This is a genomic window from Vibrio sp. ECSMB14106, from assembly GCF_000972265.1.
GTDB classification, from domain to species: Bacteria; Pseudomonadota; Gammaproteobacteria; order Enterobacterales; family Vibrionaceae; genus Vibrio; species Vibrio kanaloae.
In genome coordinates, this window is sequence record NZ_LAUM01000038.1 from 1 (window position 1) to 41,419 (window position 41,419).

Below are 41,419 nucleotides of genomic sequence, written 5' to 3' on the forward strand. Positions count from 1 at the left end.
GTGTGTCTTACTCTTCACAAAGTAAGCCTAAATTGATGTTTTCCCATAAACCCATCAATCAGGTTGTTCTCTTAACTCTCGAAAGAGGTAAGAAGAAATATGGTGGAGGGAGACGGATTCGAACCATCGAAGGCGGAGCCGGCAGATTTACAGTCTGCTCCCTTTGGCCACTCGGGAACCCCTCCAGGGTGTTTTTTCCTAACTCATAATGGATAGGCTAAAGAGATGTTTTTCCCAACGCATCTCTCAAGTGCGGAGCGCATCATAGCAAACACGTTAAACCTGTAAAGAGTTTTTCTTACGGTTTTGTGTTGAATGCTGCCTTTTTGGGCAAAGATGGCGAAAAGTACGCATATTGCTCGGGAAGTGAACATCTGTACTAAGGTTTACGTATTAATAGGTAACATCTTGAGGTGATTGGCTTTCTGTATTGTGTTCTATGTGTCCAAAACGTGATGAAACGTAAATGGAATTTAATTTAGATTTACACTTCTTGACGTTATAACATTCATCAGTTGATAGAATACGGTTAATTTCATTTATAGATAATAATACCAATCGTAGTAAATCAAGGTGTCATCCTAGCTTGTTAAAATGCTCGATAACGGCGTTAGAATTTTTGATTGTAGAATAACTACTTATCGTAGCTATCAGTTGAAAAGAGCTGCCTTGTTCTCAAGCCTTTTTCCTGCGCTATTTCTGACCACTTGCTCACTGTGATTGGTATAACCTTACTTGCAGACCATTATTATGAAGCGTAAATCTGTTTTACCCCTCTTTATCTTGTCGATTGTTATGGCGTCTCCAACCACACTAGCAAAACTGATGGGACCAAGCGCTGTCACTGTTGTTACTGAACAGGTCGATGTCCATCAAGTCAGCCAGTCTCTTTCTTTGGTTGGTAAGTTAGAAGCCGAGCAATCTGTGATTATTACTTCTGAAGTAGCGGGTAGGGTTGACTCTATCAACATTAAAGCTAATCAAGATGTCACTAAAGGACAGATGTTGGTCCAATTAGATGACGACAAAGCCAAAGCCGCGGTTGCAGAGGCGCAAGCGTACCTAAAAGATGAGCAACGTAAGCTGGCGGAATTTCAACGATTAGTAAAACGTAACGCGATTACGCAAACTGAAATTGATGCGCAGAAAACCAATGTTGAGATTGCGAATGCTCGATTGGCTGCCGCAAATGCCAATCTTAAAGATCTTCATATCAGTGCTCCCTTCTCTGGTACCGTCGGCTTTATTGACTTTAGCCGCGGTAAAATGGTGACATCTGGTACTGAACTTGTGACCTTAGATGATCTATCTGTCATGCAGCTAGATCTCCAAATTCCTGAGCGTTACCTTTCTAAATTGTCTAAAGGCATGACAGTAACGGCTCGCACCAGTGCATGGGGTGATACTCAGTTCACTGGTACAGTAGTAGGCATTGATTCTCGTATTAACGCTGAAACCTTGAATTTACGAGTTCGAATCCACTTTGATAACAACAATGATTACTTGAAACCGGGTATGTTAGTGGCAGCTAATATGGACTTCCCACCAGTTGAAGCACCGATTATCCCGGTTCAAGCATTGGAATACTCTGGTACGAAACGTTTTGTTTACGTGATTGGCGAAGATAACAAGGCAACTCGAACAGAAGTGTTCTTGGGCGCGCGTATTGATAACGAAGTCGTGATTGATAAAGGTATCGAGATTGGTCAGAAGATTGTGGTGCAAGGCATCGTGAATATGCGCGATGGCGTGTTGGTTCAAGAACTCGCCGTTAATCACTCAGCTAATCTTGATGGTAATACAGCAACACAAGAAGGCGCTAACTAATGTTGTTATCTGATGTTTCTGTAAAGAGACCAGTAGCGGCCGTCGTATTGAGCCTACTATTGGTTGTGTTTGGTATTGTCTCTTTCAATAAGCTCGCGGTTCGTGAGATGCCAGATATTGAAAGCCCGGTAGTATCGATTAGTACTCGATATGAAGGGGCATCAGCCACCATCATTGAGAGCCAGATTACTTCTAATCTTGAAGACCAGCTCTCCGGCATTAGCGGTATCGATGAAATTGAGTCGACTACCCGAAACGGCTCGTCACGAATCACGATCACCTTTGAGTTGGGTTATGATCTAAATACCGGTGTGAGTGATGTGCGTGATGCAGTAGCTCGAGCACAGCGATCGTTACCTGATGAAGCCGACGATCCAATTGTCTATAAGAACAATGGTAGTGGTGAAGCGTCGGTTTACATCAACCTCAGCTCAACCGAGATGGACCGAACGCAGTTAACCGATTACACCGAGCGTGTGTTGATTGATCGCTTTAGTTTGATCTCTGGTGTGAGTTCAGTGGATATTTCTGGCGGCTTGTACAAAGTAATGTACGTGAAGCTGAAACCTGCTGAGATGGCGGGACGTGGCGTAACTGCTTCTGATATTACATCGGCGTTAAACAGTGAGAACATTGAAAGCCCTGGTGGTGAAGTGCGTAACGATGCAATTGTGATGTCGGTTCGCACTGCTCGTTCGTATACCCAAGCAAAAGATTTTGAATACTTAGTAGTAAAACGAGCTTCAGATAACACACCTATCTACTTGAAAGACGTGGCTGATGTTTACATTGGCGCAGAAAATGAAAACTCAACCTTTAAAAGTGATGGCGTGGTTAACGTCAGTATGGGCATTGTACCTCAGTCAGATGCGAACCCACTTGAGGTTGCTGACTTAGTCCATAAAGAAGTCGAAGCAATTCAAAAATTCTTGCCTGATGGTACTCGTCTTGCTGTCGATTATGACTCAACGGTGTTTATCGACCGTTCGATTTCAGAGGTTTACAGCACGCTTTTTATCACGGGGGGCTTGGTTATCCTTGTGCTTTACATCTTTATTGGCCAAGCACGTGCGACCCTGATCCCTGCGGTAACTGTTCCTGTTTCTTTGATCTCGTCGTTTATTGCGGCGTACTACTTCGGCTTCTCTATAAACCTGATTACCTTGATGGCACTGATCCTGTCTATCGGCCTGGTGGTAGATGACGCGATAGTGGTAGTAGAGAACATTTTCCACCACATTGAACGCGGCGAATCGCCACTGCTTGCCGCTTATAAAGGCACGCGTGAAGTAGGCTTTGCGGTAATCGCAACCACGCTAGTTCTGGTCATGGTGTTCCTACCGATCTCGTTTATGGATGGCATGGTAGGCCTTCTGTTTACTGAGTTCTCGGTATTGTTGGCGATGTCGGTGATCTTCTCATCTGTGGTGGCATTAACGCTAACGCCAGTTCTTGGCAGTAAGATTCTAAAAGCAAATGTAAAACCAAACCGCTTCAATCGATTTGTAGAACGTGTGTTTGGCAAGCTAGAAGCTGGATACAAAGCGGTATTGCGCCGCGCGCTAAACTGGCGTTGGGCTGCTCCAATCATCATTATCGCTTGCATGGGCGGCAGTTATGGCTTGATGCAACAAGTGCCTTCACAACTAACTCCACAAGAAGACCGTGGCGTTATCTTTGCGTTTGTTCGTGGTGCTGATGCAACCAGTTACAACCGTATGTCTGCCAACATGGACATTGTTGAAGAGCGCTTAATGCCGTTGCTTGGTCAAGGTTTCTTGAAATCATTCAGCATTCAATCACCAGCGTTTGGGGGAAATGCGGGTGACCAAACAGGTTTCGTTATCATGATCCTAGAAGATTGGGACGAGCGAAATGTGACGGCGCAAGAAGCATTGAACGAAGTTCGAAAATCTTTGAATGGTATTCCTGATGTGCGTGTATTCCCGTTCATGCCAGGTTTCCAAGGCGGCTCTAGTGAGCCAGTACAGTTTGTGTTGGGCGGCTCTGATTACTCGGAATTACAAAAGTGGGGCGAAATACTAAAGCAAGCGGCTGAAGACTCTCCAATGATGGAAGGTGCGGATATCGATTACTCTGAAAAAACACCAGAGTTATTGGTTACGGTAGACAAACAGCGTGCAGCAGAGCTGGGTGTGAGCGTCTTAGACATTTCAGATACATTAGAAATCATGCTTGGTGGTAAGAGTGAAACAACGTTTGTTGAACGCGGTGAAGAGTATGATGTTTACCTACGTGGTGATGAGAATAGTTTTAACAATGCGAATGACTTGAGCCAAATTTACATGCGAACTCAGTCTGGCGAGCTAGTGACGCTCGATACGCTAACGCACATTGAAGAAGTGGCATCGTCGATTCGTTTGTCGCACTACAACAAGCAGAAATCGGTGACCATTAAAGCGAACCTAATGGAAGGTTACACGCTGGGTGATGCTCTGGGTTTCCTTGATCAACAAGCGATTGAGCAGCTACCGGGTGACATATCAGTGAGCTACTCGGGCGAATCAAAAGACTTCAAAGAGAACCAGTCAAGTATCTTAATTGTGTTTGCATTAGCTATGTTAGTGGCGTATTTGGTATTGGCCGCGCAGTTTGAGAGCTTCATTAACCCACTGGTGGTGATGTTCACCGTACCTATGGGTATCTTTGGTGGCTTCTTAGGTTTGGTGCTGATGGACCAAGGGCTCAACGTGTACAGCCAGATTGGTATGATTATGTTGATCGGTATGGTGACTAAGAACGGTATTTTGATCGTGGAGTTTGCTAACCAACTACGTGACCGTGGTATTGAGTTTGAAAAGGCGATCATCGATGCTTCAGCGCGACGTTTGCGCCCAATCTTAATGACGGCGTTTACGACGCTAGCAGGTGCGATTCCATTGATTATCTCGACAGGTGCTGGCTATGAAAGCCGAGTCGCTGTGGGTACAGTTATTTTCTTTGGTATGGGCTTTGCGACCTTAGTTACTCTGTTCGTTATCCCTGCGATGTATCGCCTGATTTCTGGCTCAACACGTTCTCCGGGTCACGTGGAAGCGGAGCTTAATAAAGAGCTTAGTCATGATAACGTGGGAAGAAGTAGTCACGGTTAATGAGTACGCACGGTTAATGAACACGGAATAATGTAACACTACAGAAAAGCCTGCGTTTGCTCCTAGCGAATAGCAGGCTTTTATAGTATCGAAACTTTATTTCTTTTTTGCCTGGCTAGCTTCAAATGCTTTTAATTGCTCTGGAGTCGCTTTTGGTTGATGGTTACGCTTCCATTCGTCATATGTCATCCCATAGACACGTTCTCGGGCGTCGTCTAAATTCAGGTCAGCGCCTATAGATTCAGCTTCAGCAGCATACCATTTGCTAAAACAATTTCGGCAGAAACCCGCTAAAATCATTAAGTCTATATTAGCGACCTCTTTATTAGAGTCTAAATGCGCCAATAGTCGACGAAATGCTGCAGCATCCAGCTTATCTTGTTCTTCTTGGGTTAGTTGTTTATATTTAAATTGCGCCACAATCTCTTCCTTTTATGAGTTTTATTGTCTATGAGTATTGAGTCTACATTGCTAGGTTATTGATGCAAAGACTCGACTCATCAACTCTGGTAACGATATTTGCCTCTGTTTTACTGATGATTCAATTGTGTTGAGGTTTTATCATAATGTGGAGAGCTTGTGTTTACTGGTATGGTGGCGATGCAAAAGGGTAGGCTTCCACCAAGCTAATTTACGCCTTAGTTACTTCAAAACCATTTGTTCGATTCCTTAATATGGGAAAAAGCTATTAATGTCAGAGTCCAATAGTAGTTGGAGCTGATTCAAGCCATCTCTCAATCGAGCCTCATTCCCAATAGACATCAAAGATAATCTGACATGTGGCGTACTTTCATTATTTGCGCAGAAGTAACTACCGCTAGTAACTATTACACCTCGGTTTTTGGCTTCCATAGCAAATCGATCTGGCTGCCAATGAGCAGGTAGTGGTAACCAAATATGATATCCAGACGCCGTGAACTCTATAGAAGTAAAAATCTCCCTCACCATCTTCTGCCTTTCATTCGCAACTTCTCTTTGTTGATCCGCTAACCGAAAAGCATCACCGGATTCAATCAACAAAGTCGCTGCAATAAAATTAATTGGAGACGCAAGCCAAATGTTAGTTCTAATATTAGCATTAAGAGCTGTTATCTGACTTTCAGGGGCTTTTAGGTAACCACAACGCATAGCAGGGCTGATAGCTTTAGATAGTGCTGAAATGTGGAACGTATAATCTGGAGCAAAATTAGCTATTGGAGGTATTGGTTCATCATCTAAAAAGCAATAAATATCATCTTCAACTAACCAAACTCTCTTATCGTTAATAACTTGTGCTATTTCTTTTTTTCGGGATTCAGGCATTGAGAGCCCTGTTGGGTTCTGATGGCTAGGAACAGTTATCACCATGGCGGCTTGGTGTGCATCAATTTCACTCGCCAAAGCTTTTGGACATAAACCATATTCATCAAGATCGACACCAATTACATGACGGTCTGACATGTTTACAATGGCCAGGATGCCTGGATAGGTAAGTCGTTCGACTAGAATAGTATCCCCAGGCTTTGTTAAAGCATCAATGAGTAAAGACAAAGCGTGTTGAGCACCATTCGTCAGCAACATATTCTCGCTGTTTGCTCCCTCTAAGCCGTATTTTTCCGCCCATTTAACACCAGCCGCTCTATGATCGTCATGCCCTGAATGCTCAACATATCCAACAACGTCAGAGGTCAGTAAATCCGCTGATTGCCGGTAGGCATTTTTCAACGCAGGTACATTTCTTTCTAGACAAGGTTGAAGTATAGAGAAGTTATAGTTTTCTTCTTTATCGGGAGCTTGGATGGCTTTATCAAGTTCTGAGTTAGCTCGAACGAACGTACCGCGTCCAATAAATGACTCCAAGCATCCTTTGTCATTAAGCAACTTATAAGCTTTTGCAACGGTTGCGGGCGTAGTGCCTAGCTCCCTTGCAAGTAATCGATGAGTGGGTAGTTTTGAGCTTGGTGGGAACTCACCTGTTTCAATTTTCTGCTCTATAACTTCTGCGATACGAATGAATTTACTATTGCTCACAAGGTGCCTCCCCGGACAATCCTGATTTTTAATCGATTATAACATATGTCTTTTTAGTTTTTATTCTTTTAAATAAAAACAAAACCTCACATTGACATAGTTCAATTTTGGAAATAATCTGTATTGAAGTGATATTGATATAACTCAATGTGAGCTATGACAACATCAGATTAGGCTTAATAAATTCTAAAAGAAAAGGTAGGGACACTTAAAAAATAAAGTGTTCAAGAAGTACATTACTGATAATTAAGAACCAACGGCTTTTACATAGCCGTGAAGGTTTTAAATCCAGATCGGATGGTTCAGACCGCTGGTTAGCTCGCCTGTTTGGGATGAGTACATTAGAGCGTATCGTTCCAGCCTTCCCAGAATTTCAACATATTGGAAAAGATTAAGGAAAATAAAATGAAATCAAACAACGTCGCTTTTATTGGTTTAGGTGTAATGGGTTTTCCAATGGCGGGTCATCTTGCAAAAGCAGGGTACAAGACCAAAGTGTTTAATCGTACAGAAAGCAAAGCAAAATTATGGGCGCAAGAATTTTCTGGTGAATACCAGCCAACTCCAGGGTTAGCTGCGACTAACTGTGACATTGTGTTTTTATGCGTAGGGAATGATGACGACGTAAGAAGTGTTGTATATGGAGAAGACGGTGTACTCGCAAGTATGGTTACAGGCTCTGTTTTGGTTGACCACACGACAACATCTGCAGAGCTTGCAGAGGAATTGGCCAGAGCATGTATGGAAAAGAATATTTCGTTTATCGATGCTCCAGTATCAGGTGGTCAGGCAGGAGCTGAAAATGCAGCTCTGACAATTATGTGTGGTGGTGAACAAACTGTTTTTGATCGCGTAGAGCCCGTGATGAAAAGCTATGCTAAGCAATCGACTTTAATGGGTAAAAATGGCCAGGGACAGCGCAGTAAGATGGTTAATCAAATCTGTATTGCAGGTGTATTAAAAGGGCTAAGCGAAGGTCTCCTTCTGGCAAAAAAAGCAGATCTCAATATTAACCAATTAGTTGATGTATTAAAGTATGGTGCCGCAGGTTCGTGGCAAATGGAGAATAGAGCCGTGACTATGTCGCAAGATAAGTTCGATTTTGGTTTTGCTATTGACTGGATGCACAAAGATCTCAGCATTTGCCTTAATGAAGCTAATAAGATGGGTGTTACGCTTCCGCTAACAGAAAAAGTAGACAGTGAATATCAAACTCTACAGCAGCAAGGTTTTGGTCGCATGGATACCTCTGTACTTTTCAAAATCTACGAGCGATAACTTCGACAGGAATTTTCAGTATGGAACTCTTCGGTAACGACATTACACTTTTAATACTAATAGCATTAATGGTATCGGCCTTTGCGGCCGGGTTCATTGACTCAGTAGCAGGCGGTGGAGGATTAATCTTAGTGCCATCTTTTGTCCTTGCAGGATTGCCACCTCAATTAGCTCTGGGGCAAGAAAAAATTGTCAGTACATTAGGTACTATCGCAGCTATTCGAAACTTTGTTCGAAATAAGAAAGTAATTTGGACCGCAGCGGCAACTGGTATCCCAGCCGGCCTCATCGGTGCGTATGCGGGTGCACAAGCGATCCTTTACTTTGACCCTGATACAATCGGAAAAATCATTCTTTTTATGCTTCCGTTCGGAATTATTTTATCTTTCATTCCTAAGAAGAATCGTAATGAAGAAAATTCAGATCCAATCAACAAACAAGTCATTTTATTTGGCGTTCCAGCCGCTGTATTTGTCATTGGTTTTTATGACGGATTTTTCGGTCCAGGTACAGGTAGCTTTTTAATTCTAGCCTTACATTACTTACTTAGATTCGATTTAGTTTCGGCATCAGCGACTTCAAAGCTGTTTAACTTTTCTTCCAACATAGGCGCATTATTCGCATTTATGATTGCAGGTAATGTCCTATATATGCTGGCAATACCTTTAGCAGCAATGAATTTACTTGGTAACCATGTCGGGAGTTCATCGGCCATGAAGTATGGTGCCAAACTGATTCAACGGACCATATCAGTCTCACTCAGTCTACTGATGATTTCGCTAGGTTATAAATTCCTGCTCTAAAAACTAGCCAACAAAAGTCTACACAATGAAACTAATGCCGTTCACTTAAGAGTGAACGGCATCACCATTAAGGGCTCTTTTTTATTTTGTAACAGGTACGTACTATCGCCCTTAAACGATCTCGCCCGTTTGCGAGAAAGCTTCTAGCTTCGCTGTATAAGGTTGCAGGTCACCGATATTCAGGTTTACCCATTCGCCATTGAAGTAAGTATCTAGGTAGCGCTCACCGCTGTCACATAGCAAAGTTACAATAGAACCTTTTTCGCCACGCGCTTTCATTTCACTGGCTAGCTGAAGCACACCGTACATGTTTGTACCCGTTGATGCGCCAACCTTGCGGCCAAGAATGTCAGACAACCAATGTGTGGTTGCGATGCTTGCTGCGTCTGGGATTTTACGCATTTCGTCAACCACACCAGGAATGAAGCTTGGTTCTGCACGTGGGCGACCAATACCTTCTATCTTGCTGAATGTACTGCCTTTTACGTCCGCGTTGCCTGTTTGGAAGTATTCGTGGAAGACCGAGTTTTCAGGGTCAACAACACAAAGTTTAGTTTCATGTTGTTGGTAGCGAATAAAACGGCCAATAGTCGCTGAAGTTCCGCCTGTTCCTGGGCTCATTACCAACCAAGTTGGAACTGGGTGATCTTCCATCTGCATTTGATTGAAAATCGAGTTCGCGATGTTGTTGTTACCACGCCAGTCAGTTGCACGTTCAGCGTAAGTAAATTGGTCCATGTAGTGACCATTGAGTTCTTCAGCTAAACGATGAGACTCAGCATAGATTTGATCAGACCGATCGACAAGATGCGCTTGACCGCCGTAGAATTCAATCTGCTCTATTTTCCTCTTTGCTGTGCATTTTGGCATTACCGCAATAAACGGCAGGCCAAGTAGTCGAGCAAAGTACGCTTCAGACACTGCTGTACTGCCTGACGAAGATTCAATGATCGTTGTTTCTGGGCCAACCCAACCATTACAGATAGCATATAAGAATAGAGATCGCGCTAAACGATGCTTCAATGATCCCGTTGGGTGTGTACTTTCATCTTTGAGATAAATGTCAATGCCTTCGATACTTGGTAAATCGAGTTTGATAAGGTGCGTATCCGCTGAACGTTGGTAGTCAGCTTCAATTTTTTGAATTGCATTGTTAATCCATTGGTGGTCAGTACACATAGGCGTTCTCTTGATTTTTTGTAGGAATTTTTAGAATTTGTATGGTCCTAATTTAGCGATAATCCCGGAGAAAAACTTTGCCATATTTGCTTTGTTTTGTTTAAATTGTAGAAAATTTTTCTCTTAAATGCCGTTTGGTGAAAATATGATTGATGCCGTAGATAAAAAGATATTAGGATTACTGCAAGAAGACAGTACGCTGTCATTGAACGATATTTCTGAAGCGGTCAACCTCACCACAACGCCTTGTTGGAAAAGGCTTAAGCGCCTCGAAGAGAACGGCATCATTGAGAAAAGAGTCGCGCTGCTAAACCCGGAAAAACTGGATCTTTCCTTTACCGCGTTCGTATTGGTGAAAACCAGTGATCATTCTCATGAGTGGTATGGTCGTTTTGTGACTACTGTGTCGGAATTTCCAGAAGTGATGGAGTTCTATCGCATGGCTGGCGAATATGATTATATGATGAAGGTGCAGGTTAAAGACATGAAGTGCTTTGATGACTTCTACAAACGATTGGTTAACAGTATTGATGGCATTTCCAATGTGACCTCGACGTTTGCCATGGAGCCATTAAAGTACACAACAGCACTGCCGTTGTAATGCATCTTAGAACAACTTTGTTTAGCTGACCTTATTCGCGACCTTATGAGTCATACATAGTTTCGGTTAATTAGTTTCTGGTTAGATATAATTTAAGCTTAGACATCGCTTCGACGAGATAAAGAAAAGGATTTTCCATGTTTACAAAAGTATCTACCGCTATCCAGCTGGTGTTAGCTGTCGCCATTTTTTACTTGGGTTACACTATCTATTCGTTTACTAATAAAGTCGGTGAAATTGTGGATACTTACCCTAAAGTCATCGAAGATTTATCAGTATTGACTAAGGGCCTGAAAGTCGAAGAGTGGTTAGCGTTTGCTGAGCATATCGATGAACTTGCCCCGCACGTGTTAGATACTGTTGAAGATGTAAGAAGAACCGCCGAGAAAGTGAATCAGACTGTTTCATCGGTCGACAGTAAAATCCCGTCCATTTTAGATGAAGTGAAAAACGTTCGAACGGAAGTGGAGCAGGTAAGAATGGATGTGATTCCGTCAACATTGACTGAGTTGAAACGATACCGAGTAGACGTAATGCCACCTATGCTGGCTGAAAGTAAGTCTTACCGCGAACAAACGATTCCGGTGGTGATTGCTGAATCTGAAATGCTGAGAGCCGAAGTGCCGGGTATTTTAGATCAAGCCAATTTGCTAGCCGATAAGAGTAAAGCATTGGCTCAAGGTGCAGCAGAAGGAGCGGTGAAAGGCGTAGTGCTATCGCCATTTAATTTACTGCGAGACGCTGGAGACGGCATCAAAACGCGAGTACAAAGCGAATTCGAACCTACGTTAGAGGTTGAGTAGGGGTTACGAACTCTATGTAATGACTTATCGCTAGAATTAAAAAGAGAGGCTAGGTATTAAACTTGGCCTCTCTTTTATTGTGGCTTTTAAAACAACGTTTGATCGCTATTTAGTAAAGCGCATCACACCTTCTTGAACGGCTGTCGCTACGAGCTCACCTTTCTGATTAAAGATTTCGCCGCGAACTAAGCCACGAGTGTTCGCCGCCGTCGGGCTTTCAATTGCATAAAGAAGCCATTCATCCATCTTAAATGGGCGGTGGAACCAAATTGAATGGTCAATCGTCGCGACTTGGAAGTTCGGCGTCATGATAGAAACTTCATGAGGGTGAAGCGCTGTCACCAAGAATCCCCAATCAGATGCGTAAGCAAGCAAGTATTGGTGAATCAATTGGTTGTTTGGCACTGCGCCATTTGCTCTTACCCAAAGGTACTGTTTCGCATCTGTCTTCTTAGGGTTGAGTGGATTCACGACCGTTACAGGGCGCATCTCAATTGGTTTTTCGCCACAAAAGGTTTTGCGTAGCTTCTTTGGTAGAAATTCAGCAATGTGGCTCGCTAACTCGGTTTCCGATGCATAGTTCTCTGGCCCTGGGATGCTTGGCATTTCATTTTGATGTTCAAAGCCTGGAGCATCGCCATGGTAAGAAGCCGTGAGATAGAAAATTGGGCGGCCATTTTGAATCGCTTTAACTCGGCGCGTGCTGAAGCTGCGTCCATCTCTTAGGTTCTCAACATCATAAATAATGGGTTTTTCAGGATCGCCGGGGAATAGAAAATAGCTGTGGAACGAGTGAACGCTACGGTCGTCTTGAACGGTATAGCGAGCAGCGGAAAGTGCTTGTCCCAGTACCTGACCACCGTAAACCTGAGGCAGACCGAGGTTCTCACTTTGCCCACGGAATAAACCTTCTTCCAGTTTCTCTAGCTGAAGTAAACTTAGTAATTCTTGTAAAGGTTGACTCATCGCCAGCATTCCTCTTCGTAAAATGAGTGTCAGATTATGATGCTAATCATTTAGCTTAGTCAGATATCTGTCAATAAATCATAGGGTTTCAAGACAGAATATAAAAGCTCTCTTATAATCGGTGTGTAGATTTGCCGAATCCGGTAAACATGTTGAGAGAAATTGAATATGAAAAAGGCTCTAATTCTTATTACATCTTTAGTATCATTTGGTCTACTTGTTGGCTGCCAAGCAACATCAGAAACCAACACTTCTCAGGGAGTGGTTGCAGACAGCGCTCAAGTAATTTCAGGAACAGTAAGTTATCGCGAAAGAATTGCATTGCCTGAGAATGCAGTGGTGACCGTAACGCTAGAAGATATTTCACTGGCTGATGCGCCATCAACGGTTATCGCAACTCAAGAATTCACCACTGACGGTAAGCAAGTACCGTTCGCATTTGAACTGAGCTACGATAACAACAAAATTCAACCTAACCACCGTTACAACATGCGCGCAACGATTCATGTTGACGGCAAACTGCGTTTCACAACTGATACGATTAAGTCAGTGATTACAGACGTTGAAAACACGCAACAAGCAGACCTACGCTTGGTTGGTGTTCGTTAATTAGTCGTGGATAGCACTTTTAAGGCATCTTAATTAGCTTAACTTAGCCTGTTGAATCGGCGATTGATGGCAGCTCTAGGGCTGCCATTTGTATATTCTGAGTTTGACTTTTCCTGCGTCACTTACTTCAATCCCTTCTTCAACCAGATGTTTCTTCTGACGATCAAACGAATCACCCTTCAAAGAGATCTCTCCTTTACTGTTGATCACCCGATACCAAGGCAGTTTGCTTCCTTCTGGTAAGTTCCCCAGCGCTTTTCCTACATGCCGCGCATAGCCCGGAAAACCTGAAAAACGTGCTATGTCTCCATAAGTTGTTACTTTTCCATATGGGATTTGGTGAATCACAGCAAAGATTTGGCTCAAAAATTGGTCCATACTAAATGTTCCTAGTTCATTAATACCACGGATCGGTAGAAGGAGAGAGCTATGGTGTTTTCGACATTTCAGTTTCTAATTACAACATTATTAGCGGTTATTTGCGCGAGAGCAATCAGTTTAAGTGACGGTGACATCCCAGTGCTTGCGATGGTTATTCCTGCGTTATGGATTTTACCGCAAGGAGGGATTGCAGGATTAGCTTTGCTTATTTCCATGACTACTTACGGTTTAACCCTTCCTTTACAGCCAATCACACTTTCTGTCAGCGCATGGGTTCTATTCCCACTACTTATGGTGGTCTTTTCAAGAAGAAGTAGTTTGTCTGTCGTGATTATTTCTGGCCTGATAGTGACTACTTTGCAGGTCGGAATTATGGTCACGCAATCAGCTGGCAAGCTTGAAGGCGTTCCGTGGGTTACCACACTTCAAACCTTATCAATCATCGTGATTTGGTGGGCGGCAAATCATCTTAAGCCTGCTAGCCGACACAGCTGGTGGTCACTAGGCTTAATACTGCCATTATGGATAGCCGATTTACCTTATGCGGCCTTGGTTGCCTTATGTGTTACCGGCATTATGGCTTCAATGGAAACTCTAATGCGCTTGAAAACCTTTCGTTGGAATAAGTTATTGTGTTGGACATTACCAACTGTAGGGTTTGCTGTGTTGGTGGTCACCCCAAGTATTGAGGTGCCAAGCCCTGTTTTTGTGGTTTGGCTATGCTTGCTGACTACCGCATGGATGACAGATTACATCATTAGGACAGAAGATAACGAAGACATCGATATCTAGCCCTATAGAAACCATTGCTCCTAAATGTAGGTAAATGGTGAATTTACCTGCGATTTTTTAATGGTTTGGATAAAGGATAAGCACTTAAGCAGCAATTGTTAAAAAATAAGGTGTAAGGGCTTGCAATGGTTGCTGTGATGCTGAATAATCCAATCACTCTTTGAGGCAAGCCTCTTAGAAATCGAATCTATGGGGGCCTGGTCCTCCCGCAACAATAACTCGTGAACTCGGTCAGGCCTGGAAGGGAGCAGCCGCAGCGAGTGACTTGTGTGCCGGGATGTGGCTGGGTTCCCACCCTTTATGAAGCCTGCAATATATGTTCGCATAAATTGCAGGCTTCTTTTCTTATTTGCACCCTAAGTCTTCATGGTCTATTTTTTGTTGTAGGTTTACAACAAAAGTGCTTGTGCTATGTTCGACCAAACCAAGAAGTCATCTCACGTACACAACATCTGTAAGTTCATGAGTTTGAAAAATGACTCAGTTGTTCGAACAATGTCTATGCTTGAGTATGATTTTTGTTTTCATGCTGAATACAATCCTCAAATAGTTAGATATGAATCTCAGCCACATGGGTTTGAGTACTACTTCAATGGGCGCTACTGCCGCTACACACCAGACTTTCAGCTTTTCGATAGCATAGATACGCCTTCTCTGATTGAAGTAAAGCATTCAAGTCAGATCCTTAAACCAGATTTTCGAGCAAGGTTTAAAGAAAAGCAGTTGGTCGCTCAAGCTGAGTATGGAAAAAAGCTCATCTTAGTGACCGAGAAGCAGATTCGAACTGGTTTTCTACTTAGTAACCTTAAATTAATCCATGGCTATTCAGGGATTCGTACAATCACTGATATTCAAAAACATGTACTTCAGTTTGTTCAAGCTAATAGAAGCGTGACCCTTCATCATCTTTCACACCAACTTAAAATCTCTCCAGATGAAACATTAACAGCTGCTTTGTGCTGGCTATCTTCAGGTGAAATACAAACAGATTTTAATCAGAAAAAATTTGATTTAGAAAATTCTGTTTGGTGCTAGCCAATGAGTGATGATCTCTTTGGTTTTAGTGATGAATTTAATAGCTTCGACAATGATGTAGCTGATGATAAAACGCTTTCGACAGAATTTTTAGCAGAAGACGAAAATCTTGAATTAGCATTTGGTGACTTGCCAAACAAAGAGACGGCACTGTTTCGTTTGGATCTAATTCGTTATTTGGAAAGGCGCGTAAAAGGAGGTTGGACGCCCAAAAACCTAGATAAGCTCTTGGAAGAGTATGCCCTATTGAAGAAAACTTCGGTCCCGTCATCCAGAACGATAGCTGATTGGAAAAAGCTCTATTACGAGTCAGGTAAAGATGTAGCGTCTCTTATTCCTGGGCATAGCAAAAAAGGAAACAGAAAACTAAAGAACGATTCATCTGATTTAGTTACAGAAGCGATTCAAACCAAGTTTCTGACCAAAGAGCGAGTATCGGTCAATACCGCCTATGAGTACTACAAATATCGAGTTATTGAAGAAAACCGACAACTAGAGCAAGTTAAAATAGCGCCAATTTCCCAACGGACATTTTACAATCGTGTAAATGCACTACCTCCCTATGAAGTTGCTTTAGCTCGTTATGGAAAACGATATGCTGATAATAAGTTTAAGACTGTTGGGTCAATCATTCCGGCAACGCGGCCAATGGAATATGTAGAAATAGATCACACTACAGCTCCTGTGATTTTACTTGATGATGATTTGGAGCTTCCTCTTGGCAGACCACACTTAACAATACTTTATGATAGATACTCCACTTGCATTGTTGGTCTTTCTGTCAATTATAGAGACCCTAGTTACGAGACAGTACGAGCAGCTTTTCTTAATTCAGTTCTTAAGAAGGATTGGGTTAAAGAAAAGTACCCAAGCATTAAATCTGAATGGCCTTGCTACGGAAAAATTACAAATTTGATAGTGGATAACGGTGCGGAGTTTTGGAGTGATAGCCTAGAGTCAGCATTAAAGCCATTAGTAACAGATATTCAATATAATCAACGTGGTAAACCGTGGCGAAAAGCTGGTGTTGAAAAGTCTTTTGATACCTTCTACAAGAAACTATTTAGTCGTTTCCCAGGAAAAACCTTCACCAACCCTACTCAGTTAAAAGACTATAACCCGAAGCGAGGCGCTGTCATTAATGTGTCTGATTTTCTCGAGCTGTTACATAAGTGGATTATTGACGTTTATCATAAAAAAGCTGACACGAGGTACAAGAGAGTTCCTTACCAGAAATGGACAGAGTCGCAAGGAACGATAATCTTTTGTGAAGGCCCGGAAGCAGAGCAATTAAAGATTGAGCTTGGAGTTGTAAACCATCGTACTATAAGAAGAGGTGCTATTGAATTGCATTCTCTCAAATACCAATCTGATGAGTTGGAAGAGTACGGTAAGCAATTTTCTAGTCGTGCAAGAAAAAGCGCTTATGTGAAAACCAAGACAGACCCAAATGACATCAGCTCGATTTACGTTTACCTTGAGGAAGAGAAGAGATACATCAAAGTCCCAGCAGTCGATCATACGGGTTATACAAAAGGCCGATCTTTATATGAACATCAACGAATTAACAGTTTAAGAAGGTTGAAAGTCCGTTTGGGAGAGCAAGACGAATCATTAGCCGATGCGTCATTGTATTTGGATAGGGCTATGGATGAAGCAATAGAACGTATGAGTCGTTCTAAGTCCAAAAAATCGGCACTTCCTAAAACCACTCATGCTTCAAAAATAGCAAAGCAAAGAGGTGTTGGTAGTGAAGGGCCTAGCACCATTGTCACTACGTCACCTAAACCTATCAGTGAAGTACCAAAAGAAGTAATAGATATGGGTACTACTAGTGATGACCTCAGCGATATAGAGGGGTATTAGTGAACATACTCAGTGATCTTCAAATAGAGCAATATACATCTTTTAGAGAGTGTTTCTTAGAGTACCCTCAGTTAACGGAAATTTATAACGTCTTTGATCGAATGGTACTGAACAGCTCTCTTGGAGGGGAGCAAGAGTCACTATTGTTAACGGGAGATACAGGAGTTGGCAAGACGGCGATGATTGATAATTATGTTGCAAGGTTTGCTACTAAGGGGAGCCGCTGGGCTGAAATGCCAGTATTAAAAACTCGCATCCCAAGTAAAGTTCGTGAGCAAAATACGTTAGAAAGATTATTAATTGACTTAGATAGTCGAGCCTCTAGCCGCCGCAGGAGACCATACAAGGAAGGAGCGTTAGAACAAGGAGTTATCAAAAGTTTAATTGAAAAAAAAGTGAAGCTTGTGATTGTTAATGAAGTTCAGGAACTGATGGAATTCAAAGATGCTAATGAACGACAAACAATAGCGAATACTTTTAAGATGATAAGTGAGGAAGCGCAAGTTTCATTTGTATTGGTAGGTATGCCTTATGCGACTATGCTCGCTGAAGAAGACCAATGGAATTCTCGTTTAGGCTGGAAGCGACACTTAAGGTATTTTCACCTTTCTAAGCTGAGCGAAGCCGATAACAAAAGTTATATTCCTGATGCAGAAGGGAAACGGCATTTTGCAAGCTTTGTTGCTGGACTTGCAGGCAGAATGGGGTTTGAAAAACGGCCTAACTTAACTGGGGATGAAATTCTATTACCTTTATTCTCAGTCTGCCGTGGAGAATGCCGTGTGCTGAAGCACTTTCTTGCAGATGCGTTACTCAACGCATTGCAATCTTCGAAGGATACGATTGATAAGCCATTATTATCGGCTTGTTTCGATACTAAATACCCTTATGCGAAACAGAATCCTTTCGAGTGTAAGTTAACAGAACTCAAGCTAGTAGAACTGAAAACAGAAACTTCGTACAACAAAGGTGCTCAATTTAAAGAAGACCGATTAATAGGTCGGTCATTTACTGATTTATTACCAGTTCATATGTTGTTGAGTAAGACACCTTTAAAAGCTCAGTAATACGACACACATTGTTATTTGCTCAGATTCTCCAGCAACACCGCCTTCTCTTCATCACTCATCTTATCAATGGCGCACGCTAGCTCAGCGCTCAATTCGCTCCTACAGAAAAAGTAGTTTAGCGGCACATCTAACTCTTCAGCCATACGTTCAAGCGTACCAATATCAGGTACATGTCTACCTTTCTCGTAATGATTCATACGACCGCTAGCAGAACTTTGCTCCATACCAATTTTCACCCCTAAATCTTTTTGGGTGATCTTGGCTTTTTTACGCGCAGCTTTGAGCCTCGCTGGGATGGGGTTGTCTTTTTGCACTTACACATTTCTTTTCAACCTTTAGATAACTTAGATTGTCTAAGTTTTACTGATTTTTGTATACTTAGCAATCCTAAGTTTTTATTGCCTGTAAGAGTCACATGAAGAAAGTAACCAGAATTAACCCTCACATGTTTAACCTATTGATTGAAAAAGGGATGGATAACTTCTCCGTCACAGAAGCTAGGGATGCTTTGCTAAACAGTGCTTCAACCTTCCCGAGCAAGGTCGAGGCTCGGAAGTATGTTTATAAGCAAATTCTATCATTTGAGGAGAAAGGCTGGCTTTCTGTCATTGGGGCTCGTAGAGACAAACGCTACCATCAAACTAACGAATTCAAAGCGCTCAGAATTGAGCCTAGAGTAGCTAGAAATAGGCAAGCTAAGGTCGATTCAATGGATGTTCAAACTCCAGAGTGCTCTCTAAATGCATTAGAGCAAGAGAAGAAACAGTATGAAGGCGAGTTGGCAATTACTCTAGGCGAGATTGAGGAATACCAATCGTTGTTAATGCGTTTCCCAAACAATAAGCAAGATATGCAGCCGCTATTTAATGCGGCAAGAGAACGCTCAGCCAAGCTATTAGGCAGAATTAATGCACTAACCAACTGGATGCAAGTCGCGCAAAGTAAGGCTCCTCAATGTTAAGAGCATGGCAAGCCGAGTGTGCAGCTCAAGCTATCGAGAAATTCACTTCAAACAAGTATTCACACTTCTTCTGCCAAGCGACTCCTGGAGCGGGTAAAACCGTTATGGCCGCCGAGGTTGCGAGACGGTTATTTGAACAAGGCATGATTGACTTAGTGCTGTGTTTCTCTCCTTCACTGACTGTTGCAGAAGGGATGCAAAAGACCTTTTCATGGAAACTAGAATGTTCCTTTAATGGAGGTTTGGGTTCTCTGGGGGGCTCTTACACCTATCAATCCATCCGTTTTTTAGATGAAAACGGATGGAACACCGTCAGTAAGTATCGAGTACTAGTGGTATTTGATGAGATCCATCATTGCTCGTTTGATGATGAGGGACGGTCAAATTCATGGGGGCTAGAAATTGTCAGTAAGATCCAAGGTTTTGCCCGTTACACATTAGCGCTGTCGGGCACTCCTTGGCGTTCTGATCGGTTACCTATTGTCATGGCTGAGTATTCTGATCCTGAAGGCAAGGTTGTTTGCGATTATCAATACGGCTTGCAACAGGCAGTTGAAGATAAGGTATGCCGCCGCCCTAAAATCGTTTTAATCGATAATGAACACCTGAGCGTTAAGGCTAGCAGTGACAATCAACACTTCGCCTCTATTCTTGATTGCCTTAAACAATCCGATGTCTCTTATCAAAGCGTCATCCACAACGAAGACGCTATGAATTACATACTAAATAGCGGCTGCCAAAAGTTAGAGCAGATAAGGGAAGAGTCCCCAAGTGCTGGAGGCTTGGTGGTCGCCTCTTCTATTAAGCACGCTAAAGACATTCAAAAGCGACTTGTTGAGCACTTTAATCAATCAGCATGCATAGTGACTTATCATCATGATAATCCGTTACATGAAATTGAGTCCTTTCGTCACTCAACGGTTCAGTGGATAGTGAGTGTTGGGATGATAAGTGAAGGAACGGATATTCCAAGGCTGCAGGTTTGCTGCCATATGAGCTCGGTAAAAACGGAACTTTATTTTAGGCAAGTGCTCGGGCGAATTTTAAGAATCAATGACTCCCCCAACCAAGAAGCGTGGTTGTATACCTTTGCTGAAGAAAGTTTGATTGGGTTTGCTGAAAGAATTGAGCAGGATATTCCAGAGTCGTGTCTATTTATTAAATCGAATGAACAGACTGATGAATCAGATAAGGCGCAGAGTTTTACTCCTACAGATTTGTCGAACGATAAGATTATGGTATCAGGGAAGTCCTCAACTCAACTAAATTGGTCAAAAATCGATGGGCTTCAAAACGCTTTTCACTCTGATTTCGAGGGTTATGATGAGTTACGTTTAGGTGATTTTAAACAAAGAGTTATCGCAACATTCACTTAATCACACCGTGAATAATGCGCACTCGGATTTATATTGGCTTTACGATATACTGATTAGCTATTGAGTCTCTCTACGAGTAATCCAAATGGTCAGCAGCATTAATAAAGCTAAGTTATCTGAAACCGACATCATTACCAAATTCATACTTCCTGCGATTAAAGAGGCAGGGTGGGATGATATGACTCAGATTCGCCAAGAAGTGAAACTGCGCGATGGTAAAGTGATTGTTCGAGGCCAAGCTGCTGCTCGTCAGAAAGTAAAATCAGCTGACATCGTACTTTATCATAAGCCTAGTATGCCGCTTGCGGTGATTGAGGCAAAAGCCAATAAGCATGAAGTTGGTAAAGGCATGCAACAAGGCATGGTATACGCTGGCCTGCTAGAGGTGCCATTCGTTTTTGCATCGAATGGTGATGGTTTTATTTTCCGAGACTTAACCAACCCAACTCAACTTGAAACGGAAATTCGTTTAGAGGATTTCCCAACACCTCAGCAGTTGTGGGAAAAGTATTGTGCTTGGAAAGGGTATAAAGAAGAACATCTGCCAATTATCACCCAAGATTACCATGATGATGGCAGCGGTAAATCACCGCGTTACTACCAGCTTCAAGCTATCAACAAAACAGTAGAGGCCGTTGCTGCTGGCCAAGACAGAGCCTTACTAGTCATGGCGACGGGTACAGGTAAAACCTACACCGCATTTCAAATTATCTGGCGACTTTGGAAAGCCAAAGCCAAGAAGCGAATTCTGTTCCTAGCGGATAGAAATATTCTCGTCGATCAAACCAAAACGAATGATTTTCAGCCGTTTGGCACGGCAATGACAAAAATTACAGGTCGCAAAGTCGACCCTGCCTTTGAGGTTCATCTAGCGCTTTATCAAGCGCTTACGGGGCCAGAAGAAGAACAAAAAGCCTACAAGCAAGTCGACCCTAACTTCTTTGACTTAATCATCATTGACGAGTGCCACCGTGGTAGTGCTTCAGAAGACAGCGCTTGGCGTGAAATTCTTGAATACTTTAGCAGTGCGACTCAAGTCGGTTTGACGGCAACACCAAAAGAGACCGATGAAGTATCTAACATCGAGTACTTTGGCGACCCAATTTATACCTACTCTCTTAAAGAAGGTATTGAGGATGGCTTCTTAGCTCCTTATAAGGTCGTTCGTGTCGACATTGATGTGGATGTCCAAGGTTGGAGGCCAACTAAAGGGCAAACTGACAAAAATGGCGAAGTTATTGAAGATCGAATCTACAACCAAAAAGATTTTGATCGCACTATGGTTATTGATGAGCGTACCGAGCTTGTCGCACAAACCATCACCAACTATCTGAAACGTACCGACCCAATGGCCAAAACCATCGTGTTCTGTAATGACATCGATCACGCTGATCGCATGCGCCGTGCGTTAGTAAACCTGAATCCAGAACAGGTTAAGAAGAACGATAAATACGTAATGAAAATTACGGGTGATGATGACATTGGCAAAGATCAGCTAGACAACTTCATCAATCCTAAGAAAAAGTACCCTGTTATTGCCACGACTTCAGAGTTAATGACGACGGGAGTTGATGCAAAAACCTGTAAACTAGTGGTACTTGATCAAGGTATTCAATCGATGACCAAGTTTAAGCAAATCATTGGTCGTGGTACTCGTATTGATGACCGTTATGGCAAGCTTTGGTTCACTATCTTGGATTTCAAAAAAGCGACAGAACTGTTTGCTGATGAACGCTTCGACGGAACACCAGAACGCGTGAAGGTCACTACGCCAGAGCAGTTCGAAGATGAAGAAGATTTAGATGACATCATCGACGGCGTTGATGATGTCGATGCTGAGAACCCATTCGGTGATGAAGACATTGATCTTGATTCAATTCAAGAACCAGAGGCTACCTATGGCGAAGGTTCAGGAAGCTCCCCTGAAAGTACAGGCGGTGCAGACGATTGGGATGATGAGAATCGAGTTCGCAAATTCCATGTGAATGGAGTTCCAGTAAAAGCGCTCGCTGAACGTGTCCAATATTACGATTCAGACGGTAAGCTTGTGACCGAGTCATTTAAAGACTACACCCGAAAAACCATGGTGAAACAGTTCTCCTCTTTAGATGAGTTCACCAAGCGTTGGAACGAATCTGACCGCAAGCAAGCCATTATCGATGAGCTAGCCGAAGCAGGTATTCTATGGGAAGCACTAGAAGACGAAGTGGGTAAAGACATGGACCCATTCGATATGATTTGCCATGTCGTTTACGACCAACCCGCTTTAACTCGTAAAGAACGTGCCGATAACGTGAAGAAGCGTAACTACTTCACTAAATATGGTGATACAGCGCAGCAGGTACTGAACAACCTCCTTGATAAGTATGCCGATGAAGGTGTGCAGGAGATCGAAAACATCCACGTTCTTAAAGTGAAACCTTTCGATGAAATGGGCAGACCGTTAGAAATCATTAAGAAAGGCTTTGGTGGCAAACCGCAATATTTAGAAGCGGTTAATGAACTGGAAGCTGCTATCTACCAATCTGCTTAACAATATTCACACCGTGTAGATACGGAAACCTTTAAGGCCGCTAATTTAGCGGCCTTTTTTGTCTTCATCGGAGAGATCCAGTTCAGATGAGAGTAGTGCAAGCTGATCGGCTAACATTCCGCTTATGCAGTTGTGATCAATATATCTAGGTAAAATATTGCCTAAGTTGAGGGCTTGGTAGTCAGGGTGTTCAAACAGTACTTGTAAATACTTATTAAGGCGCTCTTCGGGCGTCGAATCACGCTTTAGCTGCTTTTTGATGTTTTGACCAAGCTTACGGATATTCTCTTTGTCTGTTTCTTTAAAATCGTCGTTATCATTGAGCTCTTCATAGAGTACATCAGCAAACCGATGATGGCTCCAACCTAATGCGTCTAAAGTATTTTGAATCTGTTTTTGCTTTTGTTTTGTAGTTGTCCCCATAGTTCCCCAACCCCTTAGTTAATATTACCTGGTCTTAGCGAAGACACATTAATAACGATATTTTTAAGGATAAAATCATGACTAAATCAAAAGCACCAATGACACCAGAAGCCGCTGCTCGCATTCAAGGTAATGCCGCAAAACAAAACGGCGGGCAAGTTCCTAAAGGCGACTTTGCTGGCCGAGCTCAACGCGCAGCTGCTCACAACCAAAAACAAGGGAAATAGGAGTTCATTATGAATAAACCAGCTTCAAGTACACCAAAAGGTGGCGTTAAGCCGAATCCAAATTACCCAAGCACGACGGGCAAACCATCGGGCGGTGGTCGCGGAAACACACCTAAGCGCTAATAATTAAAGGAGGGGTAGCATAATGCTGCCTCTCCTTTTATGAGCATCTGTTAGCGTGTTGCTTGAATGTGCGAAGAAATATAGCCTGATCTGATTTGTAGTCTGAATATGCCACATCATTTTCTGTTTTTTCTAATGCGCATAAACAAGCTTCCCGTTTACTCTCATACCAACTTACCGACACCATATTTTTGCTAGAATTCACGCAAGTATCGACAATCGCGTATTCCACTTCGAGAGGATACCTTTCTTTGTCTAACCCACTTTCAACAGCGTAACCCCCTAGGGCTCCAACCAGTAAAGCGGAGCTAGCAGAAACGAGCTTTCGCTTGCTGAACTTAAACCCTTTAAAACTCTTCTCACACTCTGAACACGATATGTTTTCTGCAAATTCAATCTCATTGTCCTTCTGGCAACGAGGGCATTCTATTTTCATTATTTAGCCAACTGTATTTATGATTATGATTTTATAAGTTCAGGCTATAGATTAATGAATCTTATATCTATGGTTTCATAGAACTAACTTCATTTTTTTTGACCTGGTTCTGTTATAATTCGCCACAAATTTCAGTTGTTTAAAAGTAGAAAACCATGTCTATCAGTTCAGTTATCAAATCCATTCAAGACATCATGCGTAAAGATGCCGGTGTCGACGGCGATGCGCAGCGCCTTGGCCAAATGTCTTGGCTACTTTTCCTTAAAGTATTCGACGCTCAAGAGGAAGAGTTAGAACTAGAACTGGACGACTACAAGTTCCCAATCCCAGAGCAATACCTATGGCGCAACTGGGCGCAAGATGCAGAAGGCATTACGGGTGATGAACTGCTTGAATTCGTTAACGACGACCTGTTCTACAAACTGAAGAACCTAACCGCGCCAGTTGATCTAAACCCCCGTGGCTTTGTTGCCAAAGAAGCATTTAGCGATGCCTTCAACTACATGAAAAACGGCACGCTACTGCGCCAAGTGATCAACAAGCTCAACGAAATAGACTTTACTGACTCTTCAGAGCGTCACTTGTTTGGTGATATCTACGAGCAAATTTTAAAAGATCTGCAAAGTGCAGGTAATGCGGGTGAGTTCTATACGCCTCGTGCTGTTACACGCTTCATCGTTAACCGCTTAGACCCTAAGCTAGGCGAAGCCATTATGGACCCTGCAACGGGTACAGGGGGCTTCCTTGCATGTTCGTTTGACCATGTGAAAGACAACTACGTGAAAACGGCAGCGGATCACCAAACACTGCAAAAGCAGATCCACGGTGTCGAAAAGAAACAACTGCCACACCTACTGTGTATCACCAACATGATGCTGCACGGCATTGAAGTACCTGTGCAAATCAAACACGGCAATACACTGAACAAACCGCTTTCAAGCTGGGACAGTAACATTAACGTGATTGCAACCAACCCTCCGTTTGGTGGCACAGAAGAAGACGGCATTGAAAAGAACTTCCCAGCCGAAATGCAAACTCGTGAAACGGCTGATTTGTTCCTACAGCTGATCATAGAAGTGTTAGACGAAGGTTCAGAAATGCAAAATGGCGGTCGAGCAGGCGTAGTACTGCCAGATGGCACATTGTTTGGTGAAGGCGTTAAAACCAAAATCAAAAAGATGCTGACCGAAGAATGTAACCTGCACACCATTGTGCGTTTACCTAATGGCGTGTTTAACCCATACACAGGCATCAAAACTAACATTCTGTTCTTCACCAAAGGTAAGCCAACCAAAGACGTATGGTTCTACGAGCACCCATACCCAGAAGGCGTGAAGAACTACAACAAGACCAAACCAATGAAGTTTGAAGAGTTCCAGCAAGAGATCGATTGGTGGGGCAATGAAGAAGACGGTTTTGCTAGCCGTGTAGAGAACAATCACGCATGGAAAGTGCCAATCGCCGACATCATTGAGCGTAACTTTAACCTAGATATTAAAAACCCTTATCAAGGTGAAGTGGTAAGTCACGATCCAAAAGAGTTATTAGAGAGCTACCAACAGCAGCAGCAAGAGATCTCACAGCTTCGTAATCAGCTGAAAGACATTCTAGGTGAAGCCCTGAATTCGTCTGTGGGCGGTGCTGAATAATGAGTGTAGAACAGACCTTTATGAATCAGTTGATCACCGACAACATCGACATTTGGACTTCAACAGTGAAAACCAAGTCCGCCTCTGGTCGTGGTAGTAGTAAAAAGCGTGAGCTTTATGGCGTGAAGAAACTGCGTGAGTTGATCTTGGAATTGGCCGTGCGCGGTAAGTTAGTGCCTCAAGACCCAACGGATGAGCCTGCATTGGTATTGCTTGAACGAATTGCGGAAGAAAAAGCGCAGTTGGTGAAAGATAAGAAGATTAAGAAACAAAAATCATTCGGAGAAGTTCGAGATGATGAAGCTTTATTCGAATTACCTTTAGGTTGGCAATGGACTCGATTATCTGAGTTATCGGAAATCGGACCTAGAAATAGCGATGTAGAAGATGAGTCTGAAGCATCATTCGTTCCTATGCCGATGATATCAACCAGCTATAAAGGTGAACATGGCTCTGAAGTGAGAAGCTGGAAAGATATTAAAAAAGGCTACACTCACTTTCGTGACGGTGATATTGCACTAGCGAAAATAACGCCTTGTTTTGAAAATAGCAAAGCAGCTGTGTTTTCTGACCTAAAAAATGGTGTAGGAACAGGAACAACAGAGCTTCACGTTGCTAGACCTATTTCAGGAGCTCTTGAACCTTTATTTGTGTTGCTATATCTGAAAGCGCCAATGTTTCTTAAAGTGGGTGAGACCCAAATGACGGGTTCCGCTGGTCAGAAGCGTGTCCCTAAAGATTTTTTTGCAGGTAACCCATTACCTTACCCTCCACTTAAAGAACAAAAACGCATTGTCGCCAAAGTCGATGAACTCATGACACTCTGCGACCAACTAGAGCAACAAACCGAAGCCAGCATTGAAGCACATCAGGTGTTGGTTACAACGCTGTTAGACACGTTAACCAACTCTGCTGATGCCGAAGAGCTAATGCAAAACTGGGCACGAATCAGCGAGCACTTCGATACCTTGTTCACCACCGAAGCGAGCATCGACCAGCTAAAACAAACCATCCTGCAACTGGCAGTCATGGGTAAGCTTGTCCCACAACACCCAAGTGATGAACCCGCGGCAAAGTTGCTTGAGCGTATTGCGGAAGAAAAAGCGCAATTAATCAAAGATAAGAAAATTAAAAAGCAGAAAGCACTGCCACCGATTGCTGATGATGAAAAGCCGTTTGAACTGCCGAATGGATGGGAGTGGTGTCGTTTTGGTGAGCTTGGATATGACTTAGGTGGTGGGACTCCATCAAAAGGTAACTCTGAATATTGGGGAGGTAGTATTCCGTGGGTATCTCCGAAAGATATGAAAAGAGATTATATCGAATCGGCGATCGATAGCGTTACAGAGAAAGCCGTATTGGAAACGACAATTAAACTTATTCCAGAAAAAAGTCTACTGATGGTAGTTAGGGGAATGATACTCGCACATTCTTTCCCTGTAGCTCTCACTAAAAAGCCAGTAGTAATTAATCAAGATATGAAAGCTCTTATTTACAATTATATTGAGCCAGAGTTTCTGCTCGTTGTAATGAAAGGAATAAAGAATGAGATGGTCGACTTGGTAGACCGTTCTTCACATGGTACTTGCAAATTGGTGTCTGACAAGTTGTGGAGTGTAGTGCTTGCAGTCCCTCCTTTAAGTCAACAAAGACAAATAGTTAAAAAAGCTAATGAACTATTGGGTATTTGCGAAAAACTTAAAGGTAGCTTAAAAGAGTCTCAAACAACACAACTACACCTTACTGATGCTATTGTTGAACAGGCTGTTTAGAGCCCGAAGGATATTTTTATGTTTAAGAGAATCAAACTTACCAATTTTAAAGCGTGGCGTGAGTCAGGAGATGTCAACCTTGCCCCAGTGACTCTTTTACTTGGTGAAAACTCAACGGGTAAATCTAGCCTGTTACAGAGCTTACTTTTGATGAAGCAAACAGCTACTTCTCCTGATAGAACGATTCACTTAAACCTCGGTGGAGATGAGGTAAATGACTATGTGGACATGGGGGCATTTGAAGATCTATTAACGAAAGATCCTGAAAACCGGAAAATCTCTATTGAAATGGATGTTGACGGAAGACAAGGGCGCAGCTTTCTAAAAATTGACTATGCTCAGGATTCCAAAAAAAGTCCGGTAATCGACCAACTCCAACTTAGTAAGGATAGTGATAATTGGTTCAGAGCTCAGCGTTCTGACAAAGGCGCTTTTAATATTTATTTGCCAAATGAGACTCGAACTAGCCTGAAAAGTAGAGAGTATTCGCCTGAGCGTGGTGTGTCATTTTCTAAAGATGCAATTTACGATTTAGGACCAATTGGAAGTGACGTAGAAGATATCAGCCTGTCGGTATTAAGAGATCTTGAAGCCGTCTCTTATTTAGGCCCTCTCAGAAGCAAGCCTAGAAGAACGTATATATGGAATAGAACTCGCCCAGGAATCATCGGAGTCGATGGTAGCGAGGCCGTTTTTGCATTGTTAGCTAGTAATAATACATCAGGCAAAAAGAGCGATGGCTTAGTTGAAGCGGTATCAAAGTGGCTCAAAAAAATGCGCATCGCCGATAGGCTTGAGGTCAAACATATTGGTGCAGGTAACTACAACATACTTGTTCATCGAGATGGTGTAGCGGCAAATCTAATTGATGTTGGTACAGGTGTGTCGCAAGTGCTTCCTGTGCTTGTATTGGCATATTTCGCACCAGAAAAGTCAACGATTATCTTAGAAGAACCTGAAATCCATTTGCATCCTCTGGCTCAGTCATTACTTGCTGAGTTATTCTTGGAAGTCAGCTTAGAACGTGATGTTCAATTTATCGTTGAGACACATTCTGAGCACTTATTCAGACGTATGCAAACTCTGGTTGCAACCCAAAAGGCGAAGCCAGATCAGTGTGCATTGTATTTTGTTGAACGAAAGAATTCAGATGCGGTGTTGAAAACATTGAGTATGGATAAATATGGGCGACTAGAAGAATGGCCTAAAAACTTTTTCGGTGATGCTACTGGTGAATTGAGAAAGCAAGCTCAAGAAACGATGCAACGAATAAAAGCAGAGCGAGCGAGACAATGAGCAGACATGTAGTTGATACCAACGTGCTTATTGTAGCCAGTGGAGAGCACCCTGAATCCCCTTTTCGCTCTGAAAATCACCCCGTTGAAGACCCTCTGGAAGCAGAAAAAGTATTTGAATGGCTAGTATTATTTGAGTTAGGAACTGACCGGATGGTGGTCGATAGTGATTGGGAAATCATTACTGAGTACTCAAATAAGCTTACGGAGCAAGATTATGGCCAACGTGTATTGTTCGAAAAAATGGCGAGAAATGAAATTGACTACGTAGGTCTTGAGTGGGTTGATGACCCTGCGGCCGTTGATAAAGCTGCTGCACTAGATGAACCATTAAAAACCGTTGTACACGATCTAGCTGATACTAAAATAGTAGCGGCATGTCTTAAAGCAAATGAAGAACAACCAGAATATACGATTGTTAATGCTTGCGACACAGATTGGTATGATTGGGAGTCTGAATTGTTAGATGCAGGTGTCAATGTTGAGCAAATTATCGATGTTTGGCTCAGAGAAAAGTGGCGTCAACATCATGGACGATGAGTTTTTCCGATTTCCTCATACTCCACACATTGCTTGGTTAGGCGATAGGGAACCTAGGGGTGATAAACTATTGCCACCATTAGAAGTGGAATCTTTTTTATCTTCAGAGCTAGTTGTTGAGGAGAAAGTCGATGGGGCTAATGTGGGTTTCTCGATTGATCAGCATGGTGAATTAAGAGCACAAAATCGAGGAGCTTGGATAGATAAAGGTGTAGGTGGTCAGTTTAAGCACCTGTGGAAATGGATAAAGCAATATGAGTATCAACTAAAATTAGCTCTTGATAGCGATCTAATACTGTTTGGTGAATGGTGTTATGCCGAGCACTCAATTGGTTACGAAAAGCTACCAAATTGGTTTATTGGATTTGATCTTTATAGTCGTTCAGCAGGTAAATTTTATTCTGTTAAAAGAAGGAATAAGGTTCTAGCGACTATAGGTATTCCCATTGTTTCACCGTTGGTTCAAGGTAGATTTAGTGTCAAAGACTTGAAATTGATGCTAGACCAACCGTCATATTATGGTGCTAATAAGATTGAAGGTATTTATTTGAGGAAAGATAAAGGGAACTGGCTTGAGAAAAGAGCTAAATTAGTTAGGGCTGACTTTACTCAAACCATTGACGAACACTGGTCTCGTAAGCCTCTGATTCCAAACAAAATCCAGTATTAAAATAGAGAGGGAGAGGTAATGGCAAATTTATTTTTTTCGTACTGTCATGTTGATGAAGAGCTACGAAATGAATTAGAAGTCCACCTTGCTATGCTAAAAAGGCAAGGGCTGATTACTACGTGGCATGATCGCCGGATTGTTGTTGGTTCTGAAATTGACCAAGATATTAGTCAAAATTTAGAAGATTCAGATGTAATTCTTCTTTTGGTGAGTGCTCACTTCTTGGCTTCAAATTATTGCTATGAAAAAGAAATGGCTAGAGCCCTAGAAAAGCACGAACTCAGGGAGGCAAAAGTGATTCCTGTCATTTTACATCCGTGTGATTGGCATCATGCACCCTTTGGAAAGCTATTGGCTACGCCCACCGATGGAAAGCCTGTAACAATGTTTGCTAATCAACAAGAAGCATTCACAATTATCGCAAAACAGATCAGAGTGGCAGTTGATGCACTAACAGTTAGTTCCACCTCTCAAGGCGTTACTAGCTCCATTAGCCCTCAAGCTCCTGCCAATTCACAAAGCGTAGCTTTACCGCGTTCGAGTAATATGCGCTTGAAACAAGAGTTTAGTGATCATGATAGAGATTGCTTTTTGGAAACAAGTTTTGACTACATAGCTCGTTATTTTGAAGGCTCTTTAGAAGAACTAGGTAATCGGAACCCGCAGATACAAGTTCGTTTTAAGCAAATTACCTCGACACGTTTTTGTGCTTATATTTATGAAAATGGCAGTCAGAAGAGCGTGTGTAATATTTGGTATGGTAGTGGGCACTTTGAGCGCAATACTATTTGTTATTCAAGTTCTGAGAATGATAACAGTATGAATGATTGGCTAAGTGTTGAAAATGATGGTCTTTCATTGTACTTAAAAGCTAGCGGAATGAATTTTTATCGAACAAGTGACACGGAAGAACAACTTACGCAGCAAGGTGCAGCAGAATACTTTTGGTCGTCTTTTCTTCATTCTCTACAGTGATCTGCTTCCATACATATTACAGTTTAAATTTGCATTAGTGGGAATATCAGCGAAACTAAAACTTAGACATTCTAAGTTTTAGTGGTGGCATGTGAAAACGGACATTCAACTTTACCCTGACGAATCGCTCGAAAGCTTCTTGTTGCGCTCATCGCAAGAGCAAGGCTACGAGCGATTTTCTCATTTCGCCGAAGATATCTGGTTCGACACCATGGATCAGCATGAGGCGATTGCTGGTGCTTTCCCCTTAGAGCTCGAACGAGTCAATATCTACCACGCTCAAACTACAAGCCAAATGCGAGTGCGGGTTCTTATCCATCTTGAGAACCAATTAAAGCTCAACAACTTTGGTGTACTGCGCTTAGCGCTATCACATTCAAAAGCTCAATTCTCTCCGCAATACAAAGCTGTTCATAGATTTGGTGTTGACTACCCTTATGCTTTTCTTCGCAAACGCTTCACGCCTATTTGCCCTCTGTGTGTTAACGAAGCACCCTACATTCGTCAGCAGTGGCAATTTATCTCTCACCAAGCTTGTGAACATCATGGCTGTAAGCTGATTCATCACTGCCCTGAGTGTAAGTCGAGGCTTGAATACCAAAGTACCGAGAGTATTAGCCAATGTGAATGTGGTTTCGAACTCCGAAACTCGCCAGTAGAAGATGCGCCAGAGGTTGAGGTATTAGTTGCTCAATGGTTGTCAGGGAATGATTCAAAACCCTTGGGATTACTAAAAGGAGAAATGACGTTATCTGAGCGCTATGGCTTTTTACTTTGGTATGTAAATCGTTATGGCAATATCGATGACTTCAGTTTCGAATCATTCATCGAATACTGCGGCTCATGGCCAACGTCATTGTGGCAAGACTTCGATGTTTTGAAAGAGAAGACAGAGCTCGTCCGAGTAAAAGATTGGAAGAAGATGTTTTTCAATGAAGCTTTTGGTGCTCTGCTTAAAGATTGCCGTCAGTTACCCAGTCGGCAGTTGAGTCACAATATCGTGCTTACTCAGGTGTTAGCGTACTTTACACTGCTGATGGCAACAGTACCTTCAAGCGCGAAAGGAAATATCGGTGATGTACTGCTCAGCCCTCTAGAAGCTTCTACATTGCTCTCTTGCACAACGGATGAAGTGTATCGGCTGTATGAGTTTGGTGAGATTAAAGCCGCGATCAGGCCGCGAATGCATACAAAGATAGCGAGTCATGAATCGGCGTTTACTTTAAGAAGTGTCATCGAAACAAAGCTGACTCGAATGAGCTCTGAAAGTGATGGTTTAAGCGTGTATCTACCTGAGTGGTAATTATGACGAAATTAAGTGACTTATTGGCAATCGAAGACGAAGCAGTAAAGCAGATTACGCTAAAGAAGATGTTCATGCCCTATACGGAAGATGTCTGTGTTGAAGGGTGTGAAAAAGAAGCGTTGACGATCTTGCTCAATCTCAGTTCAAGCCATCAATCAGATAGGTGCTTGGATTGGTTGGATGTTGCCCGAGCTAAAAGGCATTTAAAAGCGGCTGAGAACCTAAAGGCGTCCCTTGATGAAATCAAATGGTTCCACACTCATAATCTCAAGTTTCCAGACTGCCGAGTTAAAGATCAGCGGATAATTGCACAACCTCTTGCTACAACCGAGGCGTTTATCTCAAGCTCAGTATTAGAGCAAAGCTTGGGGTGGGGGCATAACTCCGCGGTGTATCGCCATACATTGTGGTTATTGAATCCTTTCCGCTGGCAATCACAGTCCGTGAGTCTTCTTTCACTTGTTCAGCAAGAAACCCCTGTTTGGGTTGAGCTGCTCAAAGAATTTGGTTTAGGTGCTAATTCACTTGCTCGCTTAAAACACACAATTGAAGAACAACTTCCTGAAAATAGTTTTCCTGACAGTGTCAGTACTTACAGCAAGCAACTACGGTTTCCATGGGGGGATGATTATGTTTCGGTGACCCCAGTGGTCAGTCATGCCATCCAAAGAGAGTTAGAAGTGAGATCGAGAAGTCGAGAAAGCAAGCTCAGCTTTGTGTCTTCATCGCTGCCAAACTCGGCAAGTATCGGGAATCTGTGTGGCAGTTTAGGTGGGTATATGAAAGTCCTAAATTACCCGCTAGACGTCAAACCAGCGCAGGGTGGGACGTTAACTGAAAGTCGCAAAAAGAGTGGCCGCTACTTTGATGACTATCAGGTAAATAACGCCAAAATTTGTCAGGTGTTAAATCACTTAATTGGATCAGAACCATCAAAAACACAGAAGCAAAGGGAGAGCGCTCGTAAGGTTAGAAGTAAGATATTGCGAAAGCAGATAGCCCTGTGGATGCTGCCATTAATTGAGTTAAGAGATATTGTTGATGCTGACCCTAATCAACAGCAATTGGAACATGATGACACTTTGGCTCAAGCCTTTTTGGCGCTACCAGAATCAGACCTAGGCTCCTTAGCTAGTGAGTTTAACCGTCGCTTACATCTCGCGTTTCAAAATAATAAGTTTGCCGCAAAGTTTGCTTATCACCCTAAGCTAATGCAGGTCGTCAAAGCCCAAATCGTATGGATACTTGAACAGCTCAGTAAACCAAATGGCAATGAAGATAAGGTAACGGGTGAGCAGTATATCTATTTGTCATCAATGAGAGTGCAAGATGCGGTCGCAATGAGTAGCCCATATCTGTGTGGTGCTCCTTCTTTGGCGGCTATTTGGGGGTTCATGCACCATTACCAAAGAGAGTTTAATAAGCTAGCTAATTGTGATTCCCTGTTTGAGTTTTCGAGTTTCTCTTTTTATGTTCGAAGTGAGAACATTCAACCGACGGCCAAGCTTACCGAACCCAACTTAGTCGCTAAAGCACGAACGGTTTCTAACGCGAAGCGACCAACTATTCGTAGTGAACGATTGGCAGACCTAGAAATAGACCTAGTTATCAGAGTCCATAGTGACAGCCGAATTTCAGATTTTAAGTCCGCACTTAAAACGGCACTTCCCGTTGCTTTCGCCGGAGGGGCATTATACCAACCACAGCTATCGACGCAGATTGAGTGGCTTAAGACATTTACCAGCAGGAGTGAGCTTTTCCATGTCTTAAAAGGGTTACCAGCATACGGGCGATGGTTATATCCAAGTGAAAAACAGCCGAGTGATTTTGATGAGCTAGAAAGTTTAATCACTAAAGACGCTGATAACTTACCAGTTTCTATTGGCTACCATTTGTTAGAACGTCCAACTAAACGGTGCAACTCAATCACTGGTTGTCACGCTTATGCAGAGAATGCGATGGGACTTGCTCAGCGAGTTAACCCCATAGAAGTACGTTTTAGTGGAAGAGATCACTTTTTAAACCACGCCTTTTGGTCGATAGAATGCAGTAGCGAAACTATTCTTATAAAAAACTATAGGGATTAATCGTTTATGGAACTTTGCACTCAGCTGAACTACGTTCGATCACTCTCTGCTGGCAAAGCATATTTCTACCATCTTTCGAAAAGTGGTGAGATGTGTCCCCTTGAAATTGATAGAACTAGGTTGCGCGCACCAAAAGGTGGTTATGCAGAAGCGTATAAAGGGGGCAAGTTCGTAGCAAAGAATGTTGCTCCACAAGATTTAGCTCACTCCAATCCTCAGTTCATCGAAGAGTGTTATGTCAAACCTGGGATTGATGATATCTACTGTGCATTCCCGCTTCGAATTCGAGCCAATTCTCTAACCCCAGATATCTGTAGTGACGATGAAGTGCGCAGTAAGCTTTCGTTACTGGCTAATACTTATAAAGAGCTCAATGGCTATCAGGAGTTAGCTCATCGATACGCGAAGAATATACTGCTTGGCCGTTGGCTTTGGAGAAACAGGGAGTGTCGAAAATTGTCGATAGAAGTGACCACCAGTGATTCACAAACCTTGATTATAGAAAACGCAACAAGGCTTTCTTGGTATGGTCATTGGGATGAGGCTTCAGCAGAATGCCTAGAAAAGCTCACAGCCTATTTGATGCGAGCGCTATCTGACCCAACCGAATATTTCTACATGGATGTCAAAGCTAAAATTGGAGTTGGTTGGGGAGATGAGGTTTACCCAAGCCAAGAGTTTTTAGATAGCCGAGAAGATGGTGTTCCGACTAAGCAGTTAGCTACCGTCGAACTATTGAACGGAAAGGAAACCGTTGCGTTTCATGGTCAAAAAGTTGGAGCCGCGTTGCAATCGATTGACGATTGGTGGCATGAAAACGCAGATAAACCATTAAGAGTGAACGAATATGGGGCAGATCGAGAATACGTTATAGCAAGGCGACATGTTGTGCATGGAAACGATTTCTACCAACTGCTCAGAAATACAGAGAACTGGATTGAAAGTATGACAGCGTCTCAAACCATCCCAAATGATGTGCACTTCATCATGTCTGTCTTGATCAAAGGCGGCCTCTTTAATTGTTCCAAAGCGAAGTAAGGGATAGATATGACTAAGCGTTACTATTTCTTAATAAGTTACATACCTGCACAAGCCGACAATGAGCTATTAGCAGGGCGTTGTATATCCCAAATGCACCTGTTTATGGTCAATAACCAACAAGCAATGAATAGGATTGGCGTGATCTTTCCTGATTGGAATGAATCTACAGTTGGCCAAACCATTGCCTTTGTTGCTGAAGATAAAGAGGCGATGATTGGGCTCTCTTTTCAGCCTTATTTTTCTTTGATGATAAATGAGGGTTTATTTGAGGTATCTAGTGTTTGTGAGGTGCCAGACACTGCGGTAGAGGTGAGGTTTGTCCGTAACCAAACGATTGGAAAAAACTTTTTGGGTTCTAAGAAACGCCGAATCAAGCGTAGCATGGCGAGAGCCGAACTATCTGGTGTTGAACCATCATTACCAGAAACTAACGAAGATCGTGTAATAGATAGTTTTCATCGAATTCCCGTTTCTAGTGGCTCATCAGCGCAAAATTATATTTTATTTATCCAAAAGGAGTTTCATGGTGAGTGTGTTGCCGCAAATTTTAATAGTTATGGTTTAGCCACCAATCAAGAAAGAAGAGGAACAGTTCCCGACTTACGCTTTTAACCTTTTTTTGTAAGCCCTTTTCCAGAGAAGTAAATACAAGGACTTACAGAACTAAGAAGAAAAAGGGTATTTTGGTGAATTGTGACTTAAAGCACGCGGAGTCAGATGGTTAGAGACTATATTCTAAAGTGTCCTGCCGCATAGGCAGCTAATAATTTATGACGGTTTGCAAAGAGACAAAAGTAATCGTATCCTGCCGCATAGGCAGCTAAGAATAGGCCAGGAAGAAAGCAACCAACCTGCTGAACAAGCAGCTAATAATCAAACCATCATGTTTAGGCTTGATGGTTTTTTGTTTTGTGGGGTTAGTTTGGCACAAGGCTGTGAATGAATGCTGCGTATTCCTGATGGTGGGAGCCGTGGTGATTGTCATAAGAAGGCTTTGTTAGAACCCCTTTGCCTTCAGTAATATAGCTGCGTATTACTTTGCGTGGTTCGGATTCGCGCCAGGTGATATTGAATGCGGCAAAAGTAGGGAAAAAACAGATGTCAGAGTAATCAGGAATATTGTCATGAATCCACCACGCCAGCGCTTGCCAGTGGCCTGTTTCGTCATAATAAGGAATAAAAGAATTCACTACGATACAAGTTGTAGCCCCTAATAGGCCATCTTTATCCCTGTAATCCCAAATATGACCACCATAGTTTTTATCATTTGATGCGCAATTATACTTCTTTTCATTTCCTACGTTATTAACTAGTGGTGAACGATAGCCAGAACGAATGCTGATCCTGCCAAATTTATTACTTATTGGTTCTAGTATCTTCTGGCAAAGGTTTCTACCCGATTCAAGAGCTATGTCAGGATAATCCGGAACATTGGTTAGCTGCTCAATTTGTGCTATTTCAGAGTGAAGAAAGTCCCTCATAAAAAAGGAAGGAGATAGGCGCACGCGCCCGAGTTTTTCTAGGTTGGCTACCGTAGTCGGAGTTTTCATACTTGAACCTTTTTAACCTGTCCTGTTTTCTAGTGAAAGATCTTGTTTTCATACTCTCGTACATGAACTTCAACAACACTCCAAATGCGCACACTTTCACCCTTAACATCAAATACTTTCGCATGATTGTGTGGGGCGATACTTTTCATTTGATTGAAGTTGGGTAGGAAAGTTTTCATGTCTAGAAGTTGGTTCTGAAGCATCGTGATAGTTATAGGAGAGTAGCCTTTACGCTCTAGGGTTAAATAAGCATTAAGGATGCGACTATTGATTTGGTCTTGATGCAAAGCCCAGCGTTCCAGTCGGTGTCTCACTTTATCTTTTTCATCGAGATATTCTTCGGACAATGTTTTAGGTGCCTGAGCATGCAGGGTTTCAATATTAGTTTTGATTGGCTGTACCGCAGGCTCTTTTGGATGGGGAGTAGCTTTTACAATCCACTTCCTAACCCAAGTAATGAGTGTTTTTAACATGGTAGGAATCCCAACTTTCTGACTGTTATAAAGATAGTTGGGATCTTTTAATTTGTCTGTCTAATGACGCCTTTTCACCAGTATTAGAATTGACGAAATTATGAACTTTGTTTATCTTTATATGAACACGACTGACTCACTCACGATACGTGAACTCTAGTATAAGTAGTCAAGGCAACCAAACGGTAGAAGACTAGGGGCAGCTCCCATTGCTAGTTGATGAGACCTCAATAGAGCCATTGTGAATCCTAATTGAAGCGCTCCCAAAAGGGAGGCTTCGCTGGCTGTCTTGTGCTAAAAAGACACTCAGCATGTAATTAGGATATTACTATGCCTGTAAAAACACTCCATACTTCCTCTGAAGCAAAGAAATACTACAAAAGTATCTCCTACGAAACATTATTGGCTAGTTGGCTATTACAAGACGGCTGGGAAGTCTTTATGCCGATGATCGATCATGGAATGAAGACTGATGTACTGGTTTCTGATGGGAATAAGTTCTATCGAATTCAAGTGAAATCGGTAGAGTGCTTTGATGAAAACACCGTTGTTACTGACCAATGGCAGAATACACAGATTGATTATGTAATATATTTCTCAAGATGTTCAAATTGGGGATATATTGCGCCGCCCTTTAAGGGAAAGAGGAGGGTTAATCACCCCGAGCATGTAAGATTTCACCAACACCCCAAAAACTTCTTAAAAGCTTTTGGTCGAGCTTAGTAAACTCTATTCAGGGTGAAAACCGTGACGAGCTTTGTCGGCACTATTGTACTGACTCGTCTCTGCTCCTTTCAAAGTTAGCCGACTTATCAGATACTTTTTACGGGCGAGTATTTGACCTATTTTTTCGGCCCTTCTCCGCTTTGTTGAGTCATAACGCAATAATTCTGACTTCTACCATACTGACTAATAACCCTTTTTTAGTCAGCATGGATGGATCCTATTTTGACCCAGTTACTTTCTCAGCTTTTACATATCCAGGGGCAGGCAATCCAGTCGATTAAGGTCGATGAATCCACTCAAACTGTTGACGTTTACTGTCGTCGAGACAGACGATTTAAAGTGACTGACCCAAAATCTAACCAAGCTTGCACCGTCAATACTTACGTTTCTCGAGCTATTTATGACTTGCCGATAAGTGGCCGGTGTTGTCGAATTCATATTGAGCTTGCGCAGGTCCGTACAACCGAAGGTGAGCGACGTATTGAAGAGTGTGACTTTGTTGAAAAAGGCGTACGTTATTCCAAACGATTCTGTGAACAAATTAGTGGTTTGTGCCGTCATATGCCCATCAGTGTGATTGCGAGACACTATGGACTTCGCTGGGAAACAATTAAGAATATTGACAAGGCGTCGCTGCATCGAGCGTTGCCACCCTCTGAGCCGTCCAAACTCCGTGGATTAAAACGGATTGGCGTTGATGAAGTCGCAAAAGCCAAAGGGCACGACTATATGACAGTGGTGTATGACATGGATAACGGCCAATTGATTTGGGTCGAGCATGGTCGTACACACCGCGTTCTTGAAGCCTTTCTCACACAACTTACCGAACAAACTGCCCAAGGGATTCAGGCCGTTGCAATGGATATGGGGAAGGCTTATCAAAAAGCCGTCAGAGAAAATCTGCCGAATGCTGACATCGTTTTTGACCGATTCCATGTCGTCCAACAATATAGCCAACTCATTCGACGAGAGCGTTCGTATGAGTTCAAAAAAGCGCTCTGTAGAGAAGATAAAACGCTGATTAAAGGCTCGCTTTACCTTCTATTGAAGAATCCAGAAAGGCTGTCTGAAAACCAAACGGACAAACTGAAAATGTTACTCAAAGCCAATCGCCGTCTGAGTGAAATCTACGTTCTTAAAGAGCAGCTAAAAAGTATCTGGCGAGCGGAAACCTATCGACAAATGACTTATCGTTTAGACGCTTGGTGTCAGTTAGCCAATGCCACAAGAATAATGAGCGTGCAAGGTTTTGTATCCATGCTTCAAGACCATAAAGAAGGCATCTGTAACTTTGCAAAGTATGACCGATTAACCAGCGCCATAATCGAAGCTGGCAATGTATCAATAGGATTGTTGCGCAGAAGAGCACGAGGGATCAGAGATACCGAATACTTCAAACTGAAGATCAAACAGCTTTCAGTACCTGAGGTGAATTCAATGTTATACCCTTCTGTCAAGCTCATCTAAGCGGAGAAGAGCCCTTAATCTAATCAAAACGCTATGTTCTCTTCAGTTTAAAATAATCAGCAACTGGAAGGAACATAGCGTTTTTGATAGGTGCTTTAGTAGCATTTGTTGGCATCGAGAAGAGTTGGGTTTTCTCTTGTTTGATCATTCCACTGATAACGAGCGGTATAGCAAATCGAGTTCCCTTTGTCTTCTACTTTGCCATCGGAGATGTAATCTGCTCCTACCTTGCCAATGATTACGGAAGTAACAGTAAACTGGCCTCGGTTGATGGCTCTTAGCTGGTCGGTTTGTTCAATCCATTTTTGATTGTGCGCCAAGTAACTGAGAGCCATATCCGAGTTTACCGTTTTCAGTTTTTCACTACTGATATAACTCGAGTAGGTGAAGTAGCTGGCAGCAAAGGTGATGCATATAAAACCGATGGTTACTTTGCTCATGATTAGCCAAAGATGTAAGCGACTGTTAGAGCCGACTGGTTGTTTTGATTAATTAAGCAAACAAGAGTTGGGTTTAGAACTTCTTCATCACCGGCTTGCTCGAGCTTCCATTCTTCAATCGCTACTGGTACAGCAACTTCTTTAATCCAGCGGAACATACTCAGTGGTCCACCTTTAATTGCATAGCCTGCCGATTTCTCTACGAAGGTACTCCACAGTGTTAACAGCTTCGAACCCTCCAAAGCGTTGTCATACATGTAGTAGTAGGTATTTGAAACCTCTTCATTATACTGATAGCCAGATGGTGGAGTGAACACTGTACAGTTATTACCGTAGATGCTGCGATTGCCGACTACACGGAATCGAGCCATGAGCTCCAAAAAAGACTCTTCGGTTTCGACAGGAGTAGGTTCTTCTGAGCGGCCAAGTTCGTTGTATTTGTTTGCAACCAACTCAAAAATTTCTCCTTCACCGCAGCTCATCACCTCTTCAATTGTGAGATTCGTTAAACCAAATGCTTTTGTCATATGGTCAAAGGATTGTTGTTTAAGTTTGGCTTCCATAGCTTCAAAAATTTCCGGAGTAACCAGAGCTTTATCACGAATATGTACGATATTCATAAATCACCTTTGTATCATTTATTAAGTCAGTAGTTATTTTGTGATTATAAGTACGATTGATAAGCAACTAGATGATATGCATCAATAATTGCAACCAAACCGATCTGTCATTTATCGAAATTGTATTCTTAATCGTTGGCGCTTTCTTTTTTTACTGCGACAATACCGCTTGTGTCCTTACCTCAAGTATGGATATAGCTTACAACCCAAGCGCTGGTCTGTACGAGTGAAGTTGAACACTTCATTAAGTGGCTTTCCCATACCAAAAGTTATCCGTAACTTTCTAATTTAAGTTATTGCTCTAAGAAGGTTATGTCCAAAAGTGTGTTACACACATACTCACTATGCCTGTGATCACCAAGGGATTCTGTCGTACCTTAATTACCAAGCGACTTT

Annotated in this window: 39 protein-coding genes, 1 tRNA gene and 1 other RNA gene; 28 read left to right on the forward strand and 13 right to left on the reverse strand. The window is 42.5% G+C overall.

Features of this window, described 5'->3' with window-relative positions:
* Positions 1-100: 100 nt before the first annotated feature.
* A tRNA-Tyr gene (locus WR49_RS19010) sits at positions 101-185 on the reverse strand.
* A gap of 565 nt (positions 186-750) precedes the next feature.
* On the opposite strand from WR49_RS19010, the gene WR49_RS19015 reads away from it, so the two are divergent.
* Both WR49_RS19015 and vexH read left to right on the forward strand, forming a co-directional pair.
* Positions 751-1,827, forward strand: coding sequence for an efflux RND transporter periplasmic adaptor subunit (locus WR49_RS19015; RefSeq protein ID WP_046225050.1), 1,077 nt, complete (start codon positions 751-753; stop codon positions 1,825-1,827).
* Positions 1,827-4,940, forward strand: coding sequence for a vibriobactin export RND transporter permease subunit VexH (gene vexH / locus WR49_RS19020; RefSeq protein WP_046225051.1), 3,114 nt, complete (start codon positions 1,827-1,829; stop codon positions 4,938-4,940). Before WR49_RS19015 ends, vexH begins: the two co-directional genes overlap by 1 nt.
* Before the next feature lie 96 nt (positions 4,941-5,036).
* On the opposite strand, the gene WR49_RS19025 is transcribed toward vexH, so the two are convergent.
* Together WR49_RS19025 and WR49_RS19030 are read right to left on the reverse strand one after the other, a co-directional pair.
* Complete coding sequence (locus tag WR49_RS19025; RefSeq protein WP_046225052.1) at positions 5,037-5,360, reverse strand: DUF1244 domain-containing protein; 324 nt, start codon at positions 5,358-5,360, stop codon at positions 5,037-5,039.
* 249 nt (positions 5,361-5,609) lie between these two features.
* Entirely contained in the window at positions 5,610-6,950 is a 1,341-nt protein-coding gene (locus tag WR49_RS19030) for an aminotransferase-like domain-containing protein (protein WP_046225053.1), read from the reverse strand.
* Between the two features lie 405 nt (positions 6,951-7,355).
* On the opposite strand from WR49_RS19030, the gene WR49_RS19035 reads away from it, so the two are divergent.
* On the forward strand, positions 7,356-8,228 hold the full coding sequence (locus WR49_RS19035) for an NAD(P)-dependent oxidoreductase (protein ID WP_046225054.1): 873 nt from the start codon (positions 7,356-7,358) through the stop codon (positions 8,226-8,228).
* 20 nt (positions 8,229-8,248) lie between these two features.
* Positions 8,249-9,031 (forward strand): sulfite exporter TauE/SafE family protein, encoded by a 783-nt coding sequence (locus tag WR49_RS19040; RefSeq protein WP_046225055.1) that lies wholly within the window; start codon positions 8,249-8,251, stop codon positions 9,029-9,031.
* A gap of 111 nt (positions 9,032-9,142) precedes the next feature.
* Here the strand turns inward: WR49_RS19040 and WR49_RS19045 are convergent, their stop codons facing one another.
* Positions 9,143-10,210, reverse strand: coding sequence for a PLP-dependent cysteine synthase family protein (locus WR49_RS19045; RefSeq protein ID WP_046225056.1), 1,068 nt, complete (start codon positions 10,208-10,210; stop codon positions 9,143-9,145).
* A gap of 145 nt (positions 10,211-10,355) precedes the next feature.
* Between WR49_RS19045 and WR49_RS19050 the strand changes: the two genes are divergently transcribed.
* The gene (locus tag WR49_RS19050) at positions 10,356-10,811 is read left to right on the forward strand and encodes an Lrp/AsnC family transcriptional regulator (protein WP_046225057.1); all 456 of its coding nucleotides are present in this window, start codon (positions 10,356-10,358) and stop codon (positions 10,809-10,811) included.
* Positions 10,812-10,948: 137 nt separating this feature from the next.
* Complete coding sequence (locus WR49_RS19055) at positions 10,949-11,614, forward strand: hypothetical protein (protein WP_046225058.1); 666 nt, start codon at positions 10,949-10,951, stop codon at positions 11,612-11,614.
* 105 nt (positions 11,615-11,719) lie between these two features.
* On the opposite strand, the gene tesB is transcribed toward WR49_RS19055, so the two are convergent.
* Entirely contained in the window at positions 11,720-12,580 is an 861-nt protein-coding gene (gene tesB / locus WR49_RS19060; protein ID WP_046225083.1) for an acyl-CoA thioesterase II, read from the reverse strand.
* 168 nt (positions 12,581-12,748) lie between these two features.
* On the opposite strand from tesB, the gene WR49_RS19065 reads away from it, so the two are divergent.
* Positions 12,749-13,189, forward strand: coding sequence for a YbaY family lipoprotein (locus WR49_RS19065; RefSeq protein ID WP_046225059.1), 441 nt, complete (start codon positions 12,749-12,751; stop codon positions 13,187-13,189).
* Between the two features lie 75 nt (positions 13,190-13,264).
* Here WR49_RS19065 and WR49_RS19070 read toward each other — a convergent pair whose 3' ends face one another.
* Entirely contained in the window at positions 13,265-13,567 is a 303-nt protein-coding gene (locus WR49_RS19070) for an MGMT family protein (protein WP_017631048.1), read from the reverse strand.
* Between the two features lie 51 nt (positions 13,568-13,618).
* Here WR49_RS19070 and WR49_RS19075 point away from each other — a divergent pair, with 51 nt between their 5' ends.
* The 5 genes from WR49_RS19075 (at position 13,619) to WR49_RS19090 (ending at position 18,330) form a co-directional block, all read left to right on the forward strand.
* On the forward strand, positions 13,619-14,362 hold the full coding sequence (locus tag WR49_RS19075) for a hypothetical protein (RefSeq protein WP_046225060.1): 744 nt from the start codon (positions 13,619-13,621) through the stop codon (positions 14,360-14,362).
* A 195-nt stretch (positions 14,363-14,557) separates the two neighbouring features.
* An RNA gene (gene ffs, locus WR49_RS21210) (signal recognition particle sRNA small type) lies at positions 14,558-14,654 on the forward strand.
* 119 nt (positions 14,655-14,773) lie between these two features.
* Positions 14,774-15,397 (forward strand): TnsA endonuclease N-terminal domain-containing protein, encoded by a 624-nt coding sequence (locus tag WR49_RS19080; RefSeq protein ID WP_046225061.1) that lies wholly within the window; start codon positions 14,774-14,776, stop codon positions 15,395-15,397.
* Positions 15,398-15,400: 3 nt separating this feature from the next.
* On the forward strand, positions 15,401-17,263 hold the full coding sequence (locus WR49_RS19085) for a Mu transposase C-terminal domain-containing protein (RefSeq protein WP_046225062.1): 1,863 nt from the start codon (positions 15,401-15,403) through the stop codon (positions 17,261-17,263).
* Positions 17,263-18,330 (forward strand): TniB family NTP-binding protein, encoded by a 1,068-nt coding sequence (locus tag WR49_RS19090; protein WP_046225063.1) that lies wholly within the window; start codon positions 17,263-17,265, stop codon positions 18,328-18,330. The genes WR49_RS19085 and WR49_RS19090 overlap by 1 nt, the downstream gene beginning before the upstream one ends.
* A 14-nt stretch (positions 18,331-18,344) precedes the next feature.
* Here the strand turns inward: WR49_RS19090 and WR49_RS19095 are convergent, their stop codons facing one another.
* Entirely contained in the window at positions 18,345-18,647 is a 303-nt protein-coding gene (locus WR49_RS19095) for a helix-turn-helix domain-containing protein (protein ID WP_046225064.1), read from the reverse strand.
* A 101-nt stretch (positions 18,648-18,748) separates the two neighbouring features.
* Between WR49_RS19095 and WR49_RS19100 the strand changes: the two genes are divergently transcribed.
* From WR49_RS19100 to hsdR, 3 genes are all read left to right on the forward strand, one after another.
* Positions 18,749-19,294, forward strand: coding sequence for a hypothetical protein (locus WR49_RS19100; RefSeq protein WP_046225065.1), 546 nt, complete (start codon positions 18,749-18,751; stop codon positions 19,292-19,294).
* Complete coding sequence (locus tag WR49_RS19105) at positions 19,288-20,670, forward strand: DEAD/DEAH box helicase (RefSeq protein WP_046225066.1); 1,383 nt, start codon at positions 19,288-19,290, stop codon at positions 20,668-20,670. The genes WR49_RS19100 and WR49_RS19105 overlap by 7 nt, the downstream gene beginning before the upstream one ends.
* A gap of 85 nt (positions 20,671-20,755) precedes the next feature.
* Entirely contained in the window at positions 20,756-23,203 is a 2,448-nt protein-coding gene (hsdR, locus tag WR49_RS19110; protein WP_046225067.1) for an EcoAI/FtnUII family type I restriction enzme subunit R, read from the forward strand.
* 45 nt (positions 23,204-23,248) lie between these two features.
* Here the strand turns inward: hsdR and WR49_RS19115 are convergent, their stop codons facing one another.
* On the reverse strand, positions 23,249-23,626 hold the full coding sequence (locus WR49_RS19115; RefSeq protein WP_046225068.1) for a hypothetical protein: 378 nt from the start codon (positions 23,624-23,626) through the stop codon (positions 23,249-23,251).
* Positions 23,627-23,703: 77 nt separating this feature from the next.
* On the opposite strand from WR49_RS19115, the gene WR49_RS21215 reads away from it, so the two are divergent.
* Positions 23,704-23,853 carry a hypothetical protein gene (locus WR49_RS21215; protein ID WP_008220701.1) on the forward strand — a complete coding sequence of 50 codons (150 nt, stop codon included), beginning with the start codon at positions 23,704-23,706 and terminating at the stop codon, positions 23,851-23,853.
* A gap of 160 nt (positions 23,854-24,013) precedes the next feature.
* Here WR49_RS21215 and WR49_RS21755 read toward each other — a convergent pair whose 3' ends face one another.
* The gene (locus WR49_RS21755) at positions 24,014-24,412 is read right to left on the reverse strand and encodes a hypothetical protein (protein WP_046225069.1); all 399 of its coding nucleotides are present in this window, start codon (positions 24,410-24,412) and stop codon (positions 24,014-24,016) included.
* Between the two features lie 155 nt (positions 24,413-24,567).
* Here WR49_RS21755 and WR49_RS19125 point away from each other — a divergent pair, with 155 nt between their 5' ends.
* The 10 genes from WR49_RS19125 (at position 24,568) to cas6f (ending at position 36,359) form a co-directional block, all read left to right on the forward strand.
* Positions 24,568-26,061, forward strand: coding sequence for an N-6 DNA methylase (locus WR49_RS19125; RefSeq protein ID WP_046225070.1), 1,494 nt, complete (start codon positions 24,568-24,570; stop codon positions 26,059-26,061).
* Positions 26,061-27,833: a restriction endonuclease subunit S gene (locus WR49_RS19130; protein WP_046225071.1), complete on the forward strand. Its 1,773-nt coding sequence runs from the start codon at positions 26,061-26,063 to the stop codon at positions 27,831-27,833. The genes WR49_RS19125 and WR49_RS19130 overlap by 1 nt, the downstream gene beginning before the upstream one ends.
* A gap of 18 nt (positions 27,834-27,851) precedes the next feature.
* A complete protein-coding gene (locus WR49_RS19135) occupies positions 27,852-29,129 on the forward strand; it encodes a DUF3696 domain-containing protein (protein ID WP_046225072.1) in 1,278 nt (425 codons plus the stop codon).
* Positions 29,126-29,668 carry a hypothetical protein gene (locus WR49_RS19140; protein ID WP_046225073.1) on the forward strand — a complete coding sequence of 181 codons (543 nt, stop codon included), beginning with the start codon at positions 29,126-29,128 and terminating at the stop codon, positions 29,666-29,668. The genes WR49_RS19135 and WR49_RS19140 overlap by 4 nt, the downstream gene beginning before the upstream one ends.
* Positions 29,607-30,338, forward strand: coding sequence for an RNA ligase family protein (locus WR49_RS19145; RefSeq protein ID WP_231574726.1), 732 nt, complete (start codon positions 29,607-29,609; stop codon positions 30,336-30,338). The genes WR49_RS19140 and WR49_RS19145 overlap by 62 nt, the downstream gene beginning before the upstream one ends.
* 18 nt (positions 30,339-30,356) lie before the next feature.
* Positions 30,357-31,313 (forward strand): toll/interleukin-1 receptor domain-containing protein, encoded by a 957-nt coding sequence (locus tag WR49_RS19150; RefSeq protein ID WP_046225075.1) that lies wholly within the window; start codon positions 30,357-30,359, stop codon positions 31,311-31,313.
* Between the two features lie 91 nt (positions 31,314-31,404).
* Positions 31,405-32,616, forward strand: a complete 1,212-nt coding sequence (locus tag WR49_RS19155; protein ID WP_046225076.1) for a TniQ family protein — start codon at positions 31,405-31,407, stop codon at positions 32,614-32,616.
* A 2-nt stretch (positions 32,617-32,618) separates the two neighbouring features.
* Positions 32,619-34,706: a type I-F CRISPR-associated protein Csy2 gene (locus WR49_RS19160; RefSeq protein ID WP_046225077.1), complete on the forward strand. Its 2,088-nt coding sequence runs from the start codon at positions 32,619-32,621 to the stop codon at positions 34,704-34,706.
* Between the two features lie 6 nt (positions 34,707-34,712).
* Positions 34,713-35,744 carry a type I-F CRISPR-associated protein Csy3 gene (gene csy3 / locus WR49_RS19165; RefSeq protein ID WP_046225078.1) on the forward strand — a complete coding sequence of 344 codons (1,032 nt, stop codon included), beginning with the start codon at positions 34,713-34,715 and terminating at the stop codon, positions 35,742-35,744.
* Between the two features lie 9 nt (positions 35,745-35,753).
* Entirely contained in the window at positions 35,754-36,359 is a 606-nt protein-coding gene (gene cas6f / locus WR49_RS19170; RefSeq protein WP_046225079.1) for a type I-F CRISPR-associated endoribonuclease Cas6/Csy4, read from the forward strand.
* 305 nt (positions 36,360-36,664) lie between these two features.
* Here the strand turns inward: cas6f and WR49_RS19175 are convergent, their stop codons facing one another.
* Both WR49_RS19175 and WR49_RS19180 read right to left on the reverse strand, forming a co-directional pair.
* Positions 36,665-37,297, reverse strand: coding sequence for a peptidase M15 (locus WR49_RS19175; RefSeq protein ID WP_046225080.1), 633 nt, complete (start codon positions 37,295-37,297; stop codon positions 36,665-36,667).
* A gap of 29 nt (positions 37,298-37,326) precedes the next feature.
* On the reverse strand, positions 37,327-37,770 hold the full coding sequence (locus WR49_RS19180) for a hypothetical protein (protein WP_052715045.1): 444 nt from the start codon (positions 37,768-37,770) through the stop codon (positions 37,327-37,329).
* 330 nt (positions 37,771-38,100) lie between these two features.
* Here WR49_RS19180 and WR49_RS19185 point away from each other — a divergent pair, with 330 nt between their 5' ends.
* Together WR49_RS19185 and WR49_RS19190 are read left to right on the forward strand one after the other, a co-directional pair.
* A complete protein-coding gene (locus WR49_RS19185; protein ID WP_046225081.1) occupies positions 38,101-38,493 on the forward strand; it encodes a hypothetical protein in 393 nt (130 codons plus the stop codon).
* Between the two features lie 225 nt (positions 38,494-38,718).
* A complete protein-coding gene (locus WR49_RS19190; protein WP_231574727.1) occupies positions 38,719-39,963 on the forward strand; it encodes an ISL3 family transposase in 1,245 nt (414 codons plus the stop codon).
* Between the two features lie 95 nt (positions 39,964-40,058).
* Here WR49_RS19190 and WR49_RS19195 read toward each other — a convergent pair whose 3' ends face one another.
* On the reverse strand, positions 40,059-40,403 hold the full coding sequence (locus tag WR49_RS19195; protein ID WP_016788068.1) for a hypothetical protein: 345 nt from the start codon (positions 40,401-40,403) through the stop codon (positions 40,059-40,061).
* A 2-nt stretch (positions 40,404-40,405) separates the two neighbouring features.
* Entirely contained in the window at positions 40,406-41,023 is a 618-nt protein-coding gene (locus WR49_RS19200) for a hypothetical protein (protein ID WP_046225082.1), read from the reverse strand.
* Positions 41,024-41,419: the final 396 nt, after the last annotated feature.

Bases quoted from the DNA above. Each gene is read 5' to 3' on its own strand.
- WR49_RS21215 (WP_008220701.1), top strand. From the start codon at position 23,704: ATGACTAAATCAAAAGCACCAATGACACCAGAAGCCGCTGCTCGCATT.
- WR49_RS19140 (WP_046225073.1), top strand. From the start codon at position 29,126: ATGAGCAGACATGTAGTTGATACCAACGTGCTTATTGTAGCCAGTGGA.
- WR49_RS19135 (WP_046225072.1), top strand. From the start codon at position 27,852: ATGTTTAAGAGAATCAAACTTACCAATTTTAAAGCGTGGCGTGAGTCA.
- WR49_RS19050 (WP_046225057.1), top strand. From the start codon at position 10,356: ATGATTGATGCCGTAGATAAAAAGATATTAGGATTACTGCAAGAAGAC.
- WR49_RS19195 (WP_016788068.1), bottom strand. From the start codon at position 40,403: ATGAGCAAAGTAACCATCGGTTTTATATGCATCACCTTTGCTGCCAGC.
- WR49_RS19200 (WP_046225082.1), bottom strand. From the start codon at position 41,023: ATGAATATCGTACATATTCGTGATAAAGCTCTGGTTACTCCGGAAATT.
- WR49_RS19075 (WP_046225060.1), top strand. From the start codon at position 13,619: ATGGTGTTTTCGACATTTCAGTTTCTAATTACAACATTATTAGCGGTT.
- WR49_RS19175 (WP_046225080.1), bottom strand. From the start codon at position 37,297: ATGAAAACTCCGACTACGGTAGCCAACCTAGAAAAACTCGGGCGCGTG.
- WR49_RS19085 (WP_046225062.1), top strand. From the start codon at position 15,401: ATGAGTGATGATCTCTTTGGTTTTAGTGATGAATTTAATAGCTTCGAC.
- WR49_RS19130 (WP_046225071.1), top strand. From the start codon at position 26,061: ATGAGTGTAGAACAGACCTTTATGAATCAGTTGATCACCGACAACATC.
- WR49_RS19125 (WP_046225070.1), top strand. From the start codon at position 24,568: ATGTCTATCAGTTCAGTTATCAAATCCATTCAAGACATCATGCGTAAA.
- WR49_RS19115 (WP_046225068.1), bottom strand. From the start codon at position 23,626: ATGGGGACAACTACAAAACAAAAGCAAAAACAGATTCAAAATACTTTA.
- WR49_RS19070 (WP_017631048.1), bottom strand. From the start codon at position 13,567: ATGGACCAATTTTTGAGCCAAATCTTTGCTGTGATTCACCAAATCCCA.
- hsdR (WP_046225067.1), top strand. From the start codon at position 20,756: ATGGTCAGCAGCATTAATAAAGCTAAGTTATCTGAAACCGACATCATT.
- tesB (WP_046225083.1), bottom strand. From the start codon at position 12,580: ATGAGTCAACCTTTACAAGAATTACTAAGTTTACTTCAGCTAGAGAAA.
- WR49_RS19185 (WP_046225081.1), top strand. From the start codon at position 38,101: ATGCCTGTAAAAACACTCCATACTTCCTCTGAAGCAAAGAAATACTAC.
- WR49_RS19105 (WP_046225066.1), top strand. From the start codon at position 19,288: ATGTTAAGAGCATGGCAAGCCGAGTGTGCAGCTCAAGCTATCGAGAAA.
- WR49_RS19080 (WP_046225061.1), top strand. From the start codon at position 14,774: ATGTTCGACCAAACCAAGAAGTCATCTCACGTACACAACATCTGTAAG.
- WR49_RS19055 (WP_046225058.1), top strand. From the start codon at position 10,949: ATGTTTACAAAAGTATCTACCGCTATCCAGCTGGTGTTAGCTGTCGCC.
- WR49_RS19150 (WP_046225075.1), top strand. From the start codon at position 30,357: ATGGCAAATTTATTTTTTTCGTACTGTCATGTTGATGAAGAGCTACGA.
- WR49_RS19040 (WP_046225055.1), top strand. From the start codon at position 8,249: ATGGAACTCTTCGGTAACGACATTACACTTTTAATACTAATAGCATTA.
- WR49_RS19180 (WP_052715045.1), bottom strand. From the start codon at position 37,770: ATGTTAAAAACACTCATTACTTGGGTTAGGAAGTGGATTGTAAAAGCT.
- csy3 (WP_046225078.1), top strand. From the start codon at position 34,713: ATGGAACTTTGCACTCAGCTGAACTACGTTCGATCACTCTCTGCTGGC.
- WR49_RS19145 (WP_231574726.1), top strand. From the start codon at position 29,607: ATGTTGAGCAAATTATCGATGTTTGGCTCAGAGAAAAGTGGCGTCAAC.
- WR49_RS19160 (WP_046225077.1), top strand. From the start codon at position 32,619: ATGACGAAATTAAGTGACTTATTGGCAATCGAAGACGAAGCAGTAAAG.
- cas6f (WP_046225079.1), top strand. From the start codon at position 35,754: ATGACTAAGCGTTACTATTTCTTAATAAGTTACATACCTGCACAAGCC.
- WR49_RS19065 (WP_046225059.1), top strand. From the start codon at position 12,749: ATGAAAAAGGCTCTAATTCTTATTACATCTTTAGTATCATTTGGTCTA.
- WR49_RS21755 (WP_046225069.1), bottom strand. From the start codon at position 24,412: ATGAAAATAGAATGCCCTCGTTGCCAGAAGGACAATGAGATTGAATTT.
- WR49_RS19100 (WP_046225065.1), top strand. From the start codon at position 18,749: ATGAAGAAAGTAACCAGAATTAACCCTCACATGTTTAACCTATTGATT.
- WR49_RS19045 (WP_046225056.1), bottom strand. From the start codon at position 10,210: ATGTGTACTGACCACCAATGGATTAACAATGCAATTCAAAAAATTGAA.
- WR49_RS19015 (WP_046225050.1), top strand. From the start codon at position 751: ATGAAGCGTAAATCTGTTTTACCCCTCTTTATCTTGTCGATTGTTATG.
- vexH (WP_046225051.1), top strand. From the start codon at position 1,827: ATGTTGTTATCTGATGTTTCTGTAAAGAGACCAGTAGCGGCCGTCGTA.
- WR49_RS19035 (WP_046225054.1), top strand. From the start codon at position 7,356: ATGAAATCAAACAACGTCGCTTTTATTGGTTTAGGTGTAATGGGTTTT.